Annotated in this window: 58 protein-coding genes and 1 pseudogene (1 of these 59 running past the window's edge); 30 read left to right on the top strand and 29 right to left on the bottom strand. The window is 62.8% G+C overall.

Annotated features, from left to right (window positions below; genetic code table 11):
- Positions 1-292 precede the first annotated feature (292 nt).
- Positions 293-523, top strand: coding sequence for a hypothetical protein (locus NKG95_RS28415; protein WP_353043128.1), 231 nt, complete (start codon positions 293-295; stop codon positions 521-523).
- 77 nt (positions 524-600) lie between these two features.
- On the opposite strand, the gene NKG95_RS28420 is transcribed toward NKG95_RS28415, so the two are convergent.
- Complete coding sequence (locus tag NKG95_RS28420; protein ID WP_023720549.1) at positions 601-912, bottom strand: hypothetical protein; 312 nt, start codon at positions 910-912, stop codon at positions 601-603.
- A 275-nt stretch (positions 913-1,187) separates the two neighbouring features.
- On the opposite strand from NKG95_RS28420, the gene NKG95_RS28425 reads away from it, so the two are divergent.
- Positions 1,188-1,352 (top strand): DUF3309 family protein, encoded by a 165-nt coding sequence (locus NKG95_RS28425; protein ID WP_023720548.1) that lies wholly within the window; start codon positions 1,188-1,190, stop codon positions 1,350-1,352.
- Between the two features lie 147 nt (positions 1,353-1,499).
- On the opposite strand, the gene NKG95_RS28430 is transcribed toward NKG95_RS28425, so the two are convergent.
- Positions 1,500-1,697, bottom strand: coding sequence for a hypothetical protein (locus tag NKG95_RS28430; RefSeq protein WP_352859021.1), 198 nt, complete (start codon positions 1,695-1,697; stop codon positions 1,500-1,502).
- A gap of 557 nt (positions 1,698-2,254) precedes the next feature.
- Between NKG95_RS28430 and NKG95_RS28435 the strand changes: the two genes are divergently transcribed.
- Together NKG95_RS28435 and NKG95_RS28440 are read left to right on the top strand one after the other, a co-directional pair.
- Positions 2,255-2,929 (top strand): Crp/Fnr family transcriptional regulator, encoded by a 675-nt coding sequence (locus tag NKG95_RS28435; RefSeq protein ID WP_502913992.1) that lies wholly within the window; start codon positions 2,255-2,257, stop codon positions 2,927-2,929.
- A gap of 171 nt (positions 2,930-3,100) precedes the next feature.
- A complete protein-coding gene (locus NKG95_RS28440; protein WP_023677104.1) occupies positions 3,101-3,628 on the top strand; it encodes a YciE/YciF ferroxidase family protein in 528 nt (175 codons plus the stop codon).
- 137 nt (positions 3,629-3,765) lie between these two features.
- On the opposite strand, the gene NKG95_RS28445 is transcribed toward NKG95_RS28440, so the two are convergent.
- The gene (locus tag NKG95_RS28445) at positions 3,766-4,764 is read right to left on the bottom strand and encodes an ATP-dependent DNA ligase (RefSeq protein ID WP_353043130.1); all 999 of its coding nucleotides are present in this window, start codon (positions 4,762-4,764) and stop codon (positions 3,766-3,768) included.
- Positions 4,765-4,794: 30 nt separating this feature from the next.
- Positions 4,795-4,962 (bottom strand): hypothetical protein, encoded by a 168-nt coding sequence (locus NKG95_RS28450; RefSeq protein WP_352791470.1) that lies wholly within the window; start codon positions 4,960-4,962, stop codon positions 4,795-4,797.
- A 225-nt stretch (positions 4,963-5,187) separates the two neighbouring features.
- On the opposite strand from NKG95_RS28450, the gene NKG95_RS28455 reads away from it, so the two are divergent.
- Together NKG95_RS28455 and NKG95_RS28460 are read left to right on the top strand one after the other, a co-directional pair.
- Positions 5,188-5,892 (top strand): MgtC/SapB family protein, encoded by a 705-nt coding sequence (locus NKG95_RS28455; RefSeq protein WP_031194456.1) that lies wholly within the window; start codon positions 5,188-5,190, stop codon positions 5,890-5,892.
- Between the two features lie 201 nt (positions 5,893-6,093).
- The gene (locus NKG95_RS28460) at positions 6,094-7,356 is read left to right on the top strand and encodes a DUF763 domain-containing protein (RefSeq protein WP_353043131.1); all 1,263 of its coding nucleotides are present in this window, start codon (positions 6,094-6,096) and stop codon (positions 7,354-7,356) included.
- Between the two features lie 10 nt (positions 7,357-7,366).
- On the opposite strand, the gene NKG95_RS28465 is transcribed toward NKG95_RS28460, so the two are convergent.
- Positions 7,367-7,810, bottom strand: coding sequence for a PPC domain-containing DNA-binding protein (locus tag NKG95_RS28465; RefSeq protein ID WP_352481423.1), 444 nt, complete (start codon positions 7,808-7,810; stop codon positions 7,367-7,369).
- 176 nt (positions 7,811-7,986) lie between these two features.
- Between NKG95_RS28465 and NKG95_RS28470 the strand changes: the two genes are divergently transcribed.
- The 3 genes from NKG95_RS28470 to NKG95_RS28480 are packed head-to-tail and all read left to right on the top strand — an operon-like array spanning position 7,987 to position 11,908.
- Positions 7,987-8,601 (top strand): (2Fe-2S)-binding protein, encoded by a 615-nt coding sequence (locus NKG95_RS28470; RefSeq protein ID WP_353043132.1) that lies wholly within the window; start codon positions 7,987-7,989, stop codon positions 8,599-8,601.
- Between the two features lies 1 nt (position 8,602).
- Positions 8,603-9,625: an FAD binding domain-containing protein gene (locus NKG95_RS28475; RefSeq protein WP_353043133.1), complete on the top strand. Its 1,023-nt coding sequence runs from the start codon at positions 8,603-8,605 to the stop codon at positions 9,623-9,625.
- A gap of 3 nt (positions 9,626-9,628) precedes the next feature.
- The gene (locus NKG95_RS28480; protein WP_353043134.1) at positions 9,629-11,908 is read left to right on the top strand and encodes a xanthine dehydrogenase family protein molybdopterin-binding subunit; all 2,280 of its coding nucleotides are present in this window, start codon (positions 9,629-9,631) and stop codon (positions 11,906-11,908) included.
- Between the two features lie 46 nt (positions 11,909-11,954).
- On the opposite strand, the gene NKG95_RS28485 is transcribed toward NKG95_RS28480, so the two are convergent.
- The 3 genes from NKG95_RS28485 to NKG95_RS28495 form a co-directional block, all read right to left on the bottom strand.
- A complete protein-coding gene (locus NKG95_RS28485) occupies positions 11,955-13,670 on the bottom strand; it encodes an HAD family hydrolase (RefSeq protein ID WP_353043135.1) in 1,716 nt (571 codons plus the stop codon).
- A gap of 4 nt (positions 13,671-13,674) precedes the next feature.
- Entirely contained in the window at positions 13,675-14,646 is a 972-nt protein-coding gene (locus tag NKG95_RS28490; protein ID WP_352481428.1) for an SDR family oxidoreductase, read from the bottom strand.
- Positions 14,647-14,708: 62 nt separating this feature from the next.
- The gene (locus NKG95_RS28495; protein WP_352548013.1) at positions 14,709-14,945 is read right to left on the bottom strand and encodes an FAD-dependent monooxygenase family protein; all 237 of its coding nucleotides are present in this window, start codon (positions 14,943-14,945) and stop codon (positions 14,709-14,711) included.
- A 248-nt stretch (positions 14,946-15,193) separates the two neighbouring features.
- Here NKG95_RS28495 and NKG95_RS28500 point away from each other — a divergent pair, with 248 nt between their 5' ends.
- The 12 genes from NKG95_RS28500 to NKG95_RS28555 are packed head-to-tail and all read left to right on the top strand — an operon-like array spanning position 15,194 to position 27,050.
- Positions 15,194-15,850 carry a cytochrome c3 family protein gene (locus NKG95_RS28500; RefSeq protein WP_023720534.1) on the top strand — a complete coding sequence of 219 codons (657 nt, stop codon included), beginning with the start codon at positions 15,194-15,196 and terminating at the stop codon, positions 15,848-15,850.
- Complete coding sequence (locus NKG95_RS28505) at positions 15,834-18,815, top strand: TAT-variant-translocated molybdopterin oxidoreductase (RefSeq protein ID WP_353043136.1); 2,982 nt, start codon at positions 15,834-15,836, stop codon at positions 18,813-18,815. The genes NKG95_RS28500 and NKG95_RS28505 overlap by 17 nt, the downstream gene beginning before the upstream one ends.
- On the top strand, positions 18,808-20,175 hold the full coding sequence (nrfD, locus tag NKG95_RS28510) for an NrfD/PsrC family molybdoenzyme membrane anchor subunit (RefSeq protein WP_353043137.1): 1,368 nt from the start codon (positions 18,808-18,810) through the stop codon (positions 20,173-20,175). The genes NKG95_RS28505 and nrfD overlap by 8 nt, the downstream gene beginning before the upstream one ends.
- Complete coding sequence (locus NKG95_RS28515) at positions 20,172-20,699, top strand: DUF3341 domain-containing protein (protein ID WP_352495091.1); 528 nt, start codon at positions 20,172-20,174, stop codon at positions 20,697-20,699. Before nrfD ends, NKG95_RS28515 begins: the two co-directional genes overlap by 4 nt.
- 2 nt (positions 20,700-20,701) lie before the next feature.
- Positions 20,702-21,235, top strand: a complete 534-nt coding sequence (locus NKG95_RS28520) for a c-type cytochrome (RefSeq protein WP_352481518.1) — start codon at positions 20,702-20,704, stop codon at positions 21,233-21,235.
- Positions 21,232-22,368 carry a hypothetical protein gene (locus NKG95_RS28525; protein ID WP_353043138.1) on the top strand — a complete coding sequence of 379 codons (1,137 nt, stop codon included), beginning with the start codon at positions 21,232-21,234 and terminating at the stop codon, positions 22,366-22,368. Before NKG95_RS28520 ends, NKG95_RS28525 begins: the two co-directional genes overlap by 4 nt.
- Positions 22,361-22,813: a hypothetical protein gene (locus NKG95_RS28530; RefSeq protein ID WP_023720528.1), complete on the top strand. Its 453-nt coding sequence runs from the start codon at positions 22,361-22,363 to the stop codon at positions 22,811-22,813. Before NKG95_RS28525 ends, NKG95_RS28530 begins: the two co-directional genes overlap by 8 nt.
- Positions 22,810-23,562 (top strand): SCO family protein, encoded by a 753-nt coding sequence (locus NKG95_RS28535; protein WP_353043139.1) that lies wholly within the window; start codon positions 22,810-22,812, stop codon positions 23,560-23,562. The genes NKG95_RS28530 and NKG95_RS28535 overlap by 4 nt, the downstream gene beginning before the upstream one ends.
- Entirely contained in the window at positions 23,559-24,530 is a 972-nt protein-coding gene (gene coxB / locus NKG95_RS28540; protein ID WP_023720526.1) for a cytochrome c oxidase subunit II, read from the top strand. The genes NKG95_RS28535 and coxB overlap by 4 nt, the downstream gene beginning before the upstream one ends.
- Complete coding sequence (ctaD, locus tag NKG95_RS28545; RefSeq protein WP_352481434.1) at positions 24,527-26,164, top strand: cytochrome c oxidase subunit I; 1,638 nt, start codon at positions 24,527-24,529, stop codon at positions 26,162-26,164. Before coxB ends, ctaD begins: the two co-directional genes overlap by 4 nt.
- A gap of 8 nt (positions 26,165-26,172) precedes the next feature.
- Complete coding sequence (locus tag NKG95_RS28550; RefSeq protein ID WP_353043140.1) at positions 26,173-26,799, top strand: cytochrome c oxidase subunit 3; 627 nt, start codon at positions 26,173-26,175, stop codon at positions 26,797-26,799.
- Complete coding sequence (locus NKG95_RS28555) at positions 26,796-27,050, top strand: cytochrome C oxidase subunit IV family protein (RefSeq protein WP_352481436.1); 255 nt, start codon at positions 26,796-26,798, stop codon at positions 27,048-27,050. The genes NKG95_RS28550 and NKG95_RS28555 overlap by 4 nt, the downstream gene beginning before the upstream one ends.
- Before the next feature lie 20 nt (positions 27,051-27,070).
- On the opposite strand, the gene NKG95_RS28560 is transcribed toward NKG95_RS28555, so the two are convergent.
- The 3 genes from NKG95_RS28560 to NKG95_RS28570 all read right to left on the bottom strand — a co-directional run bounded on the left by NKG95_RS28560 (position 27,071) and on the right by NKG95_RS28570 (position 30,141).
- A complete protein-coding gene (locus NKG95_RS28560; RefSeq protein WP_023720522.1) occupies positions 27,071-27,388 on the bottom strand; it encodes a DUF768 domain-containing protein in 318 nt (105 codons plus the stop codon).
- A gap of 472 nt (positions 27,389-27,860) precedes the next feature.
- Positions 27,861-29,261 carry a phospholipase D family protein gene (locus tag NKG95_RS28565; RefSeq protein ID WP_352495087.1) on the bottom strand — a complete coding sequence of 467 codons (1,401 nt, stop codon included), beginning with the start codon at positions 29,259-29,261 and terminating at the stop codon, positions 27,861-27,863.
- A gap of 64 nt (positions 29,262-29,325) precedes the next feature.
- Entirely contained in the window at positions 29,326-30,141 is an 816-nt protein-coding gene (locus tag NKG95_RS28570; protein WP_502913993.1) for an endonuclease/exonuclease/phosphatase family protein, read from the bottom strand.
- A 181-nt stretch (positions 30,142-30,322) separates the two neighbouring features.
- Between NKG95_RS28570 and NKG95_RS28575 the strand changes: the two genes are divergently transcribed.
- Complete coding sequence (locus tag NKG95_RS28575) at positions 30,323-30,733, top strand: DUF427 domain-containing protein (protein ID WP_023720519.1); 411 nt, start codon at positions 30,323-30,325, stop codon at positions 30,731-30,733.
- A gap of 31 nt (positions 30,734-30,764) precedes the next feature.
- On the opposite strand, the gene NKG95_RS28580 is transcribed toward NKG95_RS28575, so the two are convergent.
- From NKG95_RS28580 to ku, 4 genes are all read right to left on the bottom strand, one after another.
- Positions 30,765-31,181: an HD domain-containing protein gene (locus NKG95_RS28580; protein WP_023720518.1), complete on the bottom strand. Its 417-nt coding sequence runs from the start codon at positions 31,179-31,181 to the stop codon at positions 30,765-30,767.
- A gap of 132 nt (positions 31,182-31,313) precedes the next feature.
- Entirely contained in the window at positions 31,314-31,685 is a 372-nt protein-coding gene (locus NKG95_RS28585; RefSeq protein WP_023720517.1) for an avidin/streptavidin family protein, read from the bottom strand.
- 75 nt (positions 31,686-31,760) lie between these two features.
- Entirely contained in the window at positions 31,761-33,161 is a 1,401-nt protein-coding gene (locus NKG95_RS28590; RefSeq protein WP_348633240.1) for a PAS domain-containing HWE histidine kinase family protein, read from the bottom strand.
- Between the two features lie 93 nt (positions 33,162-33,254).
- Positions 33,255-34,088, bottom strand: a complete 834-nt coding sequence (ku, locus tag NKG95_RS28595; RefSeq protein WP_353043142.1) for a non-homologous end joining protein Ku — start codon at positions 34,086-34,088, stop codon at positions 33,255-33,257.
- A 125-nt stretch (positions 34,089-34,213) separates the two neighbouring features.
- Between ku and NKG95_RS28600 the strand changes: the two genes are divergently transcribed.
- Positions 34,214-34,678 (top strand): NUDIX hydrolase, encoded by a 465-nt coding sequence (locus NKG95_RS28600; RefSeq protein WP_353043143.1) that lies wholly within the window; start codon positions 34,214-34,216, stop codon positions 34,676-34,678.
- Positions 34,679-34,733: 55 nt separating this feature from the next.
- Here NKG95_RS28600 and NKG95_RS28605 read toward each other — a convergent pair whose 3' ends face one another.
- Positions 34,734-35,336: an alpha-ketoglutarate-dependent dioxygenase AlkB gene (locus tag NKG95_RS28605; RefSeq protein ID WP_353043144.1), complete on the bottom strand. Its 603-nt coding sequence runs from the start codon at positions 35,334-35,336 to the stop codon at positions 34,734-34,736.
- A gap of 130 nt (positions 35,337-35,466) precedes the next feature.
- Here NKG95_RS28605 and NKG95_RS28610 point away from each other — a divergent pair, with 130 nt between their 5' ends.
- Together NKG95_RS28610 and NKG95_RS28615 are read left to right on the top strand one after the other, a co-directional pair.
- Positions 35,467-35,682 (top strand): KTSC domain-containing protein, encoded by a 216-nt coding sequence (locus NKG95_RS28610; RefSeq protein WP_353043145.1) that lies wholly within the window; start codon positions 35,467-35,469, stop codon positions 35,680-35,682.
- A gap of 79 nt (positions 35,683-35,761) precedes the next feature.
- Positions 35,762-36,049, top strand: a pseudogene (locus NKG95_RS28615) (ATP-binding protein); the annotation flags it as partial.
- Positions 36,050-36,097: 48 nt separating this feature from the next.
- Here the strand turns inward: NKG95_RS28615 and NKG95_RS28620 are convergent.
- Positions 36,098-37,279 (bottom strand): acetate/propionate family kinase, encoded by a 1,182-nt coding sequence (locus NKG95_RS28620; RefSeq protein ID WP_023720510.1) that lies wholly within the window; start codon positions 37,277-37,279, stop codon positions 36,098-36,100.
- Positions 37,279-39,690, bottom strand: coding sequence for a phosphoketolase family protein (locus NKG95_RS28625; RefSeq protein ID WP_353043146.1), 2,412 nt, complete (start codon positions 39,688-39,690; stop codon positions 37,279-37,281). The genes NKG95_RS28620 and NKG95_RS28625 overlap by 1 nt, the downstream gene beginning before the upstream one ends.
- Before the next feature lie 299 nt (positions 39,691-39,989).
- Here NKG95_RS28625 and NKG95_RS28630 point away from each other — a divergent pair, with 299 nt between their 5' ends.
- Positions 39,990-41,990 (top strand): protein-L-isoaspartate(D-aspartate) O-methyltransferase, encoded by a 2,001-nt coding sequence (locus NKG95_RS28630; RefSeq protein ID WP_352481446.1) that lies wholly within the window; start codon positions 39,990-39,992, stop codon positions 41,988-41,990.
- Positions 41,991-42,039: 49 nt separating this feature from the next.
- The gene (locus NKG95_RS28635) at positions 42,040-42,285 is read left to right on the top strand and encodes a hypothetical protein (RefSeq protein ID WP_023720508.1); all 246 of its coding nucleotides are present in this window, start codon (positions 42,040-42,042) and stop codon (positions 42,283-42,285) included.
- A gap of 120 nt (positions 42,286-42,405) precedes the next feature.
- Here the strand turns inward: NKG95_RS28635 and NKG95_RS28640 are convergent, their stop codons facing one another.
- The 4 genes from NKG95_RS28640 to NKG95_RS28655 form a co-directional block, all read right to left on the bottom strand.
- The gene (locus NKG95_RS28640; protein WP_352481447.1) at positions 42,406-42,897 is read right to left on the bottom strand and encodes a DUF1772 domain-containing protein; all 492 of its coding nucleotides are present in this window, start codon (positions 42,895-42,897) and stop codon (positions 42,406-42,408) included.
- A 78-nt stretch (positions 42,898-42,975) separates the two neighbouring features.
- Positions 42,976-44,514: a SpoVR family protein gene (locus tag NKG95_RS28645; RefSeq protein ID WP_353043147.1), complete on the bottom strand. Its 1,539-nt coding sequence runs from the start codon at positions 44,512-44,514 to the stop codon at positions 42,976-42,978.
- On the bottom strand, positions 44,514-45,836 hold the full coding sequence (locus NKG95_RS28650) for a YeaH/YhbH family protein (RefSeq protein ID WP_023720505.1): 1,323 nt from the start codon (positions 45,834-45,836) through the stop codon (positions 44,514-44,516). The genes NKG95_RS28645 and NKG95_RS28650 overlap by 1 nt, the downstream gene beginning before the upstream one ends.
- Positions 45,837-45,855: 19 nt before the next feature.
- Positions 45,856-47,805: a PrkA family serine protein kinase gene (locus NKG95_RS28655; RefSeq protein WP_023720504.1), complete on the bottom strand. Its 1,950-nt coding sequence runs from the start codon at positions 47,803-47,805 to the stop codon at positions 45,856-45,858.
- Positions 47,806-48,076: 271 nt separating this feature from the next.
- Here NKG95_RS28655 and NKG95_RS28660 point away from each other — a divergent pair, with 271 nt between their 5' ends.
- Entirely contained in the window at positions 48,077-48,238 is a 162-nt protein-coding gene (locus NKG95_RS28660) for a hypothetical protein (protein ID WP_353043148.1), read from the top strand.
- Positions 48,239-48,254: 16 nt separating this feature from the next.
- Here NKG95_RS28660 and ocd read toward each other — a convergent pair whose 3' ends face one another.
- Positions 48,255-49,322 carry an ornithine cyclodeaminase gene (gene ocd / locus NKG95_RS28665; protein WP_023720502.1) on the bottom strand — a complete coding sequence of 356 codons (1,068 nt, stop codon included), beginning with the start codon at positions 49,320-49,322 and terminating at the stop codon, positions 48,255-48,257.
- Between the two features lie 3 nt (positions 49,323-49,325).
- The gene (gene rocF / locus NKG95_RS28670) at positions 49,326-50,246 is read right to left on the bottom strand and encodes an arginase (RefSeq protein WP_352859068.1); all 921 of its coding nucleotides are present in this window, start codon (positions 50,244-50,246) and stop codon (positions 49,326-49,328) included.
- 128 nt (positions 50,247-50,374) lie between these two features.
- On the opposite strand from rocF, the gene NKG95_RS28675 reads away from it, so the two are divergent.
- Positions 50,375-50,812, top strand: coding sequence for an Lrp/AsnC family transcriptional regulator (locus NKG95_RS28675; protein ID WP_352449541.1), 438 nt, complete (start codon positions 50,375-50,377; stop codon positions 50,810-50,812).
- A gap of 190 nt (positions 50,813-51,002) precedes the next feature.
- Positions 51,003-51,326 carry a hypothetical protein gene (locus NKG95_RS28680; protein ID WP_353043149.1) on the top strand — a complete coding sequence of 108 codons (324 nt, stop codon included), beginning with the start codon at positions 51,003-51,005 and terminating at the stop codon, positions 51,324-51,326.
- Positions 51,327-51,368: 42 nt separating this feature from the next.
- On the opposite strand, the gene NKG95_RS28685 is transcribed toward NKG95_RS28680, so the two are convergent.
- The 5 genes from NKG95_RS28685 to cyoC form a co-directional block, all read right to left on the bottom strand.
- Positions 51,369-51,584, bottom strand: a complete 216-nt coding sequence (locus NKG95_RS28685; protein WP_352481451.1) for a hypothetical protein — start codon at positions 51,582-51,584, stop codon at positions 51,369-51,371.
- A 23-nt stretch (positions 51,585-51,607) separates the two neighbouring features.
- The gene (locus NKG95_RS28690) at positions 51,608-51,979 is read right to left on the bottom strand and encodes a SpoIIAA family protein (protein ID WP_352859073.1); all 372 of its coding nucleotides are present in this window, start codon (positions 51,977-51,979) and stop codon (positions 51,608-51,610) included.
- 79 nt (positions 51,980-52,058) lie between these two features.
- Entirely contained in the window at positions 52,059-53,264 is a 1,206-nt protein-coding gene (locus NKG95_RS28695) for a DUF3182 family protein (RefSeq protein WP_353043150.1), read from the bottom strand.
- A gap of 273 nt (positions 53,265-53,537) precedes the next feature.
- Positions 53,538-53,966: a cytochrome o ubiquinol oxidase subunit IV gene (cyoD, locus tag NKG95_RS28700; protein ID WP_023720496.1), complete on the bottom strand. Its 429-nt coding sequence runs from the start codon at positions 53,964-53,966 to the stop codon at positions 53,538-53,540.
- Positions 53,963-54,260: the 3' end of a cytochrome o ubiquinol oxidase subunit III gene (gene cyoC, locus NKG95_RS28705; protein WP_023720495.1), read on the bottom strand. Its footprint extends 356 nt past the window's final position; the window shows 298 of its 654 coding nt (coding positions 357-654); its start codon lies off the right edge, out of view — the gene reads right to left on this strand; the stop codon is at positions 53,963-53,965. Before cyoC ends, cyoD begins: the two co-directional genes overlap by 4 nt.

Raw genomic sequence — 54,260 nt, forward strand, 5'->3', positions numbered from 1 at the left:
ATCCAGGACGTGAGCCTCTGGCTGGCCGACAAAGGCCACTAGCTCCACGCGCGTAGCGCCTCCGGCAGCGGCAGGGGCCGGCGCGGGGGGGGGGGGGGGGCCGCGGGGGGGGGGCGGGCCGCCCCCCCCCCCCCCCCACGCGAAACAATGGTTTGGAAACGCAAAACAAAAAGACGCCGGCTGCGTCCTGCAAAGTGCAACGTAAGCCACGAGATCGTACGGAATCGTACAAGCTCTTTCGCTTTGCCGCAGTCTTGCTATCGTTGGCTGGGAGAGATGGGTGGAGGCTTCCGTGGGGCAGATCAAGTCGCCGCTGGGAATCGGTATTGACACCGACGCTGCCGTTCATACCATCATGGGCGGCTACCATTCCGGCGACATTCTCTCGACCACCGTCGTCATAGCCGATTTGCGCAGACGCTTTCCCTGGTGCCGGCAAACCGACGAGGAGCTGGTTGGCTTCATCGTTCGGGCGCTGGACGGTCGGGAGATCGCCGTCAGCTTCGACCACCGCGGCCGTTAGGCGGCTGATTTATGGCAAACTGACGAGGCTGCGGAGCGCACGCTCCGCAGCCTCGTCAGGCTATGATCACAGGGCGCTTACTTGCCGCAGTGGTTGTCGTTCACCGTCGGCGCCATCGTGCCCGGAGCCTTGCCGGTCGCATCGGGCAGAGCCCCCTGCGGGCCCGGCGGGCAATTCCGGTCGGCATTCGAATTCGTCGTTGAGAAATCGCGAATGCTGTTGGTGATGGTCGAATCCGTGCCGGTGTCAGGGCCGCCATTATCCGGGACTACGACCGTCCGCCCGCTACCGTCGGCAGCGGCTCCGGAGGGGTCGCCGACGTTCTGGGCCATCGCTGACGTGGCCAGACCGATCGTAAGCGCCGAAGCTGCGAGAATTTTCGTGAGCATGATGCTTCTCCTTTTTACGAGGGTCGTCGCGTTGCGACTACGAAAACAACCGTTCGGGTGGGCGAAGGTTCCGACAAATTTCCTATGAATTCAGCATGTTCTCAGGTGTTCAAAGTGGCCGGCGCGCCATTGCACAGCCCGGCGTTTTCCTCGCTGCATGAGCGTGCGCCTTGCTGTCCCGCCGGAACAGGAATGCTCCTTGCGAGTTCATACCTTTGTACAATGCGAACGCGCTGATGCGAATGGCGGCAGCGCAAACAAGGAGAGCAGACATCATGGGCCTTGGAACCATTCTCATCATCATCTTGGTCCTTGCCTTGCTTGGCGGCTTCAGCGGCTTGGGCGGCGGACCGTTCTACGGCACCGGCTATTACGGTGGCGGTGGCCTCGGCCTGGTGCTGCTCATCGTCATCATCTTGGTCGTGCTTGGGCGCATTTAGCGTCACGCTCACGACAAAACGCCTGCCGCCGGGTAACAAGCGGCGGGCGCTTTGTCGTGAACAGACGAAAAGTCTTTGGGACCCTGGCTAAAAAGGCCGACCCGCGCCGGACCCTTCTACACCGAGGACCCCGCCATAGCAGCAGCTTTAGTGTTGGCGATCGGCGGCCAGTGCTTCTTTTAGATCGGCGCTTAGCGCGCCCTCGTTGAACAGCGACATGATACGGGCGGCCAACCGCTCGCGGACCGGACTGTCGTCCGCAACACCCAACTCGCGGCAGCAGTCGTCGAGCGCTTTTCTCAGCACGCTCAGTTCGGCTGGAGTTGCTGCACCATGCATCGACATGCCATCCTCCCTGAAAAGGGCGAAAGCGCGAAGCGTCTTTCAAGCATCCACTCGCCATGCCTGTGTGGACGACTCAAATTCAATTAGCGCCGCTCGCCTCCAAACTCAATGTACGGAAATTACCGAGCGGACAGATCGGGAACGACTACCTTTCACCTGCATTATTGTAGTGATCCAAGCCACCCTCATTTGGATCACTGGGCGTAGCCCACGACGCCCGAATGGAGCCCGTTGCATCCCTCGCGACGGGCTCTTTCGCGCCCGACATTTTTGATTTTGTCGATTTCGTACCAAAGCACCTTTGGTACGTTTTCAACTCTAACTTTCAGTGGGATGTTTTCGTAGGCAAGCGGCAGGAGAAACTGCCGTGCATCGATTGATTTATTTATTTAGTAGGCTCCATACCTTTCAGCGCTTATATAGACCGTATCGTCCGCAGGTTATACCGGGCGCGGACGGCTGGGAGATCAAAAAGCTCTTGCCCTGTTTTGGGCCCGGCTATGTCTGATCCAGCAATTTCCAATCAAAATCTATTCAAAAACAAGCTTTTGCGCCGGATGAGCGCCGGCGATTTTGCATTCCTCGAGCCGCATATCGAGCGCTGTTCGCTGGAGTTGCGGCAATCGCTCGAAGTATCCGGATCACCGATCGAGGCCATCTATTTCGTCGAGGACGGCATTGGTTCAGTGGTTGCGAAAATGCCGAATGGCAGCGACGCGGAAGTTGGCCTCATTGGCTTGGAAGGTATGACCGGCTCGGCCCTGGTGATGGGCGACGATCGCATGGTCCATGATTGCTACGTGCAACTGGCGGGAGAAGCCGCCAGGATAGATGCCGAGCCATTCAAGGCAGCGCTGACGCAAAGCCCGACACTGCGGCTGTTTTTGTTGCGCTACGTGCAGTGTCTGCATGTCCAGACCGGCTACACCGCGCTGGTCAACGCGCGATCGAAGCTTGAAGACCGGCTGGCGCGCTGGCTGCTCATGTGTGACGATCGGGTGGCCGGCGACCGGCTGACGATCACTCACGAATTCCTGTCGATCATGCTCGGCGTAAGGCGTCCGGGCGTCACGGTCGCGCTTCAGCTGCTTGAGGGGCGAGGGCTCATCCGGTCCCGCCGCGGCGAAATCATCATCCGCGACCGCGATGGTCTCGTCGCACTTGCGGATGGCGGATATGGCTTGGCCGAAGCCGAATATACCCGCTTGGTCGAGCATATCGGCGAGCGCTGACGGCGCTTTCCTCGCTTGTTGCTGCCGCGGGTCGAGACCCCTTGCGATACCACACAAGCGTTGTCGGAAAAATTTTCAAAGCTGCCGAACCGTGAGGGAACTTGTTTCCCATCGGAGGGTTATCGGACGCCTCTATTTTGAGAGGCGGCCACCAACCTTCGGGAGAGGATCATGGCGACTACGAAAAAGGCCGCGAAGGCGGCAAGCAAGGGCCTTGAGGATCTGTTCCTCGACGGGCTCAAAGACCTCTACTACGCTGAGAAGAAGATACTGAAAGCACTGCCCAAAATGGCCAAGGGCGCGGAGTCGGAAGAAGTGACCGCCGCCTTCGAGAAGCACCGCATGGAAACCGAAGGACATGTCGACCGCCTGGAGGAGGTGTTCGAGAAATTCGGCAAGCCGGCCCGTGGCAAGACCTGTCCGGCGATTGACGGCATCATCGAAGAGGGCTCGGAAGTGCTCGAGGAGTATAACGGTGCTCCCGCACTCGACGCCGGGCTTGTCGGCGCGGCGCAGGCCGTCGAGCATTACGAGATCGCTCGTTACGGCACTTTGATCGCGTGGGCCGAAGAACTCGGCAAGAGCGACGTTGTCGAACTGCTCAGGGCAACTCTCAAGGAAGAGGTCGCGACCGACGAAGCGCTTTCCAAGCTCGGCGAAAGCGGTGTCAACGAACGCGCAATGCAAGAAGCCGCTTGATCTTCAGACCGCTTCCGAGTCTCGGCAATGGATTGCCGAGGCTCGGCCAGTGCGGCGAACCGGCGAATTCTGCTTTGGTTCCGTCGGCGGCGGCAGAACGGACACCAAGAACTTTGAAGCGGTGCCTCGGGACGGACTTACTCGATCTGCTCGAACGTACATTGCCGGGGCTCCTTGTCCGGCCGCCAGCGCAACAGCTTGGTTCCGTGCCGGAACCGGTCGCCTGTCACATGGTCGAAACGAACCTCGACCACCAGTTCAGGCTTTATCGGTTCCCATTGTCCGCTGCGCTCCGTGCTCCAGCGGCTTGGTCCGCCCGGCGCCTTGCCGGTGAAACCCGGTTTGGCCCGCAGTTTTTCCAGCCGTCTGGTCAGCGCCGCCCTGTCGTCCTTGCCGATGGTCGAGGTGAATCCGACATGGTCCAACCTGCCTTCGTTATTGTAGAGGCCAAGCAGCAGGGATCCGACTTCGTTGCTGCCGGCGAGATAGCGAAAGCCGCCGACCACGCAATCCGCAGTGCGCAGCCGCTTGACCTTGACCATGGCGCGCTCGCCGGGCTGGTATGGCTCGGCGATCAGTTTTGCAACAACACCGTCGGTCGAGCCATGGCCGGCGCCTTGCAGCCAGCGCTCGGCGGCAGCGGCATCGTGCGTGCATTTGGACAGGCACAGTTCGGGCCGTCCCGCCGACGCGACAAAGGCCTCGATCGCCCGTCTCCTGTTGGTGAGGGGTTGTTCGATGATGACCTTGCCGCCGGGTTCGGCCAGCATATCAAACAGGACCAGCATGGCAGGCGTCTCCAGGCTCAACTTGCGGATCCTGCTTTCGGCTGGATGAAGGCGCATTTGCAGGGCCTCGAACGAGGACGATCCGTCGACCTCGATGACGATCTCGCCGTCGGCAACAAACCGTCGCGACCTCACATCGCGCAGCACCGCGACCAGTTCGGGAAAATAGCGGCCAAGCGGCTTGCCCGATTTTGCACGCAGATCGACGGCATCGTCGCCCTTGAACACGAGGCAGCGAAACCCGTCCCATTTCGGTTCGTACTGCCAAAGCCCGTCACCGCCAGGAATTGCGTCGGCGGCTTTGGCTTCCATCGGACGAAGGTCGAGCGGCAACGGAAATGCGGTCATGGCTGGTCCGCGCCGCCGCCGAGGCATTCGCTACCGCCGTCGGCCATTCCCCTGGGCCCTGCTTTGCCGCCTCGCCACTTTGCGGCCGGTCTGGTCGGGCGAAGGCGCCAGCGGATCGACTTCGTCGGACCCGCCGATCTCCTTGGTAATGCGATAGGCCAGATAAGCGACGGCTCCTGCAACCAGCAAGCGGACCATGATTGAAAATCCTTCGTTGGCGTGAACCCACCAACCCCGAGCCGAAGGTTTTGTTCCGCCGCTGCCCATAGCCGAGGTGAATCGTCGGCTGCGCAACCAAAACCTAAGCGCATCGTTTGTTGCTTATCGACGAAAAGAGTCTGCGATGAAGACGCTGTTACCCTTGTTCGCTTTGACCCTGGCGCCAATCCAGGCCAGCAGCGCTTGGCCTGACGGGTGACCGCGATGCTCCTCGTTGTTCCGGTTTGGCAAGACATCGCGGCACGGTTGCTTCTGACCGCGCTCGCCGGCCTGTTGATAGGCCTCAACCGGGAGGCGCGCGGGCACGCGGCGGGGCTACGCACCACCGTGCTGGTGGGATTGGCCGCCGCCATCACAATGATCCAGGCCAGTATTCTGCTGGAGACCGTTGGCAAGCACCCGGATTCGTTTGCATCGATGGACGTCCTGCGCTTTCCGCTGGGCGTGTTGACCGGCGTCGGCTTTATCGGCGGTGGCGCCATTCTTCGCCGCGGCAATCTTGTCAGCGGGGTCACCACAGCGGCCACGTTGTGGGTGATGACGGCGATCGGATTGGCTTTCGGTGGTGGCCAATACGGCTTGGGCGCGGCCGGCACGGCGCTGACGCTGGCCACTTTGCTGGTCCTGAAATGGGTGGACCTTCGAATGTCGCGCGAACACCATGCCCAGTTGGCACTGACGTGGAAGGCCGCGGCTCGACAGGAGCTCGATGCGCTCATCGGGCCGCTTGGCTACCAGGCACGCCTCGTCGCAATAGAGAGGCGCCCAGATCTCAAGGACCCTGTATTCTCGTTCGAGATCAGTTGGAGGCGGCCCGACACTGGCGCACCGCCAATGGATCTGCTGGCATCGGTGGGCGAGCATTGCGAGATCCAGAAGTTTGATCTCCTCAGCGAGCCTGCCCGGTAGAGCGGTTCATCGTTTCACGGAAACGCCGAACCGCTCTATCGCTTTGTTTCTGCGCAATTCCGGACGGAAAACCGTTTCACACTTTTCCTGGAAGTGCTCTAGCGGCTCGCAACGATCGCGGCCTGAATCAGGCCATCGCTTCTTCGCGGCACTTTCGATACCTATCTGTCGAGGCAGGACTCAAGGAGCAAGCAAAAGAGCGTGGCACAGCGATCGGGAAGTGCTGACCTTCCACTTCACGGCGGGCGCGTGCCGAAATGGCTCGGCGACCGCATGACGCGGCTTGGCGCGGTCATGTGCGAGGCGATCATCCACCATTACGGCCGCGATGAATTGCTGCGCCGGCTGGCGCATCCGTTCTGGTTCCAGTCTTTTGGCGCCGTGATGGGGATGGACTGGCACTCCTCCGGCATCACCACCAGCGTCGTCGGTGCCTTGAAGCGCGGCCTGTCGCCGCTTTCCAGCGAGCTCGGCATTCACGTTTGCGGCGGCCGCGGCGCGCATTCGCGCAAGACCCCGCACGAGCTTGCCCTGATCGGCGAGCGTGTCGGCCTCGACGGGCAGGGCCTGGCGACTGCCAGCCGGCTTGTCGCCAAGGTGGACAGCGCCGCGGTCCAGGACGGTTTCGATCTCTATCTGCACGGCTTCATCGTCACCGATGACGGCAAGTGGGTGGTGGTGCAGCAAGGCATGAACGGCGACAGCAAGGTGGCGCGCCGCTATCACTGGCTGTCGGAGGGCCTGAAGAGCTTTGTCGACCAGCCGCATGCCGCCATCGAAGGCGCCAACCAGGGCGAGATCGTCAACCTGACCGACCGCCGCGCCGAAGCGTCGCGCCAGGGACAACTGGACCTTCTGCACGATCTTGGACCGGATCGCATCGTGAGGGAGCTTGCCGCTTTGGAGCGGGGTTCGGCGCCAGTGCCGGAGCCGGCACAGAAGCTGCTGCCGCATCTGGTGATGCCGGCGCACCACGATGTACGCGAAAGCGATGTCGTCATGCGCCGCCTGCACGGCAACATCGCGGCGGCGGCCGAGCGCGGCCCGACGGATTTCGCCGGCCTTCTCCTGGTGCCCAACGTCGGCGCGCGCACGGTGCGGGCGCTGGCGCTGGTCGCCGAAGTCGTGCATGGCGCGCCATGCCGTTTTTCCGATCCAGGACGTTTCTCGCTGGCGCATGGCGGCAAGGACAGGCATCCGTTCCCTGTGCCGCTGAAGGTCTATGACGAGACGATCGGCGTGCTGAAGTCGGCTGTCCAGAAGGCCAGGCTCGGCCGTGAGGAAGAGATCGGCGCCTTGCGGCGGCTGGACGACCAGTCGCGGCAAGTCGAGCGCTATGCCACCGGGCCGAGCCTGAAGGAAATCGTCGCCGGGGAGTTCGAGCAATCGCATCTGCTCGGCGGCCGCAGCGTCTTCGGTTGGGAAGTCGCCCCCGAAACGACCGCAGTTAAATCAACGAAGTGATCGGCTCGGATCAAGCCTCCAGGTCGATCAACGCGACACCGAGCTCGGGACGGTGCCTGCGGCGCAGATGTCCAGGCGTTTCCACCAGCGTGACCTCGAGCGTCGGGCGAACGATGGCGTCCAGCAGATGGCCGCCCCTTGTGCTGCCGTCGCTCAATCCGAGCACGGCATGGACGTGCAGGCTGGGCTTGCCGTCGTCGCCGATGGCAACATCGCCAATCGCGCTCAGCACCTCGCACTGTTCCCGGATGGGAATTTTCCGGTAGGTCCTTTCCCTAGGGTCGAACCAGCCGACAGTTGCCCTTTCGAAAGCGCCGAGCGCGCTCAGCGACGCGCTGCCAACGCCGTGGTCGGCCGCAAACGAGGTCAGCTGCGCAAACGCCTCTTCGCCGGGATCAAGCACAACGACGAACGTTCTTTGGCCGGCGCTTTCGGCAACAATCTGTGACTTCATGATCTCGCTCCAGACGCCATTTCGGTTCTGTCCGATCGGGGTTGAACGGCAAGCCGGCTCGAGAGTTCCCCGGCACGGTTCGGATGAACATAGGATCACAGCCACGTGAGGCGGAGGAACCTTGCCTTGCGTGACTGGTTCGGCCGGCTTGAGACCCAGCCAGCCGGGAGCCAGCCATGTCCGAAACCCCTCTTGCCAGCCTGAGCCGACGCAGTTTCATGACCGGATCCGTTTCGGCGGCTGCGGCAGGGCCGCTCATGGCCACGTCGGCAAAAGCCGCCGCCCCGCAACCTGCCGCTTCGGCCGAGCCGCGCGATCTGTCGGCGATTTCACTGCGCATCAACAAGCAGCCCTACAATCTCGCCCTCGACAATCGCACCAGCCTGCTCGACGCGCTGCGCGACCATGTCGGCCTGACGGGTACCAAGAAAGGCTGCGACCATGGCCAGTGCGGAGCCTGCACCGTTCTTGTCGACGGCAAGCGGGTACTGTCGTGCCTGAGCTTTGCCGTGATGAACAAGGGCCATGAGATCACCACGGTGGACGGGCTCGCTTCCGCCGACGGCAATTTGCATCCGATGCAGCAGGCCTTCATCGACAATGACGCCTTCCAATGCGGGTACTGCACGCCCGGCCAGATCATGTCCGCCATTGGCTGCATCAACGAAGGCCATGCCGGCTCCGAGGGCGATATCCGCGAGTATATGAGCGGTAATCTCTGCCGCTGTGCTGCCTACCCCAACATAGTCGCGGCCATCATGCAGGCCCAGGACGAAACAAGGAAAGCCTGAGATGCGTCCCTTCGTTTACGAGAGACCGGCCAGCGTGTCCGCGGCGGCCGCCATTGCTTCCCGTTTTGCCGCAGAGGGTGTTCCGCCTACCGAGGCCGCCGCGCAATTCATCGCCGGCGGCACCAATCTGGCCGACTACATGAAGCTTGGCGTGGCCCAGCCGGCACGGCTGGTCGATCTCAATGGTCTCGGTGACAGGGCCCTGCGACAGATCGAGGTCGGCGACGACAGCATCCGCTTCGGCGCGCTGGTCCGCATGGGCGAGGCGGCTGACACAGGCGAGATCAAGCGCCGTTGCCCGATGCTTGCCGAAAGCCTGAAGTTCGCCGCCAGCGGCCAGCTCCGCAACATGGCGAGCCTGGCCGGCAATGTGCTGCAGCGGACGCGGTGCGAGTATTTTCGCGAGACCTCCTGGCCATGCAACAAGCGCGAGCCGGGCTCCGGCTGCGCGGCCATGGAAGGGTTCAACCGGCAACATGCGGTCCTTGGCACCAGCAACGCCTGCATCGCCACCTATCACGGCGATTTCGCCCAGGCGCTGATCGCGCTCGGCGCGACGGTCGAGGTCGAGGCAAGGCGCGGTATGCGCAAGATAGCGTTTTCGAGGCTACATCGCCTGCCGGGAGATACGCCCAACGTTGAAACCGAACTGGCCCCTGACGAGGTGATCACGGCCATCGAGGTGCCGCTTGGCGCCTGGAGCCGCCGCTCACGCTACGTGAAGATCCGCGACCGCGAGTCCTATGCGTTCGCGCTGGCCTCGGCGGCCGTGGCTCTGGACATGGACGGCGACACCGTCAGCCAGGCGCGCATCGCGCTTGGCGGCGTGGCAACCGTGCCATGGCGGGCCAGGGCGGCCGAGGAAGCACTCAGCGGCAAGGCACTCGACGATGAGGCGGCCGAAGCTGCCGCCGAAGCCGCGTTCGCCGAGGCGAAACCGCGCGAACACAATGCGTTCAAGATACCGCTCGGCAAGCGCACGCTTGTGCGGGCCCTGCTCGAAACGCGCGACATGAAGGTCTGACCCATGAACCAAGCTGCTCCCGCGCCGAAAGAGAATATGGGAAATCCCGTTCCGCGCATCGATGCCCGCCTGAAGGTCACCGGACAGGCCGGCTATTCGGCCGATCTTCCAACCGCCAATATGGCCTATGGCGCACTTGCTACCAGCAGCATCGCCAAGGGCAGCATCACCGCCGTCCGGCTCGAAAAGGCGCGTAAGGTGCCCGGCGTTCTCGATATCGTCAGCGTCGGCGACATGGACGGCATCGACAAGCCGAAATTCGGCAACACCGGTGCAAGTTCGATCGCGCCGCTCCATGACAAGGCCATTTTCCACGACGGCCAGATCATCGCGCTGGTGGTGGCCGAAACATTCGAGGCGGCCGAGGAAGCCGCCGCCCTGATCCGCGCCGACTACGCCGAAGAGACGCCCAGCGCCGGCTTCGATTCCAGGGGAATGGAGATGGAGCCGGCCGCCGGCAAGAGTCCGTTGTTCAAGGAGGACGTCAAAGCCGGCGACTTCGATGCTGCCTATGCCGCAGCCGCAGTGAAGATCGACGAGAAATATTCGACGCCGACCCAGCACCACAACCCGATCGAGCTGTTCTCGACGACGGCGGTCTGGCAGGGCGATCAGCTCACGGTCTATGAACCGAGCCAGAACGTCACCGGCTGGAAGGCCGAGCTCGCCCGGCAGTTGAAGATCGATCCGGCCAATGTGCGGATCGTCAGTCCCTATGTCGGCGGCGCCTTCGGCTCCAAGGGGCCGATGACGGCCCGCACGGCGATCGTTGCCGTTGCGGCCCGCCGCGTCGGCCGGCCGGTGCGCTGCGTCGTCAGCCGCATTCAGGCGTACGGCACGCAGACCTACAGGGCGGAGACCCGGCACCGCATCCGCATCGGCGCAAACCAGGACGGCCGCATCACCGCCTTTGCACACGAAGGCTGGGAAGTCACGTCGCGGCCCGATCCCTATGTCGTCGGTGGCACTTCGGCCACCGGACGCATGTACGATTACGGCTCCGTGCTGACGCAAGTCTCGCTGGTGCATGCCGACCGCAATACGCCTGGCTATATGCGTTCGCCGCCCGAGACGCCCTATGTCTATGCGCTGGAAAATGCCATGGACGAGATGGCGGTAGCGCTCGGCATGGACCCGGTCGAGTTCCGCCGCGTCAACGAGCCGCAGAAGGAGCCGATCGGCGGCAAGCCCTTCTCCAGCCGCTCGCTCGTGAAATGCTACGACCAGGCCGCCGAGGCCTTCGGCTGGTCCAAGCGCGAGGCCGCGGTTGGCTCGATGCGTGACGGCGACTGGCTGGTCGGCATGGGCTGCGCCACCGCAATCTATCCGACGGCGGCTGCGCCATGCGCCGCCCGCGTCCGCCTGACCACTGACGGCGAGGTTCGCGTCCAATGCGGCTCGCATGAGATCGGCACCGGCGTGCGCACGGTGGCAGCGCAGATGGCAGCCGAACGGCTCGGGATAGAAATGGACAAGGTCAGCGTCGAAATGGGCGACAGCGCCTTGCCGCCGGCACCGGTGTCCGGCGGGTCGATTTCGACGGCAAGCGTGTGCTCGGCGGTGCTGAAGGCCTGCGATGCCGTCCGCGCAAAGCTCTTCGCCGCGGCCGTCGCCGAAGCCGGGCCGCTGGCCGGGTCCGGCAACGCCAAGCTTGAAATGAGCCAAGAGAAAATCGTCGCGGACAACGGCAAATCGGCCAAGCTGTCGGATGTTTTCAAGACGATGCAGATCGGTGCGATCGAGGAATATGCCGAATTCGCGCCAAAGGGATCGTCACCGGAGGCGCTGAAGAAGCTCTATGCCGGGCAATCGGAGTTCCACGGCGGCGACCAGGACAAGGATTCGGTGAAATACGCCTTTGGCGCGGAATTCGTCGAGGTGCGCATCAACAGCCATACGCGCGAGATCCGCGTCCCGCGCATCGTCGGCGCCTTTGCCGCCGGGCGCATCATGAACACCCGCACCGCTCGCAGCCAGCTGATGGGCGGCATGATCTGGGGCATCGGCCAAGCCTTGCACGAGGCGACGGAAATCGACAAGCGTCATGCGCGCTACGTCAATCGCGACCTGCAGGACTATCTCGTGCCGGTCAACGCCGACGTGAAGCAGCTGGAAGTGATACTGGTTCCGGAGATCGACCACGAGGTGAACCCGGCCGGCGTCAAGGGTTTGGGCGAACTCGGCAATGTCGGGACCGCCGCGGCGGTCGCGAGCGCGGTCTACCACGCCACCGGCAAGCGCATTCGCGACCTGCCGATCAGGATCGATCACCTGATCGTCTGACCTCTCCAACTCAGCCGGCTTCGGACCGGCTAGGCGCAGTTTGCATCTATTCCTTCGGCGCGGTGGCGGGCGCGGTATAGCGGCGGCGCACTGCGTCCAGGACGTGGTTGCGGCTCTCCTGCGCCGAAAGTGTGTCGTCTTTCTCCGCTTCGGCGGTTTCGCGCGCCAGCTCCTTATCCCTGATCTGGTGGCGAAACCATTTGGAATAGTCGCCGGCGCGCAAATGATGTTCCCAGGTCTTATCGTCAATGCCCTCGGCGATCTGGGCGAAAATCATCAGATTATGGGCGCGCAGGTTCATCGCATGGTCGGGGCCGCGGAAATAGAAGCTGCCCTTCTCGTCGAGCTGGCCCTCGGCATATTTGCGGCTATGGCGCTTGAGCGACTGCCGCGGCTCGATCGGCTCGACCGTGCAAGGTTTCTTGTGCGCCTGCGGCCGCCAGAACAACACGTGCTCGTCTTTTGGAGAGCTCAGATCCTTGTCCTTTGGCGGTTCGGTGCCGGTCTCGCGACAGAACGTCTTGACGACCTTTTTCGCCTTGGGGCCGAGTGCGATGACGGCGGTGACCAGCCGCAATGCTTCGGTTGAGATCGCATCCGGATGAACGGTGATCAGGATCGTGCCCGGCAATTCCATCGCCAGAACCATTGGCGTGTCGTCGCGCCGCTTCGGCAAGAGGTGATGCGCTTCGTCGATGATCAGCCAGTGTGGTCGCGCGGTGCGGAAGCGAACACCGCCAAGGCCCGGCAGCAGGTCGGCAAAGAAGTCCGGCCGCTCGTTGACGCGCAGCGCCAGGCCGTTGACGACCAGATTGTTGTCCGGCTTCTCCAGGAGATCGAGCAACTGCGTCTTCGTCGGCGCGTTCGAGCCGTCGCCCAGCCGGACGGCGCCATCGAGGCCATCGTAGTCGCCTTCCGGATCGAAGATGCAGAACTGGAACTTTCTCTCGACAAAACGCTCCGTCAATGCGGTCGCCAAGGTCGATTTGCCGATGCCCGAGCTGCCGGCGATCAGCACCGTATCGGTTGGCGACAGATACACCTCCTTGCCATCGTCCGAGCCAAGCAGAATGCCATCGCGGCTTGGCACAAGCTCGCGATCGCGCTCGACCACCTTGGCGATCAGTTCCTCGACGCCTTTTCCGCGCGCGCCTCGTGTCACGAGATCCGCCGTATCCTTGACTGCCGGCAGTGCGTTGTCGACGGCGACGCTGAAGCCGCAGGCGCGCAGGAAGGCGTGGTCGTTTTCGGCGTCGCCGACACCGACGACGTTGTGCGGCGACAATCTGAGGTCCTGAAGCGCGGCTGTCAGCCCGGTCGCCTTGTTGATGCCGCTGGGCAGGATCATCACCGCGCCTTTGTTGAAGATGATTTCCAGCTCCAGCCCCAATTTCTTGATGACCTCGAGCGCGACAGCCTGATGCGGTTCCCAGGTGGCGACGATGGAGCGTCCGACCGAAAGCGGTTTGACACCGCGTTTCCTGAGTTTGGCGATGAACTCGGGGGCGGGCGGCGGAGATATCGCCCGCTCTTCCTCGCTGGCCGGCGTGTAGATCAGCGCCCCGTTTTCCGCGACCACCTTGTCGAAGATCGCGACTTCGGGAAAGACGCGTTTCAGGTCGGGCAGCTCGCGCCCGGTGACGAGAATGAGCTTGCGGCCGCTCTTCTTGAAGCGTTGAAGCGCCGCAAGTGTCTTTTCGGCGACAATCCCTTCATGCGCCAGCGTGCCGTCGTAGTCGGTGGCCAAGGCTATGAAATACATGTCGTCAGTAGCCGCCGACGATTGGCAATATCTCGCCGGTGATGTAGCTCGAGCAGTGCGGCGAGGCGAGGAACACATACGCTGGCGCGATCTCTTCCGGTTGTGCCGGTCGTTTCATCGGTGTGTCGGCGCCAAATTTCGAAACATCGCCGGCTTCCTTGTCCGAGGGGTTGAGCGGCGTCCAAACCGGGCCTGGTGCCACGGCGTTGACCCTTATGCCCTTGTCGACAAGGTTGCCCGAGAGCGCGCGGGTGAAGGCATGAATGCCGCCCTTGGTCATGGAGTAATCGACCAGTTGCTTCGATCCCTCGATGCCGGTCACTGAACCGGTGTTGATGATCGCCGAACCGGGTTTCATGTGCGGAACGGCCTCCTGCGCCATGTGGAAATAGCCGTAGAGGTTGGTCTTCAGCGTGGTGTCGAAATGCTCCTCGGTCAGCTCGCTGAAATCGCTGGAATGGACCTGGAAAGCGGCGTTGTTGACCAGCACGTCGATCCGCCCAAACTGCTGCACGATCTCAGCCACCGCGTTGTGGCAGTGGCCGCGTTCGCTGACATCGGCCTTGATCAGGATGCATCGCCGGCCTTCGGTTTCGACGGCCCTTTTGGTCTCTTCGGCGTCCTTGTCCTCCGACAGATAGACGATCGCCACATCGGCGCCTTCACGTGCATAGAGCACGGCCACCGCGCGGCCGATGCCTGAATCGCCGCCGGTAATGACGGCCACTTTGCCGTCGAGCTTTTTCGATCCGATATAAAATGGCGCATCGTAAAGCGGCGCCGGCTCGATCGCCCATTCATGCCCCGGCTTCGGCTGGTGCTGCTCGGGGAAGGGCGGCTCGGGATATTTGCGGGCACCGGCCTGCATGGCGCCTTTTGGCTTGCCCTTGGACTTGGACTTGTCCTTCTCGTCGATACGGCGCTGGATGTGCCGTTGCTTGGCGGCCTCGCCGGCGATTTCCGATTTCATCTGCATGGTCATCTCCCTGGCTTGAAACCCAACAACGCACGTCCGGCGAAAAGGTTTATGCGACCACTTCATTCCTTCAGCCCGGCGACCCGCTCCAGCAGCGGCCGTTGCAGCCGCGGTAGATGGCCGACGACGCTGAAGGCCGCGTTCCTGAAGCTTTGCATGATGCCATTGTCCGACCGGGCCATTGACAGGATGCGCTCGCTGAGGGTGATCCACCGTCGCCCTATCGGGTGGCGTTCGCTTGTGTAGCCGGCCAGCGTGCCTTCGACGAAACGCCTGGCGAATGATGCGGCGAGATTCATGCCGCGCGCGCCCAGCGGCGAATGGGATGGAGGTCGGGGATGGTCATGATGGTTGTCCGGGTGAAACGAAACGTGACCTCATCCGAACGCATGGAGTGTTCGATGGTTTCCGGTCAGCCCGACCCGATGGGCCAGGGCGGGGTAACCATTCTGTGATCTCCGCTGCCCCGGCCGGAACTTACCCACGCAGCCGCAGTTAGGGGCTTTGGGGGGTGGATACGGTTGCTGGATGTGAAATCGGCGAGGGGATGCCGCAGGTCTTTTCAAGGAGCGCCAACGGCATTTCACGCTTCGCTCTGTGGGGCGCGTGTTTCATGGCCATCTTTGCGGCTCTCGGCGGTACCGCCATCCTGCGTTCGGACTTCGTCACCGGCGTTGGCCGGCCGTTGGCGCAACCAGTGCCGTTCAGCCACAGGCACCATGTCGGCGAGCTCGGCCTCGATTGCCGTTATTGCCATAGCGGCGTCGAGACTTCGTCATCGGCTGGTCTGCCGGCGACGGAGGTGTGCATGACCTGCCATTCGCAGCTCTTCACCAACGCGGACATGCTGGCGCCGGTACGGGCGAGCCTTGCCTCCGGGCAGCCATTGCAGTGGCAGCGGGTGAACAGTGTGCCCGACTTCGTCTATTTCAATCATTCGATCCATATCGCCAAAGGCGTCGCCTGCGAGACGTGCCATGGCGAGGTCGACGACATGCCGCTGATACGGCGGGCGCACGCGCTGTCGATGGAATGGTGCCTGGGATGCCATCGCGATCCCGAGCCCAATTTGCGTCCGCCGCAGGACGTGTTCCTGATGCACTGGAAGCCGCCGGCCGGCATCGCCGAAATCCGCCGGTCGCTCATCAGCCTTCTCGATATCCACCCCGAGACCATGACCGACTGTTATGTCTGCCACCGCTGACAAGCCGATTGCGGCTCCAGACATGGCCGGCCTGCGCGAACGGCTTTCGCCTGGTCCGGAGCTGTGGCGGAGCCTCGACGAACTCGCCGATACACCGGAATTCCGCCGCTTCGTCGATGCCGAATTTCCTTCGATCGCCGAACGCATCCCGGCGCGGCTCGACCGGCGCACGCTGCTGAAGCTGATGGGTGCATCGCTGTCGCTGTCAGGGCTTGCCGCCTGCAGCCGGGCCGAGGACATCCTGCCTTATATCCGCCAGCCGGAAAACATCGTTCCCGGCCGGCCGCTTTATTACGCGACCACGCTTTCGAGCGACGGCTACGGCATCGGTGCGGTGGTCGAAAGCCATGAGGGCCGGCCGACCAAGGTGGAAGGCAATCCCGACCATCCGGCCTCGCGCGGCGCGACGGACGCTGTCATGCAGGCGGCGGTGCTGTCGCTGTTCGACCCCGATCGCTCGCGCATGCCGCTGAAGCATGGCGAACCCGCAGCCTATGACGACTTCCTTGCCGACATGGTCGAGCTCATCTCGCGGCTCGCTGGAGCTGGCACGGCGCTGCTGATCGAAGCAACGACCTCGCCTACCATGAAGGCGCAGCTCGAGGCGCTGCGCGCGCGCTATCCCAGGCTGAGGCTGTTCCGGCACGATCCCCTGGCGACGCCGTCCGGCACCGAAGCCACACAGACCCTGTTCGGCAGGGCGCTTGCACCGGTCTGCCGGTTTGATCGCGCCGAGGTGATTTTCAGTCTCGACGCGGATTTCCTGGGCGAGGGCCCCGGTCGTCTCGCCTACGCCCGTGATTTCGCTGCAAGACGCCGCGTGCGCCGGGCGGACGATACGATGAGCCGGCTCTATGCGGTGGAGTCGACGCCGACGATCACCGGCGCTGCCGCCGATCATCGCCGGCCGGTGCGGCCGAGCGAGGTCGAAACCGTCGCAGCGGCGCTGAGCGCCGTGCTTGGCGGCGAAGCGGCGCCAAGCGCCTTGGCATTGGACCCGACCTGGCTGGCTGCCGCCGCGAACGACCTGAAGGCGGCCGGCCGCTCGGCGCTGATCGTGCCGGGCGCCCATCAAACGCCGTTCGTCCATGCCGCCGCTCTTGACATGAATGCGCGGCTTGGTGCGCTTGGCAACACCGTGGAACTGATCGAGCCGCCCGACGCGATGCCCATCGAGGGCGACCTCGCGCGTCTTTGCCAGGCGATCGCCGCGCGGGACATCGACACCGTTGTCATACTTGGCGCCAATCCTCTCCACACTGCGCCTGCGGGACTTGATGTCCACGACGTGTTTTCGCAGCTGAAGCTTCTTGTCCACTGGGGTCTCTACCGCGACGAAACCGCCTTCGTCGCACACTGGCATATCCCTGCTGCGCATGATCTCGAGAGCTGGAGTGACCTGCGCGCCCATGACGGAACCGCGTCCATCGTGCAGCCGCTGATCAGGCCGCTTTACCAGGGGCGGACGGTGCATGAACTCCTGGCCGTGCTTGGCGGTGAATTAGCTGTTTCTGCGCTGCCGCTCGTCCGCAGGACATGGGCACAAACGACTTGGGCGCAAGCACTGGACAATGCCGCGTGGCGAGAGGCGCTTCGCGACGGCTTTGTATCCGGCAGTGCCAGCACTCCAGTCTATGTTGCGATGCCTGCGGATTTGCGCGGCCTGAAGCCGCGCATCGAAGCGGCAAAAGGCGTCGAAATCCGTTTCGTTGCCGATCCCTGGCTGCGCGATGGACGCAATGCCAATTCGGCCTGGCTGCAGGAGCTGCCGCGGCCGCTGAGCAAGGTCGTCTGGGGCAATGCAGCGCTGATGTCGCCGGCGACAGCCGGGCGGCTTCAGGTGGAAAACGGCCGGGTCGTCAATATCGCCTCGAACGGCATGGACATCGATGCGCCGGTCTGGATCATGCCTGGCCATCCCGACGACACCGTGACGCTTGCTCTGGGTTTCGGCCGGAAGCTCGGTTCGGTGGCAGCACTCGCTGACGGCCACGACGCGTACAGGCTGCGAAGCCCTGAGGCTCCCTGGATCGTCTATGGCGCCATGATCACGCCGCGCGACAGCAGCGCACGGGTCATCACCACACAACACCACCAGGCGATGGAGGGCAGGGCGATCGTTCGCCATGCCTCGCTCGATGCCTTTCGCAAAAATCCGTACTTCGTGCGCGACGGCGTGCCGCCGACGCCAAGCGAGTCGCTCTATCCTGACTGGCAATACAGCCAGGAAGCCTGGGCCATGTCGATCGATCAGTCGGCATGCATCGGCTGCATGGCCTGTGTTTCTGCCTGCCAGGCGGAAAACAACATCGCCACCGTCGGGCCGGACGAGTCGGCACTCGGCCATGAGATGCATTGGCTGCGGATCGACCGCTACTATTCCGGCCCGCCCGACGATCCCGAGGTCTTTTTCCAGCCGGTGCCTTGCATGCATTGCGAGAAGGCGCCGTGCGAGGTCGTCTGTCCGGTCAACGCCACCACCCACACCCATGACGGGCTCAACGCGCAGGTCTATAACCGTTGCATCGGCACGCGCTACTGCTCGCAGAACTGCCCCTACAAGGTGCGGCGCTTCAACTTCCTGGACTTCCAGGAATTCGACAAGGATGCGGCGGGACCTGAACAGACCGTGCACAATCCAGACGTCAGCGTCCGTTCGCGCGGCGTGATGGAGAAATGCACCTACTGCGTCCAGCGCATTTCCGAAAAGCGCATCAAGGCTCAGATCGAAAACCGCGCCATAGCCGACGGCGAGGTGGTGACCGCCTGCCAGCAGGCCTGCCCGACGCAGGCGATCGTCTTCGGCGATCTCAACAGCAAGGGCGCCAGGGTGGCGCAGGAAAAAGCGGCACCGCATCACTACGCCTTGCTCGAGGAGCTGAATACGCGACCGCGCACCACCTATCTCGGCAAGATCAAAAATGTCAATGGCCGTCTCTCGTCAGGCGGGAAAGCCGATGGCTGAGGCTTTTGCTGCAAAACCGGGCGCATTGCCCGTTCTGCGTGGCAGGCACGACCTTCCGGAGATCAGCGGCCGTATCAGTGCGATCGTCCTCGACGGCAGGCTGCCGCGCTATTTCTGGGCAGCTTTTTTTTCCTGCTTCGTCTTCGTCCTCATCTTCCTCTATTCGATCACCTATCTGATCTCGGTCGGCGTTGGCGCCTACGGCATCAACGTCCCCGTCGTCTGGGGCACGATGATCGGCAATTTCGTCTGGTGGATCGGCATCGGCCATGCCGGCACGCTGATCTCGGCCGTGCTCCTGCTTCTGCGCCAGCCATGGCGCGCCTCGATCAATCGCTTTGCCGAGGCGATGACGCTGTTTGCCGTTGCAATGGCCGGGCTTTTCCCGATCCTGCATCTCGGCCGCCCGTGGTTCTTCTACTGGTTGCTGCCGCTGCCCAACACCCATATGCACTGGCCGCAATGGCGCAGCCCGCTGGTCTGGGATTTCGCGGCGATCGCCACTTATGCCAGCGTTTCGCTGATGTTCTGGTATATGGGCCTGCTGCCCGATCTCGCCGTCCTGCGCGACCGAGCGAAATCGCGCCCGGCGCAGCTGTTCTACGGCATACTGGCAATCGGCTGGCGCGGTTCGGCCTTTCATTGGGCGCGCTATCAGACGGTCTATTTCCTGATGGCGGCACTGGCCACGCCGCTGGTCGTCTCGGTGCATTCGATCGTCTCGCTCGACTTCACCTTCGCCATCACGCCGGGCTTCCACTCGACGATCTTTCCGCCCTATTTCGTTGCCGGAGCGCTGCTGTCCGGCTTCGCCATGGTGCTCACCATCGCCATCCCGCTGCGCTGGGCGTTTTCGGTCCAGGATCTGATCACGCTGCGGCACATGGACAATGCCGCCAAGCTGATGATCGCCGCCGGCATGATCGTCATCTATGGCTACGCGTCCGAGGCCTTCTTCGCCTGGTATTCGGGCGAGATCTACGAGCGCACGATGATGTGGCAGCGCGCCTTCGGACCTTATGCGCCGCTGTTCTGGGCCATGCTCGCCTGCAACGGCGCAGTTTTGCAATTGCTCTGGTTCCGACGGGTGCGCCTCAACATGCCGGGGCTGTTCGCCATTGCACTCATCATCAACGTCGGCATGTGGATCGAGCGCTATGTCATCGTCGTCACCGGGCCAAGCCGCGATTACCTGCCGTCGTCCTGGGGCGAGCAGTCATTGAGGTGGCTCGACTTCGGCATCCTGTTCGGCTCGATCGGCACCTTCTTAGCACTGGTCTTCCTGTTCATCCGCATCCTCCCGGCCATCACCATCTTCGAGGTCGAGGAGCTGGCCGAGGAAAGGGGCAGCGCAGGATGAGACTTTACGGCGTCATCGCGGCTTTCGCCGATCCCGAAGCGCTGACCGAGGCGGTCCGCACCATGCGGGCGCGTGGCTACCGGCGCATGGACGCGTTCTCGCCATTCCATGTGCGTGGGTTGGCCGAGATGCTCGGCATGCGCAAGACGCGCTTGCCGTGGGCCATCCTTGGCGGCGCCGTCGCTGGCGCGGTGTTTGTCTACGGGCTGATCCTCTATTCGGTCGAGATCGACTATCCGCTCAATGTCGGCGGCCGGCCGCTGCATTCCTGGCCGGCCTTTCTCGTCATTGCCTTCGAGGCGGCGATACTTGGCGCCGCGCTGGCCGCATTCTTCGGCGGGCTGGCCGCCAATCGCCTGCCCGAATATTACCACCCGGTCTTCAATGCCACGAGCTTCACCTACGCGCGCGGCGGCAAGTTCTACCTGCTCGTCGAAGCCGCCGATCCGAAGTTCCGCAAGGGCGTGACCAAGGGCCAGCTGACCCGGCTTGGCGCCGAAACCGTGGAGGAGGTGGAGGCGTGAACATGCGCACGAGTCTGCTGGCGGCAGCCTTGCTGCTCGCCGGCTGCCGGCAGGACATGGAGGACCAGCCGCGCTACGATCCGCTCGAAAAGAGCAACCAGTTCGCCAACGGCATGTCGGCGCGGGCGCCGGCCGAGGACACGGTCGCACGCGATGCCGATCTTTCGCCGGTGCCGGACACGTTTCCCTATCCGGTCACCATGACGCTGCTGCGGCGAGGCCGGCAGCGCTTCGACATCTTCTGTTCGCCTTGCCACGGCCGCACCGGCGACGGCCACGGCATGGTCGTCGAGCGTGGCTTTCCAGCGCCGCCCACCTATCATCAGGACGCGCTGCGCAAGGCGAGTGACAGGCATTTCTATGAGGTCATCAGCTACGGCTATGGCGCCATGTTTTCCTACGCGGCGCGCGTCCCGCCTGCCGACCGCTGGGCGATCGTCGCCTATATCCGCGCCCTGCAATATTCGCGCGAGGCGCCAATTGCCGAACTGCCGGAAAGCCTCCGCGCCGAGCTCAATGCGGAGCCAGATCGATGATGCGGCTTGCCACCGAACGTTTGATTTTGCCGGCGCTTGCCGTGGCCGCCGCCGGACTTGTGCTTTGCGCCGCGGGATTGGCCTTCGACCTCAGAGCCATGTTGGCCGGCTGGCTGCCTGCGGCGCTGTTCCTGCTCGGCCTGCCGCTCGGTGCGCTGACCATCCTGATGGTGCATGGGCTGACCGGTGGCCGCTGGGGCGAGGCAATCCGCCAGCCGCTACGCGGCTTGGTCACGACGCTGCCGCTGGCGCTGCTTCTGCTGCTGCCGGTTCTGCCCAGGCTCGACCTGGTCTTTCCCTGGGCGAGTGCCGACGCGGCTGCATTGCCCGAGACGGTGCGCCTGAAATTCTCTTATCTGAACGTTTCGTTCTTTTTGTTGCGCTTTGCCGCCTGCGCTGCGATCTGGCTGGTGCTGGCGTGGCGCGTGCTCGACTGGACAACGACCGATAGCGGCCGCGGCAGCGCCGGCCGCGGCAAGGCCTATGCCGCTGGATTGATTGCGCATGGGCTGACGGTGACGATCTTTGCCATCGACTGGATGCTCTCGCTCGAGCCGGAGTTCTCCTCGACGATCTATGCGCTGCTGGAAGCATCCGCCGAAGTCGTCGGCGCTTACGCTCTGGCAATGACGGTGCTGTGTGCGAACCGCTCGATCGAGGTCATGCCGGGCGGCGAGGAGGATGTCGCGCTGAGCGAGGATTTGGCCAACATGCTGTTCGGCTTCGTGCTGCTATGGGCCTACCTGTCGTTCATGCAATGGCTGGTGACCTGGGGCGGCGACCTGCCGAACGAGATCCGCTGGTACCTCATTCGCAGCAGCAATGGCTGGCAATATCTGCTCTGGCTGCTGATTGCGCTGCAATTCGCGATCCCCTTTGCCGGGTTGCTCAGCCGGGATCTAAAGCGCAGCCATGCCGGCCTTCTGTCGATCTGCGGCATCGTGCTGGCCGGCCATTATGTCGATGTCCTGTGGCGGATCAGACCGCCGCTTGCCGGTGGCGGTGTGACAGCGTTCTGGTGCGACCTTGCCGCGCTGGCAGGAGCCGGCGGCCTCTGGCTTGCGCTGCTGCTTTTCGTGCTTGGCCGGCCGGACGGTATCGGCTTCTGGCGCCGGGGGCCGGCGCATGGCTAGGGCGGCCCGCCATCCCGAAACGCGCGATATCTGGCCGGGCGCGCTGCTTGCCTTCGCGGCCGGCTTGCTGCTGTTCCTGGCGGCATCAGCCATCGTCCTCGGGCTCGTCTTCGACACCAGACCGTTGTGGCCGCTGCCGGGGCCATCGTCGGCCGGCAACCGAGCCAGTCCCGCCTTGCAGCGCTTTCCGGAAGACGACCTAGCCGCCTTCCGCAAGGCGGAGGAGCAGGCACTGAACAAAGTCGGCTGGGTCGACCGCACCGCCGGCATTGCCCGCATTCCGATCGAGGACGCCATGTGGGCGATCGTCAGCCACGGTTTGCCGAACTGGGGGCAGCCGCCGGCGGCCGCCGGCGCCGACTGCGGATTGGTCGAGGCCGAGATACCACGCGCGCCACAGGCCGCTCGCTGCCGGACCGCGCCAGGCCAGGGAGGCAGGCCGTGAAGGCTTGGCTAACCGCTTTTTCCCTCCTCGTGGCGCTGCCCGCCACGGCCGTCGCACGCCCGGCCTTCGATCCCGAGATCGGCGCACAGCTCAGCCTCGACCGGGTGTTTCGTGATGCATCCGGCGTGCAGCGCACGATCGGCCAAACGCTTGCGGGCCGGCCGGCGCTGCTGATTTTCGGCTATGACAAATGTCCGAACCTTTGTGGTGTGACCCAACAGGCGGTCGCTTCGGATTTGAAAAAGACGTCGCTCGATCCCGAAACCTATCGCGCTTTGTTCGTCTCGATCGATGCCGCCGACACGGCCGGTGATGCGAGCGATGCGCAAACCACCGTCGCCGCTGTGGCCGACGCGAGGAACCTGTCGGCATGGCGGTTCCTGACCAGTGCCGACGGCGCCGGTGCCGCCCTTGCGGCGGAGGCTGGCATCAGCTTCGACACACGCGCCAGGATCGACCAGTTCGCCCATCCGATCGCCGTCATCGCGCTGACGCCGAAAGGCCGGATAGCGCAGGTGCTGCCGGCGCTGAGCTTCACGCCGCGCGATCTTAAGCTTGCCCTTGTCGAGGCATCTTCCGGCAAGCTCGGCTCGATCGCCGATCATGCCTTCCTGCTCTGCGCCGGCTTCGATACCTCTAAGGGGCAATATGCGCCGGCGATTTGGGCTGCCTTGAAGCTCGCCAGCATCGTGATGGTGGTGGGGTTGGCGACGGCCATACTGCAGCTGGCGCGCAGGAGGCGGGCGTGAGCTTCGGTATCCGGTTTTTCCCGCCGGAAGCCTCGTCGATCGCAAGCAGCATCGATGCGTTGTTCTATACATTGCTGGCCTTCGCGGCCGCGCTCGGCCTGTTCCTGACCGTTCTCGTGGTCGGCTACGCCGTCAAATATCGCGTCGGCTCCGCCGCCGACCGTACCGGGGCGCGTGCCCGCAGCCTGCCGCTGGAGATGACATGGAGCATTGCCAGCCTGGTGATGGCCTTCATCTTCTTCGGCTGGGGCGCAGTCCTGTTTGTGCGGCGCGACCATCCGCCGCCGGACGCTATCGAGATCGCCGGCCTCGGCAAGCAATGGATGTGGGAGTTCCGCCATTCCGGCGGCCAGCGTGAGATCAACGAGCTGCACGTGCCGGTCGGCAAGGCGGTGGTGGTGTCGCTGGCATCGCAGGACGTCATCCACTCCTTCTATGTGCCGGCCTTTCGGGTGAAGCAGGATGCGGTGCCGGGACGCACCACCAACGTCTGGTTCATTGCCACCGAACCGGGCCGCTACCATCTGTTCTGCGCCGAATATTGCGGCACCCAGCATTCCGAAATGGGCGGCTGGGTAACGGTGCTGGCTCCGGAGCAATATGCGTCGTGGCTGGGCAGCCAAGATGAAGGCGAAAGCCTCGCCGCGAGCGGCGGGAAACTGTTCCGCGCGCTCGGCTGCTCCGGCTGTCATGGCAATTCCAGTAAGGTGCGGGCGCCCGGCCTCGATGGGATTTTCGGCCGGCCGGTGGCGCTGGCGAACCGGCAGACGGTCATCGCCGACGAACGCTATCTGCGCGATTCGATCCTTGTCCCGAACAAGGAAATCGCCGCCGGCTACCAGCCGGTGATGCCGAGCTTCGACGGTCTGGTCGATGAAGCCGAGTTGCAGATGCTGATGGCCTATCTCAAGTCGCTTTCGTTCCAATTTCCCTCGTTCCCGGCGGCAAACAGCGAGGCGCCGCAATGAATCGCGATTTGGCGCCGGCAAACTATCTCAGTGAGGGTGCCTGGCCGCGCGCCTGGCTGCTGACAACCGACCACAAACGGGTAGCGTGGCTCTATCTCGTCTCGCTGACGGCCTTCTTCTTCCTCGGCGGTGCGTTTGCCGTGCTGATGCGCATCGAGCTTGCGACGCCGGCCGGCGACCTGGTCTCCGACGATGTCTACAACCGGCTGTTTTCGCTGCACGGCATCATCATGGTATGGTTCTTTCTGGTGCCGTCGATCCCGGCGACGCTCGGCAATTTCCTGTTGCCGCTGATGATCGGCGCGCGCGATCTTGCCTTTCCCCGGCTCAACCTGGCCAGCTGGTATGTCTTCATGTTCGGCAGCCTGTTCGCGCTCGCCTCGGTGCTTTTGGGCGGCGTCGACACCGGCTGGACCTTCTACACGCCGCTGTCGACGCTCTATGCCAACGGCTTTGTCTCGACCGCGGCATTTGGCGTTTTCATCGTCGGCTTTTCGACAATCATGACCGGCATCAATTTCATCGTTACCGTCCACACCTTGCGGGCGCCCGGCCTCACCTGGTTCCGGCTGCCGATCTTCGTCTGGACGCTGTACGCCACCAGCCTGGTGATGGTGCTGGCAACGCCGGTGCTCGCAGCATCGCTGATCCTCATCGTGCTGGAGCGCGTCTTCGGCATCGGCATCTTCAATCCCGACCTCGGCGGCGATCCGCTGTTGTTCCAGCATCTGTTCTGGTTCTACTCGCACCCCGCCGTCTACATCATGATCCTGCCGGGCATGGGGGTGGTCTCGGAAGTGCTGCCGTGCTTCAGCCGCCGGCCGCTGTTCGGCTACAAGGCCGTCGCCCTGGCTTCAATGGCGATCGCCGTCTTCGGCTTTCTCGTCTGGGGCCACCACATGTTCGTCAGCGGGCAGTCGGCCTATGCCGGCGTGGTGTTTTCGTTCCTGTCCTTCTGCGTCGCGATCCCATCGGCGATAAAGGTGTTCAACTGGAGCCTGACGCTGCGCAAGGGCGAAATCAGCTTCGAGACGCCGATGCTTTATGCCCTGTTCTTCCTGGCGCTATTCACTTTTGGCGGGCTGGCCGGCCTTTTCCTTGCCGCCCTCGCCGTCGACGTCCACGTTCACGACACCTATTTCGTCGTCGCCCATTTCCACTACATCATGGTCGGCGGCATGGTGACCGCCTACATGGCCGGGCTGCATTTCTGGTGGCCGAAGCTCACCGGCCGCATGTATTCGGAGATTTGGGGCCGTATAGCCGCGGCTGTGACCTTCATCGGCTTCAACCTGACCTTTTTTCCGCAATATGTGCTCGGCTTTTTGGGCATGCCGCGGCGCTACCATACCTATCCGCCGGAATTCGCTTTCTGGCACATCCTGTCGTCGGCAGGCGCCGTGGTGCTGGCGATCGGCTATCTGATGCCGCTCCTCTATTTGGCGTGGTCGCTGTTTCGAGGCGCGCGGGCGCCGGATAATCCATGGCGAGCCACCGGGCTCGAATGGCAAACAAGCTCGCCGCCTCCGGCGCATAATTTCGATCGCATGCCGACCGTCACCAGGCCAGCCTACGATTATCCGATGAAAGGCCTGACCGAGAAACGGTCGGACCCGGTGGAGGATCTGGTTTGAAGTCACCGATGACAAGCATCGCCTTCGACCGGCCGGCTCGCGAAACGGCAGCCGCCAGCTTTGCCATGTGGGTGTTCATCGGCTCCGAGGCGATGCTGTTCGGCGCCATCCTGCTCGTCTTCATGTTTGCCCGGTTGAGTTATGGCGACGCCTTCGCCGGCGCGGCGAAGCATCTGTCGCTGCCACTGGGCACGGCCAATACCGTCGTCCTGATCACCAGCAGTTTCGCCATGGCGCTCGCCCATATGTACACGGCCGCGCGGCGATGGCGCGCCGCCGGCCGGGCATTGGCTGCGACGGCGCTGCTCGGCGTCGTCTTCCTGGCGATCAAGGCGACGGAGTACGCCAGGGAATTCGGCGAAGGGCTGGCGCCGGTGCTCGGCGCGCCTTTCATCTATAAGGGCCCGGATCCTGTCCATGCCGAATTCTTCTTCGGCCTCTATTTCGCGATGACCTCACTGCATGCCTTGCATCTGATTTGCGGCGTAATCGTCATCGGCGGCATCCTCGCTCTGTGGCCGCGCACGATCGAGGCCGGCCGGTTCCGCCGCGTGCAGGCAATCGGCCTCTATTGGCATTTCGTCGATATCGTCTGGGTCTTCCTGTTCCCCGTCCTCTATCTGATCAACAGATGAGCGAGTTCCGCAAACTCACGCTTGCCTATGTCGGGCTTCTGGCCTTGCTGGCCCTGACTGTCGGCTCGTCCTTCCTGGCGCTTGGCGCCTTCAATTCGGCACTCAACCTGACGATCGCCGCGGCCAAGGCTGCCGTCATCGCCATCCTGTTCATGCATCTGGCCAGCGCCGGCGTCCTGCCGCGTCTTGCGGTCGCTGCTGCCGGGCTTTGGCTGATGATCCTGTTCGGGCTGACGCTGATCGGACAATAGGCCGAAGCGGCGCACCTCGTTCATACCCTTACAGCGGCTCCGGAACGGCTTTGCACGGACGGCTTTTGCTCGGCCGCCGGCATGGAAGCCCTTTGGCCATCGCCATTCAGATGCCGGGCCTCGTCCTCGGCTGCGTCTTCAAGCTTGGCGACGAGCAGATCCTTGAGGTCGCCAACCTCTTCCTCGATGTCTTCGATGGGTACGCCGGCGTCGGCCGCCTCTTCCTCGCATTCCCTGGCGAGGATTTCCGCCTCTCTTTCAAGCCTGATCGGAGGCGGCGGCACATGAACGTTTTCGTGAATCCAGTCCTGCAAGAATTCTATCGCACTATCACTCATGGGGCTCACCTGTAGCGGCAAACTGTAGTGCCATTAACGTACGTGCTGCAAAATGGATGCTTGGCAACGCCGGATTTCGAATAGCGATACTTGACAATAGCGTGATCGCCAAGGAGCTAGAGCTTTGCAGCCAGGGAAATCATTTGGCGTCGCAGAAATGCGGCTAACCAGACAGTTGGAGGGGGATGTAATTTGAAGGCATCCCGCCCTAAGACGCGTTGCGCCGTCGCGCCGGTGTTGCGCGATTCGGGTCGCCGGACGGCCGAACATCGTCATCTGCGGCAGATCGTGTCGGCCGCTCAGCGACACGGTCGGCGCGCATCTTGCGTTTATGCGCCATCCAGAATGGCAAGAGCTCGGCAAGAAAACTGTATATCGTGGTCTTCATCGGCATGCTCCGGACAACGGTTACAACTCGTCATCCCGGAGTTCCGTTCCAGCAAAGAGTTGCGTTCCGGCAAATCCGTCGCCTCTACAATTGCGATTCGATAGGCAGGCATCCAACCAGCGCTGCAACGATGCGCCGATAGAGACTGGCCTCGGGTTCATGCGAGTATTGCCGCATCTCGCCATCCGCCATGCCGAGCCACCGCAAGGCGCCTTTGTCCAAGACCAGCTGGTAGCTCGTCTGCGCCGACTTTTCGCGCTCGAACCGCCGGCGCAACTCCATCACCAGATTGGTATCATGGAAAAGCACGCCCATTTCCGCATTCAACGACACCGAACGCGGATCGAAATTGAAGGAACCGACAAACCCCAACGTGTCGTCGACCGTGAAGGCCTTGGTGTGGAGGCTGGCTCCCTTTGAGCCGAAAACGGAGATGTTGGCCTGGCGGTCGAATGGCTGCAATTCGAAAAGCTGGATACCCTTTTTAAGCAGCTTGCGGCGGTATTTGGCATAGGCGCCGTGCACGGCGGCGACGTCCGTCGCGGCGAGCGAGTTGGTCAGGATTGCAACCTCGGCGCCACGGTCCACCAGCTTCGACAGGATGGCCAACCCGGTGCGGCTGGGGATGAAATAGGGCGAGACAATTTCGAGGCGCTGCCTGGTCGCCGCGATAGCGGGAAGCAGCTCCTTTGTCAGCCAGTTCCTGCGCCTCTTGCCGCGCACCTTTTCCGGCGGATCGGAAATGACGCGAACGCCTTTCGTCCAGCAGACGTCGCTGTGCGCTACAATGAACTCCGTGATCGTGCGCCAGGCACGCAGGCTGTTCAAAAGCTGGCCGTCCGCGGTCGCATCGAGATTGTCGAGGAAATCGGCGCGCGAGCCCGCCGTAGCCGGATTGAGCAGTTGGATCGGCTTTGCCGCCTCGCAATTCCAGAACGCCTCGAAGATCTGCATCGTCTGCCCTACGGCAGGACCGAGAAGCAACAGGTCGAGATCACGAAAATTCGTCTCCGCAGCGTCGAAATAGGCATCGCCGATGTTTCTTCCTCCGACGATGGCCAGGCTCTCGTCGGCGATCCAGGCCTTGTTGTGCATGCGGCGGGTCATCGCAAACAGCCGGGCGACCATCTCCAGCGAGCGAAAGATGCTGCCGTTCCTCATGCCGCTGGGGTTGAATAGCCTCAGCTCGATGTTCTTGTAGCTGTTGAGCGCCAGGTAAGCGGCGTCGCTGTTGCGCGGATTGATATCGTCCAGCAGCAGGCGGACGCGGACACCGCGCTCCGCCGCCTTGACGACCTCCTGCATAAGCAGCCGGCCGCTATGGTCGTCGTGCCAGAGATAGTACATCAGGTCGAGGCTGCTGGTAGCACTGCGCGCGGCAAGGATTCGCGCGGCAAACGCGTCATAATTGTCGGCGATCAGCAGCAGTCCGCTATTACCGGCCGCGATCTTGTCCTGGGCAAACCGCGAAATGGCTGTATCCATGAAATGCACCGGCGAACGTCAGCGAAGCAAACGATCTGAAAATCTGACTAACAACCCTTCAGGTTCATTCTGGTTGCAGTCGCGGCTGCCTTATCGCGTCCAGGTTCAGGCGGGCCTTGATGGGCAGATGGTCGGAGGCGCGCTGCGCCAGCGGCGTCGTGTGCACCTCGATGCTGGAAATGAGGTGCGGCGGCCTGGCCAGGATGCGGTCGAGCGCAAACAGCGGAAAGCGCGACGGAAAGCTCGGCAGAACCGCATCGATCGGACCGAAATGCGGCAGCAGGGCCAGCAGCGAAGACCTGTTGCGGACGCGCCACTCGTTGAGATCGCCGAGCAAGATTGTCGGCCGCAGAACCGGGTGCGTGGCTTCGACAAGCGCGTTGGCTTGCTGCGAGCGCGAGCGCCGCAGCAAGCCGAAATGCGCGGCTATGATCCTGAGCGAGACGCCCTTCAGCTCCAGGTCCGCGATAACCGCGCCGCGCGGCTCGAGGCCGGGCAGCCGGATCTGGTTCACGCTTTCGACCACGCCGCGTCGCGCCAGGATCAGATTTCCATGCCAGCCATGGCTGCGGCGGTTTTCCGGGACATGTGTGGGGACGAGATCGCTGTCGCGCTCGAGTGCTGCGAGATCCAGCAATCCCTGCCTGCTTCCGGTCCTTTCGTCGGCCTCCTGCAAAGCAATGATATCGGCATCGAGCTCCTTGACCACGGCCGCGACCCGCTCCGGATCGAACCTGCCGTCGGTGCCGACGCATTTATGCACATTGTAGGATGCGACCGTGGTGCATGAAATTTCACTGCCGGGTGCCGTAAACCGCGGCACTTCCCTTCGCAGCGCAGCGCCAAGTGACCTTGGGAGGGTAGGCGATCGATCCAGCATGTGGTCCATTTGCGGTTGAGTCGGCGAGTGGCGGCCATTGCGATTATGGCGCGTGCGGAGGTCTGAAACAACGACGACCTTGCAAAACCGTTCCACCACCGGCCTCGGCGCGCCCGCGGTCTGGAACTCAGACGGGCAACAACACGTTTCGGGAAGGCAGCGCAGTCAACGGAGAAGTCGAATGCAGTCCTTAGCCGCAGATTCCGCCCCCCGCCCAGGCCCGCTCAGGATTGTCCCGTTCGATGGAACTGTGACCGTTCGGTTCTCCGATGCCATTATTGCGTCGAGCGAGCGGGCAAAGCTGCTCTATGAAGACGGCCATGATCCGGTTTTCTACATCCCCTTCGAGGACATCTATTTCGACCTGTTGGAGAAGACGAACACAACGAGCCACGGCGCGCTGAAGGGCACGGCAAGCTATTGGCGTGTTCATGCGGTCGGTTCGTCGGCAGAAGACTTCATGTGGGCCTACGAGACGCCCGACACCCCGGCATTGGCGATCGCCCGCCATGGTGCGTTCGATCCCGACCGGGCGCGGATCGAGGCCGATCCCGCGGAAGACAAGCGGCACACGCCGCACGTCACCGAGTAGACCCACATCGGCGATAGCCGCCAGCTTTCCGTCAGCTCGGGAACTCTTCCTTGAGGATGCGCAGGCCGTCTTCGTATTTCGCCGTCGAGGCACCGATCTGCCGTGCCTGCCATAGATTGTCGGCGAGATCGGCGCGCTTGACCGGCAATGCCAGCGGGTTAGCCGCGGCCCTGCGAACGAAGGCGGCATCGTCTTCGTTCGGCCGCCGCGTCATGGCATCGACGGCAGATACGATGGACGGTCCAAACCCGGCCGCCTCAAGCCGGTCGCGGTTCCAGCCGTCGCCTTTTTCGATGACGTCGTGAAGATAGGCGATGGCTTTCTGGTCGAGCGTTTCGACGGCATCGACGACCCGGCGGCAATGTTCGATATAAGGCCTTCCAGTCTTGTCCGCCTGTGCGGCATGGGCCTGTTCGGCGATTTTTGCCGCGCGATACAGCACGCTCATCGGATCGACCCCGTAACGAACAGCGCATTCCTGGCGCACCAACGCGCCATAGTCAGCGCGAGTTCCGATGCACAACGGGACGCCCTGCTCCCTCACTTGCGTGCTGAATGCCGCCGCAGCAGGCGCGACACGTCAGGAGACGCGTTCAAAACTGTCGAGGCTGGTTCCAAAGGCGCGCCAGGCGGGGAGTTTCCTGGCTCGGGCCGGCGCCCCTTCCTTTTCCGCCGACAAAGCGGCATCGGCAACAGTGTGCCACAGCATCTCCAGCTTCCCGTTCCTGAGGATGCCGGTATAGCTCACCGCTGCGGCTCCGACCCGCCCTTCGGCCGCGCAGGTGAATCCGATGACGTCTCCATGGCAGGCACCGAACAGCGGCACCGTCATGCCGAAGAAGGCGCTGTCCTCCAGCGCCGTCCTGAAGGTTCCGCTGATCCGTCCGCCTTCTTCGCCGGTTATTTCGACCACCGACCCGTACTGGTTCCGCCAGGTGCCCAGCCAACTCATCGTTGCTCCTCCTGATTGCCTCCACAGGGATTGCGTTGCCACACGGCCGCCAAGCCGCGGCCGGTGTAGCGGCCTTCAATCAGCCGCGATGCCAGTCATCGACATCTGCACGAAGTGCAGCGGCGCCTCCAGCGTCCAGGTGATGCCGCTCCTGTCGAATTCCAGGCGTCCGGTGCCGCTGAGCGCCTGCGGCGTGACGCGTTTGAGCACAACCGTTCCGAAACCGCGTCGCGTGTTTTCATCCACCAATGGCCCGTCCAGTTCCCGCCAGACAAGGCGGAAGCCGTCGCTGCCATCGGCGGCTGGCATCACGGTCCATTCGACCTCGACCCGTCCGTCATGGCGCGACAGCGCTCCGTGCTTTACCGAATTGGTGGCCAGCTCGTGAAAGGCAATGCCGAGATATTGTACGGCGTTCGGCTGCAGCATGATCATCGGCCCGCTCATCGACAGACGGGCCTGTGTCGCGAAGGCCTTGGTCTGGGCATGGATCAATTCGCCGATAGTCGCGCCGCGCCATTCGGCATCGACCAGCAGATCGTGCGATTCCGAAAGCGCCATGATGCGTTCCCGGACCTGTGAAAGGAAAGCCTCTGGCGTCCCCGCCAGCTTGCTGGTCTCGCGGATCATCGAGACGATCACCGAGTACTGGTTTTTGACGCGGTGGTTGACTTCGCGCATGAGTGTGCGGATGCGCCGTTCGCTCTCCTTATGCGGGCTGATGTCGCGCGCGATCTTGGAGGCGCCGATGATACGCCCGATGCCGTCGCGTATCGGCGAGATGGTGAGCGAAACCGGTACCAGGGTGCCGTCCTTGCGCTGCCGGATGGTCTCGTATGAGGGAATCCGTTCGCCGGCGCGAATGCGGCTGATAATCATGGCTTCCTCATCCAGGTGGTCGGGCGGGATGAGGATCGTCACCGGGCGGCCGATCGCCTCGGCGGGCGTGTAGCCGAACAGGCGTTGTGCGGCGTCGTTCCAGCTGGTGATAATGCCGTTCAGGTCTTTCGACACGATCGCGTCCATCGAGGATTCGACGATGGCAGCGAGCCTTATGCCGACGTCGTCAGCCAGCGCCTGGGTGCGGAGGTCGAGCAAGGTGTTGATGGCGCCGACGACCTCGCCGGTCGCATCGCGAAGCAGGGCCGGGTGCGCGCTGAACGGGATGAACTGGCCGTCCGGCCGCTCGACGATCGCCCGGCCCCCACGAACGTCCCGCTCTTCCAGCAAGGCAACGGCCATCGGACATTCGTCGTGCGCCATCGGTCGCCCGTCGAGGTGGCGAAGCTTCCATGAACCGCACCAGCGGTCCTGGCCGATAACCGGACGATATCCCCAAAGATCGGCAGCGGCTTCGTTGAAGAAGGTGATGTAGCCTTGTCTGTCGGTGGTGTAGACGGCCACAGGCAACGCCTGCATCAGATCGGCGGAGGAAACTTGCGGGATTCCGCCAGTCTTTAGTTCAACGACGTCCACCAGTCCCCCGCTCCGCTTGGCTTGCCGACGGATTGCTTCGTCATCTAAATGCGCGCGAGCGTTTTCGGTTCCGTTCGGTCTGCTTTCGGACATTCAGGCTGATTTGCGTTTCGCGGCCGTTCCCGGACCTTTGCTCGGAGCCTTGCCGCCTTCTTGCGCCAGGCTCTTGCGCAGAACATCGGCGAGATTGACGACGTTCGTCCTCGGCTCGGGTGCCGGCTTGGGCGGTTTCTTGCCCTTGCGCTTGGCTTCGATCATCGCAACCAGCGCCTGTTCATAAGTATCTTCGAACTTCGACGGGTCGAATTTGGCCGGCTTCTTGTCGATCAGCAATTGCGCGATTTCCTGCATCTCCGGATCGACCTTGCGATCCTTCAGCCCTTCGAACACCGCGTCCGCTGCGACCACTTCATTGTGGTTGCGTAATTCAGTCATCACCATGCCCTTGCCCAGCGGCTGGATCAGCACCTCTCGGCCACGCTGGTACAGTACGACGCAGGAGCGGGCTGCTACCTTTTTCCTGGCCATGGCGTCCCGGATCACCGCGAAAGCCTCCGTGGAGGGCGCGTCGGCCGGAACGAGATAGTAGGGTTTTTCGAGGTAGCGTGCGTCGATTTCGGCGGCGGGCACGAACTCGCCGATCTCGAGCGTATGCTGCGATACCATCTTCAGTTTCTTGATTTCGTCCGGCTCAATGCGGATGAACTCGCCCTTTTCGACCTCGTAGCCCTTTACCTGCTCGGCCACCTCGACCGTGTCGCCGGTCTCCTCGTCTATATAGGCGCTCTTGACCGGAAGACCGTCCTTGCGGTTCAGGATCCTGAAATGCACTTTCTCGGCCTCGCTGACGGCGCCGATGATCTTGACGCCACAGGAAACAGATCCGACTTTCATAAAGCCCTTCCAGGCAGCTCGTGGCGTCGCCATGTCGATCACTCATTTGCCGAACGGACGGAACGGCTGCGAGCGGAAATCGTTCCGCCGTGGCAGGCTATTCCATAGGCCCGCCCGGACGAGAACGTTCGTTTCATTTTCGTCAGGGGAATAGCGCAATGGCCAAACGCAGCGCAGGGTTGCTGATCTTTCGCCGAAGCGAAGGACATTTCCAGGTCTTGCTGGTGCATCCGGGCGGCCCATTCTGGGCGAAGAAGGACGACGGCGCATGGTCGATCCCGAAGGGCTTGATCGACGAGAACGAGGACGAGCTAGCGGCGGCAAAACGCGAGGCCGAAGAGGAACTCGGCGTCGCCATCGATGGAGGTTTCGAACACCTTGGCAGCTACCGGCAGCCGGGCGGCAAGCTCGTCATCGCATGGTGCGTCGAGGCGGATTTCGACAGCGACGCCATCAGCAGCAACACCTTCGTCACGGAATGGCCGCCAAGGTCCGGCTCGATGAAGGAATTCGCCGAAGTCGACAGAGCGGGCTGGTTCTCCCTGCCTGAAGCCAACCATAAGATCCTGAAAGGCCAGCGCGCCATGTTGGCGGACTTTGCCAGTCGGCATGGCGACGGATGAATTTGTTTCAGCCCAGTTCTTAAGGGCAGTGCTTGGGCTTCCTCACCGCTCTGCTTTAAGCGCGTTGCGGCCGCAGCGTGCGCAACGTGATCGAATAGCGGTGCTCGGCAACCGGCGGGATGCTGTGCTCCCATTCACTGCGCGCGGCGCCCGTCATCAGATAGGCCGATCTTGGCTCGACGGTGACCGTCTTGCGGTCCCATCGCGGGCCGTTTTTCCTGCGCAGGCGAAAGCTGCAGGCGGCCAGCAGGGAAACGCCGGCGACCGCCTCGAAGTGAGGCTTGTCGCGGTGCCACCCGATACCGGCGCCCGGCCGGTACTCGTTGACCAGCACCTGCACGAAGGTCTCGGCGGGCCGGTGGGCAAAGGCTGCAACCTTTTCCCTCAACGGCAGCAGAAAGCCGGGTATCGGCGGTGCCTCGACGACTTCGCGCCGGTCGTAGTCGTAACGCAGCCCGAAGCCGACCACCCGACGGTTTGCCAGATGGCCGTGAAAATCGAAAGCCTGAAAAGGCAGGCTTGCGAGCTGGCTCGTCAACTCTGCTTCTTCGTCCGGCGTGATCAGTTCGGGCCGGTAGCGGAATCCTTCCGGCAGGTCGTCGGTGGCGGCAAAGAGATCGGCCTGGCGGGCTGCAGCCGATGTCTTGGGCGATGGCATCAACCATATTTGGTGAAGCCGGCCCGTAGCGGCAAGGCTGGTTTAGGCAGGAAGGAACCTCGCTCTCCGTGTAGGGTTATTCACACGACGGCATGGAATGGAGCACTGCCGAGCATTGGACCTGTCGAGGATGCCTTCAACTGCGATCAGGAACATCGATTACCAGCCGGCGACGAGGGTACTTTCCGTATGGTTCGTCCCGAGCGGAAACCGCTATGACTACGAGGACGTGCCGCCGCAGGTCCACGAGGCATTCCGCAAAGCCTCGTCAAAGGGCCGGTTCTTCAACGAGCATATTCGTGACCGGTACAGATACCATCTGGTCGAGCAGAGCCATTCGAACTGAGCCTTCAGGCGCTTCCCAACCATCATCTCGGCTCTCCGCGATGCGTGGCCGCGCCGGGACTTCGCAGTTGGCGAGTGACCTCAACGAGCTTTTGACGAACGCGCTGAAACACGCCTTTCTGGGTCGCGAAGGCGGGACAATCACGCTGCGCAGTGTTGTCGACGGCGACGGCTTTCGCATCGTTGTCGCCGATGACGGCATCGGCCTGCCCGAAGGCGAGACCTGGCCGAAACCCGGCAAGCTCGGAGCGTTGATCGCGCAATCGCTGACCGAGAACGCCAAAGCCCGGTTCGAGGTGGACTCGACCCCCGGCAAAGGAACGCGAGTGACCATCGTCTTCAACAGATCGGCCGCGCTCGCTTCGTAGCCGCACGAGCAGGGCTGCCGCAAGCGGGGTCATTCGAGGCCATCCGCATCAGCCGGGCCCCTCCATTACCTTGCGCGTGTGGCGGGCGATGACACCTTCTTCGTCGGTCGCCACGACGCGGACTTCGACCTTGCTCTCCGCCTGGCTCATCAGCGCGGCATGGGAGCTGTTGGCCGCCTCGTCGATCGCCACGCCGAGCCAGCCAAGCCTGTCGCAAATCGCTTTGCGGGCCGGAGCCGAGTGCTCGCCGATGCCGCCGGTGAACACCAGGCATTCGAACCCGCCCAGCGTGTTGGCGAGGGCGGCAATCTCCCTGGCGGCGCGGAAGGCGAAAAGCTCCACCGCTTCGCGCGCCCGGCGGTCGTCGCTGGCTTCCAGCGTGCGCATGTCGCCGGAAATGCCGGACACGCCGAGCAGGCCGGATTCCTCGTAGAGCATGTCTTGCAGCGCCTCTCCCGAAATCCCTCTTTCCAATAGCAGGTACAAAAGCACGCCCGGATCGATGGCGCCGCAGCGTGTGCCCATGACCAGGCCGTCAAGCGCCGAAAAGCCCATCGTCGTATCGACGCTTCGCCCGTCGCGCATGGCGCACAGGCTCGCCCCGTTGCCGAGATGGGCGACGATGGTTCTTTTCGCCGCCAGATCGGGCGATATCTGCTTGAGCCGGCCGGCGACATATTCGTAGGAAAGCCCGTGAAAGCCGTAGCGGTGGATGCCGTCTGCCTCATAGTGGCGCGGCAGCGCGAAACGGCTGACCAGAGGCTCGATGGTCCGATGGAAGGCCGTGTCGAAGCATCCGACCTGCGGCAGGTCGGGCCGCAACGCGGCAAGCGCCCGGATCGGCGCGAGGCTGCGCGGCTGGTGCAGTGGCGCAAGCGGCGTCAGCCTGTCGAGAGCCTCGATAATTGTCGGCATCAGGCGGACAGGTTCGACGAACTCGCGTCCGCCATGGACGATGCGATGTCCGGCGGCGATCAGTTTCCTTCCGCCAAGTTCGTTCTCGATCCATTGCAGCATCTGGCCGATGCCCATGTCGCGTGATGCGTCTGCGGCAAGTGGCCGATCGCACTGCAGCTCCCCATCGGCGGCTTTCGCGGTCAGCCTTGGCGCATCGCCCAGATCCAGTGAACCGCGCGAGGCAAGATCCAGCTCGGCGGACGCTGCAAGATCGTAAAGTCGGAACTTGATGCTCGACGAGCCGGCATTCAACGCAAGGATCGATCGTCGCATCAATCGCCGGCCCTCGTCGCGCTGTCCTGTGGCCAGGACCATTTCTGGATCTCGGGCATGTCCTCGCCATGTTCGCGGACATAGGCCGTGTGCTCAGCCAATTTCCCATGCAGCGCCGCGGCAAGATCCTTCGCCCGCTCGGCCAGCCCCGGCACGCGCGCGATCGCGGCGAGCGCCAGATGATAGCGGTCGAGCTGGTTGAGCACCACCATATCGAACGGCGTCGTCGTCGTGCCTTCCTCGCGAAAGCCATGCACATGCATGTTGTCGTGGTTGGCGCGCCGGTAGGTCAGGCGGTGAATGAGATAGGGGTAGCCGTGATAGGCGAAGATGACCGGCTTGGCCTTGGTGAACAGCGCGTCGAATCTGTCGTCGGCAAAGCCATGCGGATGCTCGGAATTCGACTGCAAAATCATCAGGTCGACGACATTGACGACGCGGATCTGCAGGTCCGGAATGCCTGAGCGCAGGATGTCGGCTGCGGCAAGCGTCTCCAGCGTCGGCACGTCGCCGGCGCAAGCGAGAACCACATCCGGATCTTCGCCCTTGGCAACCGTCCCGGCCCATTCCCAGATGCCGGCACCGGCCTTGCAGTGCGCTTCCGCGTCTTCGGCGGACAGCCATTGCGGCGCCGGCTGCTTGCCGGCGACGATGACGTTGATGCGGTTGTAGGTTTTCAGGCAATGGTCGGTGATCCACAGCAGCGTGTTGGCGTCGGGCGGGAAATAGAGCCTGACCGTGTCGGCCTTCTTGTTGGCGACGAAATCGGCAAAGCCCGGGTCCTGATGGCTGAAACCATTGTGATCCTGCCGCCAGACATGCGAGGTCAGCAGGTAGTTGAGCGAGGCGACCGGCTTGCGCCAGGCAAGTTCGCCGGAGGTCTTCAGCCATTTGGCGTGCTGGTTGACCATGGAATCGACAATGTGGACGAACGCCTCGTAGCACGAGAACAGGCCATGGCGGCCGGTCAGCAGATAGCCCTCCAGCCAGCCTTGGCAAAGATGTTCACTGAGCACTTCCATGACGCGGCCGTCACGGGAAAGATGGACGTCGTAGGGCTCGATCCGCTCCATCCAGACGCGGTCCGTAACCTCGAACACGTCGTCGAGGCGGTTGGAGGATGTCTCGTCCGGTCCCATCAGCCGGAAATTCCTGGCCTCGGCGTTCAAGCGGACCACGTCGCGAAGATAGCTTCCGACCGTGCGCGTCGCCTCTCCCACAGTGCCGCCCGGACGCGGTACGTCGAGCGCCAGGCCTTTCCAGTCGGGAAGCACGAGGTCCTGTTTCAGCAGGCCGCCATTGGCGTAGGGGATTGCGCCCATGCGTCGTGACCCCGTAGGTGCCAGCGCCGCGAGCTCCGCCAGGAGATGGCCGCCTTTATCGAACAGTTTTTCCGGCTCGTAACTGCGCATCCAGTCTTCGAGGATCTGGCGGTGCGCCGCATCGCCGCGTGCGTTCGATACCGGTACCTGGTGCGAACGCCAGAAATCCTCGACCTTCTTACCGTCGACCTCTTTCGGCCCAGTCCAGCCCTTTGGGCTGCGCAGCACGATCATCGGCCACAGCGGCCGCTCTCCCTTCCAGCCCGCGGCTCGTGCAGGCTCCTGGATGGAGTGGATCCGGTCGAGCACGGTATCGAGCGTGCGGGCCATCTCCCGATGCATCGCAGCAGGTTCATGACCTTCGACGAAGAAGGTTTCGTAGCCATAGCCGAGGAACAGGCTGCGCAACGCCTCGTCTTCCACGCGGCCGAGGATCGTCGGGCTGGCGATCTTGTAGCCATTGAGATGCAGGATCGGCAGGACGGCGCCGTCGGATGCCGGGTTCAGGAACTTGTTGGAATGCCAGGCCGCGGCGAGCGGGCCGGTCTCGGCTTCGCCGTCGCCGACGACGCAGGCGACCACAAGGTTCGGATTGTCGAAGGCGGCGCCGAAGGCATGGACCAGTGCATAACCGAGCTCTCCGCCTTCGTGGATCGAGCCGGGCGTCTCCGGAGCCGCGTGGCTCGGCACTCCGCCGGGAAACGAGAACTGCCGGAACAGCTTTCGCAAGCCGTCTTCGTCCTTGCCGACCTCGGGATAGATCTCGCTGTAGGTCCCCTCGAGCCAGGTGTTCGCGACCATTGCCGGGCCGCCGTGACCCGGACCGCAGATGAACAGAACATCGAGACCACGTTCACGGATGATCCGGTTCAGATGCACATAGATGAAATTGAGGCCGGGTGTCGTGCCCCAGTGGCCGAGCAGCCGCGGCTTGATGTGCTCGGGCAGCAAAGGCTCGCGCAAGAGCGGATTGTCGAGCAGATAGATCTGGCCAACCGAAATGTAGTTCGCGGCGCGCCAGTAGCGGTCCATCACATCGATCTGGTCAAGGCCGGTTGTTTGCGCAGTGGTGCGGGCCTCGTCGTTCATGGAAATGCCTCCGGAATACCCTCGTCCGTCGTTATCTGGGGTGGCGTCGCGCCGGAGAAAGGATTTGCCTCGAAATAAGTTTGGGCGGCCGCCAGCGCCGCTTGCCGATCCTGCAACCTGCCGAGCCCGACAAAAGCGGGTCGGTGTTTGGGGAACCTCGGGGCTTGCCAACGGTTAGGAAGGTGCACCGCATTGTATGAATCCAGGCGGACTGCCGAGGCCCCGGGACATGGACCGGCCAAAGTGCCGTTTGAGCAGCTTGGGCGATTGTGGCGGAGGCCCGTAGGAGGAGCAGAAAAATGCTCGATCTCTCCCATGCCCGCAACCAAATGGTCGACATTCACTTAAGCCGCCGTGGCATTCGCGACCGCAATGTCCTTCAGGCGATGCGCGAGGTCCCGCGCGAGGCTTTCGTCGAGCCTGGTTTTGAAGAATTTGCCTATGAGGACGGGCCGCTGCCGATCGCCGAAGGTCAGACGATATCGCAGCCCTACATCGTTGCGTTGATGATCGAAATGGCGGAGATCGGAGCCGGTGACCACGTCCTCGAGGTTGGCACCGGCTCGGGCTATGCGGCTGCCGTAATGAGCCGGATCGTCGAACGCGTCTACACGATCGAGCGCCACGCCGCGTTGGCTGAAACGGCAAGGCAGCGGTTTAAAAAGCTTGGCTACGACAATATCGAAGTCCGCACCGGCGACGGCACCAAGGGCTGGCCCGAGGCGGCACCCTTCGATGCGATCCTGGTTGCGGCCGCCGGGCCCGGCGCACCGCTCGCCCTGCAAGAACAGCTCGACGTCGCCGGCCGGCTTATCATCCCGGTCGGCGACGAATTCGACTCGCAGCGCCTGCTCAAAGTCACCCGGACTGGCGCAGCAACTTACACCGAGGAGGATTTCGGCGGCGTGCGGTTTGTTCCACTGATCGGCGAGCAAGGCTGGGGCGAGCCAGGCAGCGACAGCCAAATAGCGGCCGATCTTCCGCACCGGCATCAGCGCAGAAGCAGCCTGCCGCAGATGATAGCGACCGCCGCCGAACCGCTTCCGGATTTCGACGACCCCGCCTTCGGTGCGCTGTTCGACCGGTTTGCCGACCGCCGCGTCGTCTTGCTCGGCGAAGCCAGCCACGGCACGTCGGAGTTCTACCGCGCGCGCGCCGCGATCACTCGCAGGCTGATCGAGAAGCATGGCTTCACCATCGTCGCGGTCGAGGCCGACTGGCCCGATGCCGCGGCGATCGACCGCTACGTCCGTCACCGGCCACCGCGGCCGGGCGCCGATCCGCCGTTCCAGCGCTTTCCCACCTGGATGTGGCGCAACACCGACGTCGCGGCGTTCGTCGACTGGATGCGAGAGCATAATGAGCGGATCAGGATATCCTCCCGGCGGGCCGGGTTCTATGGCCTCGACATCTACAATATGGGCGGGTCGATCGCGGCGGTCTTGCAATATCTCGACCGGATCGATCCGCAGGCGGCAAGGATCGCACGCGAGCGCTATGGCTGCCTGACGCCGTGGCAGAACGACCCGGCCACCTATGGCCGTGTCGCACTCACCTCCGGCTACCAGAAATGCGAGAAGGCCGTGCTCGAGCAATGCCGGGAACTGCTTTCCAGAGAGCTCGACTATGCGCAGCAGGACGGCATCGATTTCCTCGACGCCACCCAAAACGCCCGCCTGGTCGCCTCCGCCGAACGCTATTACCGCACCATGTATTACGGCGGCGCGCAGTCCTGGAACCTGCGCGACACCCACATGTTCGAAACACTGGAGCACCTGCTGCAGGCCCGCGGCCCGGCCGCCAAGGCGGTGGTGTGGGCACATAATTCCCATATCGGCGATGCCCGCTATACCGAGATGGGGATCGTCAGGGACGAAGTGAACATCGGCCAGCTCTGCCGCCAGCGTTTTGGCGACGAGGTTGCCTTGATTGGGCTCAGCACGCATTCCGGGACGGTGGCCGCCGCCACCGACTGGGACGGCGACATGGAAGTGAAACCGGTTCGTCCTTCCCACAACGACAGCTATGAGCGGCTTTGCCATGACAGCGGCGTCTCGCCTTTCCTGCTCGATTTCGAGCGCGACGACACGCTGCGCCAACGGCTTCTGGAGCGCCGGCTGGAACGCTTTATCGGCGTTATCTACCGGCCGGAGACCGAGTTGCACAGCCACTATGCGGATGCCTCGCTCGCCCGCCAGTTCGATGCTTTCGTCTGGTTCGATGAAACCAGTGCCGTGACGCCGCTTGGGCCGGAACATGCGGGGACAGGCCTTCCCGAGACCTATCCTTTCGGGCTGTAGCGAATTTGGACCCTGGGGGAAGCGGAAAATCGAAAGAAGGACGTCACCAATGGCCGGAAAGAAGACTCATGAGCAGCAATTGCGCATCATCGAAGAGCGCGAGAACACGAAAAACGCTGGCAAGGATTTCGACGCGGAAGCGGATTTGAAAAAGACCAGGCAAGAGCGCGAGGCGTTCCGGCGCGGTGCCGAGCTCAGATCGGACCCCAAGGACATTGCCGATCCCGACGACCGCAACATCATCCGCGGCGAGCACCAGGAAAGCGCCCACAACAAGCATCGCGCCGACCGCTGAAACGGCGGGATCGCTTAACGTTAAGACAGTATGGCGCCGGTTCCCGTTCCCCGATCTGACGGATGCAGCGTTCGTGGCCGCAAATTGGCGGACGAGGGCGCCGTCTTGATCCCCTCGGCGCTATTCAGCAAAAAATGTCGCGGCGACAGCAATTGAGACGAGGCTCAGCATCGCCAGGCCTGCCCTGGCGACATGCGAGGTCTCCCAGACGTTGCGCAAATCTCTCCAGTCGCCGGTCTGCTTTCGAGAAAACATTGAAAAAAACGTCGCGGCTGATTGCGGCATGGCAACGTCTTGCACCCAGAAATTATTGACGGGATGCGTGACCAACCAATAGGTCGCATGTTCCGCCAGCAGGAAGACAAGCGCCGCCAAGGTCCACCAGAATCGAGCGCTTGGATAAGGCGTCAGGTAGAGCAGGATGGCGAGTGCAATGATGCCGCCGATCTCGGCAAACCCGCCGATCGTGAAGCCGGGATAGTAGATCGCCTGCACTGATTTGTAGGTAGCCTCCTTGAGGCGCAACTTGCCCGGCAACTCCAAAGCGTGCGCAAGCGACAGCGCCATCGTGACAGCGACCAGAAGAAGGGCGGCGATCATCAATACGCGCATGTTCCTGCTCCCTGACCACAGCGTGGTTGGTGATCCGGTAAAGGCGACGCCACCCGACTTCCCTGCAGGCCGGTTCGGTCATTCCCCGATCTGGCTGGTCGACCGTTCGTGGAGTGTGGCGCCGGTCTGCGCGTCGACCGCGACCATGCTGACCTCGTAGCCCCAGAGCTTGCGGATATGGCGCAGCGTGGCGTCACGGCTGCCGCCTTCCAGCACGATGCCGTCCTTGACCTTGTGCTGCAGGCGCAGATGCCGGTCGCCGAGCAGGTCCACGTCCACCACCTGGATGTCCGGCCGGCTGGCGCCGATGTCGTACCTGTGGGCGAGTGCGGCGCGGACGCTCTCGTAGCCGCGCTCATTGTGTATCGAGGCGACTTCGTAATGCGGGTCGTTGGCGGCATCGGCAAGGACAAAGAACCGCCATTTCCGTATCAGGGTAGGGCTCAGATACTGGCGGATGAAGGACTCGTCGCGATGGTTGGCCCAGGCGTCCAGCAAGGTCTGGCGCCAGTCGCCATTGCCGGCGATATCGGGAAACCAGTCGCGGTCCTCAGCCGTCGGCGCGGTCGAGATGCGCTGGATGTCCTGCATCATGTCGAGACCCAGCGCGTAAGGATTGATACCGGAAAAGCGCGGATCGTCGAACCCTGGCTGGAAGATCACGTTCGAATGGTTGCGCAGGATTTCCAGCATGGCACCTTCGCCGATCAGGCCGCGGTCGAACAAAAGGTTCATCAGCGTGTAATGCACGAAGGTGGCGCAGCCCTCGTTCATCACCTGCGTTTGCCGCTGGGGATAGAAATACTGCGCGATCACGCGGACGATCCGGATGACCTCACGCTGCCACGGTTCCAGGATCAGGCTGTTCTTCTCCAGGAAATAAAGCAGGTTCTCCTCGGGCAGCTTGAGCGATTTCTTGCGCTCCGTCATGGTATCCGTTTCGCGGACCTTGGTGCCGTCCTTGGAAGGCGGCAGCGTGCGCCACAGATCGTTGTAGGAACGTTCCTCGTATTCCAGGCGCTCGCGAATCCCCTCGCGCTGCTTTTCCGACGACAGCTTCGGCGGCCGGTGATATCTGAACACGCCCTGTTCCATCAGCGCATGTGCGGCATCGAGGATCTCTTCCACCGCATCGACGCCGTGCCGCTCTTCGCAGCGGGCAATATAGCCCTTGGCAAAGTCGAGATAGCTGAGGATGGCGCCGGCGTCCGTCCACTGCCGGAAAAGATAATTGTTCTTGAAGAAATGGTTATGGCCGAGCGCCGCGTGCGCCGTCACCAGCGCCTGCAGGGCCATGGTGTTTTCCTCCATCAGATAGACGATGCAGGGATTGGAATTGATGACGAGTTCGTAGGCCAGCCCTCGCCCACCTTTGCGGTAGAGCAATTCCTGGTAGAGGTAGTGCTTGCCGAACGACCAATGCCGGTACATCAGCGGCATGCCGACAGAGGAATAGGCGTCGAGCATCTGTTCGGACGAGATGATCTCCATCTGCACCGGATAGACGTCGAGGTGGAGCTCTTCGGTGGCGACCGCCTCGATGGTCTCGTAGGCGCGCGACAGCGTCCTGAAATCCCAGTCGGAACCGGAAAACAGCAACCCGGATTTGCTCGCCATCAGCCCCCTCTTTCACCGCTCTTTTGATAACCCGGCTGTCTGGCGAAGAGTTGGCGGAAAACCGGGTAGATGTCGGCCGCCGTGGCGATGCGGCTCATCTGGAAGTTCGACCATCTCAGCTTGACCGCACTGTAGGCACGCCACAGCGACGTGCCGTTGTCGGTGGCGCCGAAGATGTGGCTCTCACGCTCGTCGAGGATCTCGACATAGGCAAAATACTGGCAAAGCCGCATGATCTGTTCGTCGAGAAGGGCGATGCAGCGCTCGGAATCGGTGACGAAATTGTCGCCGTCCGAGGCCTGGGCGACATAGATGTTCCATTCGCGGCTGGGATAGCGTTGCTCGACGATGCGGTGCATCTCCTCGAGCGCCGTGGAAACCACCGTGCCGCCGCTCTGGGTGTTGTAGAAGAAGGTTTCCTCGTCCACCTCCTGCGCCTCGTGCGTGTGGCGGATGAAGACGACCTCGGTCCGGTCATAGCGCCGCTTCAGGAACAGGTGCAGCAGCACGAAGAAGCGCTTGGCCAGATCCTTCTCGCGCTCGCCCATCGAACCGGACACGTCCATCAGGCAGAACATCACCGCATTGGCGTTCGGCACCGGCTGGGCGTCGAAGCGGTTGAAGCGGATATCGACCGGATCGACAAAGGCGATCCGCTTGCGGCGGCGCTCCAGCCGCTCAAGCTCTTCCTGCAGCGCCACGATGCGCTGCCGCATCTCGGCGTTTTGCGGCTTGGCCTCCAGCGTCGCGATCTCCTGCGCGACAGCGTCGACCGCCTCCTGCTTGGGACGCCTGAGCGCTATGCGGCGGCCATGGCTGTTGCGCATCGTGCGTCCGACATTGATGTTGGTCGGCGAGCCGGTCGCGGCGAAGCCGGCCCGGCGCGGCTTGAAGGCGAGGATCTCCTTGAGGTTGAGCTTGACCATATCAGGCAGTTCGAGGTCTTCGAAGAAGAGGTCGAGCACCTCTTCGCGCGACAGCACGAAACGGAAATCGTCCTCCGATTCGGTTCTCCCCGGGGCGGATCCCATGCCGCCGCCCTGGCCCGGCTTGGGCAGCCGGTCGCCTGGGGCAAAATGCTTGTTGCCGGGCAGGACGTGCTGGCGGCTGCCGCTGTTCCGGGCATCGTTGAAGCTCGGCTCGCCGGTGCCTCGCGCCGGCATCGAAACGGCATGCTCGGCGTCCACGTCGGCGATCTTGCCGGTGCGGATCTGATCGCGGATGGTGCGCTTCAACTCTTCGCGCGCCCGCCGCAGGAAACGCTGCCGGTTGCCGAGGCTTTTGTCCTTCGGGTTCAGTCGGCGATCGATGAAGATCGGCATATGTTACCCCGGGCTGGCTTCAACCCGCCTTGTTCACCCGCATGTACCAGTCCACCAGCCGGCGGACCTGGCGCTCGGTGTAACCGCGCTGGATCATCCGCTGCACGAATTCGGTATGCCGCTTCTCCGTCACGCTGTCCTGCTTGGAGCCGAAGCTGATCACCGGCAGCAGATCTTCGACCTGCCCGAACATCCGCTTCTCGATGACTTCGCGCAGCTTTTCATAGCTTGTCCATGACGGGTTACGGCCGTGGTTTCTGGCCCGCGCGCGCAGCGTGAACTTCACCACTTCGTTGCGGAAGTCCTTGGGATTGGCGATGCCGGCCGGCTTTTCGACCTGCGACAGTTCGTTGTCCAAAACCTCGCGATTGAGGATCTGGCCGGTATCGGTATCCTTGAAGTCCTGATCCTCGATCCAGGCATCGGCATAGGCGATGTAGCGGTCGAACAGGTTCTGGCCGTATTCGCTGTAGGATTCCAGATAGGCCTTCTGGATCTCGTGGCCGATGAACTCGGCATAACGGGTGGCGAGCTCCGACTTTATGAAATCGAGATAGTCCGCCTCGGTTTCCTTCGGGAACTGCTCGCGCTTGATCGCCTCTTCCAGGATGTACATCAGATGCACCGGATCGGCGGCGACCTCTTCGGTGTCGTAGTTGAAGGTCTGCGACAGGATTTTGAAGGCGAAGCGGGTGCTGACGCCGGTCATGCCTTCATCGACACCGGCCGCGTTTCGGTACTCCTGGACCGACTTCGCCTTGGGATCGGTTTCCTTGAGGTTCTCGCCGTCATAGACGCGCATCTTGGTGTAGAGCGGCGAATTGTCGTGTTCGGCCAGGCGGGTCGAAACGGTGAACCGGCTGAGGATATCGAGCACTTCCGGAGCGCAGGGGCTGGAGGCCAATTCGCTTTCGCGCAACAGCTTCTCGTAGATCTGCCGCTCTTCCGTGACCCGCAGGCAATACGGCACCTTGACCACCAGGATGCGGTCGAGGAACGCCTCGTTGTTCTTGTTGTTCTTGAACTGCAGCCATTCCGATTCGTTGGAATGGGCAACGATGATGCCCTGATAGGGGAAAGCGCCGAAATTCTCGGTGCCGTTGTAGCTGCCTTCCTGGGTCGCGGTCAGCAGCGGATGCAGCACCTTGATCGGCGCCTTGAACATCTCGACGAATTCGAGCAGTCCCTGCGTGGTCCGGTTCAGGCCGCCGCTATAGGAATAGGCATCCGGATCGGACTGGCTGAAGTTTTCCAGCTGCCTGATGTCGACCTTGCCGACCAGGGCCGAAACGTCCTGGTTGTTCTCGTCGCCCGGCTCGGTCTTGGCGATGCCGATCTGGCGAAGCCTGGACGGCATCAGCTTGACGACGCTGAATTTGGAGATGTCGCCGGACAATTCGTCGAGGCGCTTGGCCGCCCAGGGCGAGATCAGGCCGTTCAGCCGCCGCCGGGCGATGCCGTATTTGTCCTCCAAAAGGTCGCCCATGCGGTCGGGGTCGAACAGCCCGAGCGGCGATTCGAAGACCGGACTGACCTGGCCGCCGACCTTCAGCGTATAGATCGGACGCTGCTCCATCAGCCTTTTCAACTGCTCCGCAAGCGAGGACTTGCCGCCGCCGACCGGGCCGAGGAGATACAGGATCTGCTTGCGTTCCTCGAGCCCTTGCGAGGCATAGCGGAAATAACCGGCGATACGCTCGATCGTATCCTCCATGCCGTAAAAGTCGGCGAAGGTCGGATAGATCTTGATCGTCCGGTTCGAAAAAATACGGCCGAGCCGCTCGTCCTTGCTGGTATCGACAAAGGTCGGCTCGCCGATCGCCTCGACCATCCGCTCGGGCGCCGAGGCGTACATCGACTTGTCCTCGCGGCAGGCAAGCAGATATTGCTGGAGGCTTATCTCCTCCTGCGCCGCATTCTTGTAAACCTCGGAAAACAGATCGAAGACGTCGGATTGATTCTCACGCATGGTATTCCTAGCCCCGGAGCCGGTGTGGCTGCACGTTTGTCTCTTGAACAACCAAATGTCGGAAAGCCCTTGTGGTTCCCTTCACTTTGCAGAGAGTGCCTGTGACCGAATGATAAGACTCTAGATAAGAGCATCCTGCATGCCGACAAGGCGTGGAACGTCCTGCTCGAGGCACAAAATCCTGAATCACGCTACGCGGTGCGGGCGACCTCCGACAAGACGGAGGAACGGTTCTGGTCCTTCCCGGTTGTGAGGGAAAGGAGACGGTTCGATGTTTGAGACTAGTTTGTGGTTGCTCGTTGTTGCAGGCGGTCCACTGCTGCTGGCAATCCTGATCGCCTACGCCCTGCTCACCCAGCGCCGTCGCGGCCCGGCGGAGCGCAGCGAAAGCGAGCGCGCGACCGAGCGCCTGTACCAGGAAAAGAAGGACTGACCGACGGGATCGCAGCTCAGCTGCGGGCAACCGCCAGCCCGGCCACTTTTTCGGCGCGCAGCAGCATGCCGAACAGGTCACGCGGCTCATCGGGATCGGCCAGAAGGTCTAGTTCCTCGTAAAGGCCGGTCCGCTGAAGCTGATCGCGGACGTAGCGTAGCGCGGAAAAATCCTCGATCGCAAAGCCGACGGAATCAAACAGCGTGATCTGTCCGGCGTCCGTCCGGCCTGCTGCCTTTCCTGTCATCACCTGCCACAATTCGGTGATCGGATGGTCCGCATCGAGCTGCTGGCTCTCGCCTTCGATGCGCGTCTGCGGCGGATATTCGACGAAAATATCCGAGCGCAGCAGAATGTCGCGATGCAGCTCGGTCTTGCCCGGGCAGTCGCCGCCGACCGCGTTGATGTGCACGCCGGACCCGACCATGTTGTCGGTCAGGATTGTTGCCGATCGCTTGTCGGCGGTTACCGTGGTGATGATCTGTGCACCTTCAACGGCCTCCTGCGCCGACGCGCAGAGCTTGATGTCGAAACCCATGCCGGCAAGGTTCTTCATGCATTTGGTCGAGGCCGCCGGGTCGATATCGTAGAGGCGCAGCCTGTCGACGCCAAGCAGCGCCTTGAACGCAATAGCCTGAAATTCCGATTGCGCGCCGTTGCCGATGATCGCCATGCATCTGGCGGCCCCGGGAGCGAGGTATTTCGCCGCGACCGCCGAGCTGGCCGCCGTTCGCAGGGCAGTCAGGATGGTCATTTCCGAAAGCAGCATCGGATAGCCGTTGCCGACATCGGCAAGCACGCCGAAAGCGGTCACGGTCTGGCGGCCGTCACGCGTGTTCTTCGGATGCCCGTTGACGTATTTGAAGCCGTAAAGCTGCCCGTCGCTGGTCGGCATCAGCTCGATGACGCCGTCAATGCTGTGCGAGGCGACGCGCGGCGTCTTGTCGAACAGCTCCCAACGCCTGAAATCCTCTTCGATATAGGCGGCAAGCTCGACCAGGAAGCGCTCGATGCCGATGGCAAGCACCAGCTTCATCATGCGGTCGACGCTGACGAACGGAACGATGTTCAAATTGACGGTCATGGCTCAGAACCCCCTCGTCGGGCGATCCATGATCCGCCGGCCCATCAGGCTTGCGGTCAGGTCGACCAAAAGCGTGGCGGTGCGGCCGCGCTCGTCGAGAAAAGGGTTGAGTTCGACCAGGTCGAGACTGGTGACGAGCCCGCTGTCATGCAGCATTTCCATCGCCAGATGCGCCTCGCGGAAGGTGGCGCCGCCGGGAACGGTGGTGCCCACCGCCGGCGCGATCGACGGGTCGAGAAAATCGACATCGAGGCTGACATGGAGCATGCCGTTGGCGGCGCTCACCCGTTCGAGAAAGGCGCGAAGCAGTTGCGCGATGCCGTGCTCGTCGATCGAACGCATGTCGTGGACCGTCACGCCGGCTCTGCGCAACGCATCCCGTTCCGCCAGGTCCACGCTGCGGATTCCCAGCGCGCATATGCGAGCCGGGTCCACCTGCGCCGCGAGGCGGGGGAAATAGCCCTCGAAGCCGGGCTGCCCGCTGGCATAGGCCAGCGGCACGCCATGCAGATTGCCGCTGGTCGTCGTGTCGAGCGTATGAAAATCGGGGTGGGCGTCGAGCCACAGCACGAAGAGCGGCCGGCCGGCATTCGCTGCCCGGCGGGCAATGCCGGCGAGCGTGCCGGCCGAAATGCTGTGGTCGCCGCCGAGAAAGATCGGCATTGCGTCGGCGCTCGCAGCATAGGCGGTTTCGCTGATCGCTGCCGTCCAGGCGGCGATTTCCGGCAGCGCCTTCACCACCGCGTTGCCGTGTACGACAGGGCGCATGTCGGCAGGGACAATCGTTCCGAGGTCGGTCAGCGTATGGCCAAGCTCGGTCAGCGCGCCGGCCAGACCGGCCGTGCGCAGCGCGCTCGGCCCCATCTCGCAGCCCATCCTGCCTGAGCCGGCCTGGATCGGAGCCCCAACGATCGTGCAATGCATTCTCATACCCCACCAAATTGCGATGCTTTAGTGAAGCCCGCATCGCTGGCAGAATGAACATGTCAAATTGGCAAATTTGTTGAAGTGCCTTATCATAGTGGCAGCATCTACTTCCGTTGTGAGCAATCATGGACCGGCTCGACGAGCAGATCATCACCTCTTTGCGGCATGACGCCCGGCGCAGCATTTCCGACCTTGCCGTTAGCCTGGGTGTCTCCCGGGCAACGGTAAGGTCCCGGATCGAGCGACTTGAAAGAGACGGCGTCATCGTCGGCTACACCGTCATTCTACGCGCCGACGCAGTCGATCAGCGGGTGCGTGGCATCATGATGATCGAAATCGAAGGCCATGCCGCAGATCGCGTCATCCGGGCGCTGGGCGGCTTCTCCGAGGTCTCGACGATCCACACCACCAATGGCCGTTGGGATCTGGTGATAGAACTCGGAACCCAGACGCTGAGCGAGTTCGATGCGGTGCTGAGACGTATCCGCCTGATCCCCGGAATTACCGGCAGCGAAACAAGCCTGCTCCTGGCAACGCCGCGCACCACCAAAGCGCGGCTGTGACCTTCGCCCGTGACCTGTAGCGGTAACGAAGCTACGGAACCTTCAATTGCCGCCGCGGTTAGAGCAATTCCAGGAAAAGCGTGGAACGATTTTCCGTTCGGAATTGCGTCAAAACAAAAAGATTGAGCGGTTCGGCGTTTCCGCGAAACCGTTCCAAGCCCACACAGGCCTTCTTCGAGGGAGAACAAGCATGGCTCACGCCCAGCAAGAACTCGTCGAATTCGTTATCAGGAAAGCCTTCAATCCGGTCATGCGGGCCAAACCCGACGGAAAATCCGATGCCGAGCGCAAGATGCTCGAACATGTTCAGCAGGCCACGAAGACCGAGATCGAGCGCTATCGCCGTTACGGCTCGGCTGAGGAGGTCGCGACCAATTTCAAGCGCGACCTGAATTCCGACGCTGCCAAAAAGTTGCACGCCCAGCTGCGACGCCTGCATCTGCCGACGATCGAGGACATTCGCGACGACTTCGAGGACAAGGCCCGCGCGCTAGGCGTCAAGGCCTCGCCGTAGATCCGCGACCGGTCGTCCTCGGTGACGTCCGTCCGGTTGTCATCACAATCCGTCCTTGGTCGGAGGCCACCCTGACCGAACCGTCTCGGGGATGTTGTCCGACGTCAGCTCGCCCCGATTGAGCTTTTCAATCGCTTCACCGGCTTCGCTCTCGTCGAGACCGGAAAGCGGCAACCCGCCGACCACGACGGCTTCGTCGCTCTCGCTGTCATAGACCTCCCAGAGGCCTTCCGGATCCTGTCGTTTGTCGTAGGGCATGGCCACTCCTCCAGGCAACGCCGCTATTGTACGGCCGCTACCCATTTCAGGGCCTGAGCCTTTTCGTCTTCCGGGAACACCCGCGCCTCGATTTGCGGAAACAGCGCGTCCGTCATTTCCGTGGCTGCCTTGATCCACTGCTTGTCGGAAATCACGGCGGCACGTTTGAAGCGGTGGAGCTCGCGGAGTTTGCTCAGCCCATACTGCAGGTCGCGCCGTAAGGCGCCAGCCGTCATGTCTTCGAAATCGGTAAGGTCAGTCAGGACGCCGATGTCCTTGTGGTCGCTCAGTTTCGCTTCGATGGCCGGGATGATTTTTTCGTAGTCCTCCGCCGTCACAGTGCCGGCGACACGAAAGGCAGCGACGTTTTGGGGAGCGGAAATCATCTCGATCATTTTTCCCTCCGGTTTCTGAATGGCTGGCTGCCTGAAACAAACTCGGGCCATTCGCGGATGTTCCCTGCCAAAAGCGTGTTCACTTCGACCTAAAATGACGATCGGCTGGCTTCCTGACGGGTCCTCGGATCGCCTGCGTGACGACGGTATAACGCGTGATTTGGCCCTCCACGGGGTCCTCTCCGTGGAAGTGGATTTCTGCATCCAGCGGCATCTGCGCGGTGTTGCCGAATTGCTTGACCGCGCACGCATGCACGAGCTGTACGTCGGGGTCACGCGTCATGGCCTCCATTGCCGCAAGCTCTGCCGTGCTGCTGCCGCCGATCCGCCAGCTGGCTTCCAGCACACCCGATCGCCAGATGCCCGAGGAATCGACACCTTGGCCGATGTCGTAGTTGCGCCTCGAGGCGAAGAATCCGGGATGGCCAAGCATCGCCGCGTCGTAGGTCCTCGCCTGCGCCACAGCCAAAGTCAGCGCCGGAGACAGCTGCAGCCTGTCGAGCGCTTCCCATCCGCCGCGCACGACGACCAGATCGGATCCGCCGTAAACGGGCTGTCCGGCATTGTCGGCGGTCATCCGCTGCACGCCGTAATAGCTGACCGATGTTCCGTCGATCGCGGTTCTGCCAATGCTCAGCGTGACAATGTCGCGAAGCTCCGTTTCGAGAACAAGCCCGTATTCGCTTAGGTCGGAGGATGGATATCGTTCCAGCAGCCTTTCGATATCGGCGACCGTCGCGGCGGTGTGCTGGTCGCGGCCCCGCGAAGCGCGCGGTGGCTTGAACCGGACCAGCCCGAGCTGCAGCAGACGTTCCGCTGCGCGCAGCGCGTCATCGCGTGAAAATGCGGTGTAGCCGGGCAGTACGGCCGCGCCGACGGCGCTGCCGAAGCCGGCTGGCCAATCTTTTGGCCGTGCCGCCGACCCGTCCACCAGCTCGTGGGTTATGGCCTTGGTGGTTGCGAGGCGCCAGGGCACCACACCGCCGAAGAGGTCGTCGGGCCCGTTGATGCCCAGTTGGACCGCATCGGCGGCAAGCAGGCTGTCGTCCGGCACGAAATACAGCCCGCCGTTGTCACCGCCCCAGTCACGCAGGCCCTGGCGGAAGGAAAATCCCTTCAACGCCGCAATCGTGCGCGCGACGGCAGCGACGGTCTCCCATTCGTGGGCATAGATGGTCTCGCCGCCCGGCGCGGAGAACGCGACCACAACACCTTTTGCTCCGCCCGATTGTGTGCCGCTTAGCCCGGTCATGTCGCGCCGCCCTTCGTCCATTGCCGAGCCCATTGCCGTTATTCCGCGGCGATGCGTCCGAACCGAAAAACCCGCTTCCTCGGCGAATGTTCCGGGCAACGGCGCGCTATCCGGTTTGACCGAGTTGCGGCGATCGGAACATCGGCGGCTCATGGTTTTTATGCGGGAGCCTCAGACAGGGTAATGGATGTGCTCAAGGAGGCCGCGCCCCGCGCCCTGGGAGCGGCCGAGGTCGTCGACACATTCGAACGGGCTTGAGACCGAGCTGGCTGTCGCATGAACTGCGGCCAACGGCCGGAACTGTCACTAGCGGTTCATGTTCATGATCGCATTCGTCGGCATCAAATTGTGGTCGAGGTTGGCCATGATCCAGATCGAGCCGCCGATCACCAGGACGACGATCAGCACGCCGAAGGCAAGCGCCAGGGCGTTGTTGGTGTTGTCCGGCCCCGTCGTGATATGCAGGAAGAAGACGAGATGCACGCCCATCTGCGCGATCGCCAGCACAATCAGCGCCACCGGGATGCCCGGTGCCCATATAAGGTTGGTTCCGAGCAACCAGAACGAGGCGATGGTCAACAGCGTTGCCAGCCCGAGGCCGATCACATAGCCGCGTAACCCGGATCCGACCTCGGCGTCGCCGAGGTATTCGTCACCCGGCGCCGTATCGATGTCGTAGCGCTCCAGGCCATCGGTGTCGCGCCTTTGCGCATGGCGGTCGTCAGCATTGCTCATCGACTTGCTCCCAGGAGATAGACCACCGTGAACAGGGCGACCCAGATGATGTCGAGGGCGTGCCAGAACAGGCTGAAGCACATGAAACGCCGAAGAATATCGTCGCGGAATCCCTTGGCGAAGATCTGCGCCATCATCGTGAGCAGCCACAGCAGCCCCGCCGTCACGTGCAGGCCATGGCATCCCACCAGCGTGAAGAACGCCGACAGGAAGGCGCTGCGCGTCGGTCCGGCATCGCGGGCAATCATATGCGCGAACTCGCGCAGCTCGAGCAGGATGAAGCTGGCGCCGAGC

Origin of the sequence: Mesorhizobium sp. M1423, assembly GCF_040317575.1 — a bacterium.
Classification (GTDB): Bacteria; Pseudomonadota; Alphaproteobacteria; order Rhizobiales; family Rhizobiaceae; genus Mesorhizobium.

Bases quoted from the DNA above. Each gene is read 5' to 3' on its own strand.
- NKG95_RS28495 (WP_352548013.1), bottom strand. From the start codon at position 14,945: ATGAATCTCGCCGCATCATTCGCCAGGCGTTTCGTCGAAGGCACGCTG.
- NKG95_RS28475 (WP_353043133.1), top strand. From the start codon at position 8,603: ATGCGTCCCTTCGTTTACGAGAGACCGGCCAGCGTGTCCGCGGCGGCC.
- NKG95_RS28425 (WP_023720548.1), top strand. From the start codon at position 1,188: ATGGGCCTTGGAACCATTCTCATCATCATCTTGGTCCTTGCCTTGCTT.
- NKG95_RS28610 (WP_353043145.1), top strand. From the start codon at position 35,467: ATGCCTTCAACTGCGATCAGGAACATCGATTACCAGCCGGCGACGAGG.
- NKG95_RS28685 (WP_352481451.1), bottom strand. From the start codon at position 51,584: ATGCCCTACGACAAACGACAGGATCCGGAAGGCCTCTGGGAGGTCTAT.
- NKG95_RS28435 (WP_502913992.1), top strand. From the start codon at position 2,255: ATGAGCGCCGGCGATTTTGCATTCCTCGAGCCGCATATCGAGCGCTGT.
- NKG95_RS28580 (WP_023720518.1), bottom strand. From the start codon at position 31,181: ATGAGCGTGCTGTATCGCGCGGCAAAAATCGCCGAACAGGCCCATGCC.
- NKG95_RS28560 (WP_023720522.1), bottom strand. From the start codon at position 27,388: ATGAGTGATAGTGCGATAGAATTCTTGCAGGACTGGATTCACGAAAAC.
- NKG95_RS28565 (WP_352495087.1), bottom strand. From the start codon at position 29,261: ATGGATACAGCCATTTCGCGGTTTGCCCAGGACAAGATCGCGGCCGGT.
- NKG95_RS28680 (WP_353043149.1), top strand. From the start codon at position 51,003: ATGGCTCACGCCCAGCAAGAACTCGTCGAATTCGTTATCAGGAAAGCC.
- NKG95_RS28420 (WP_023720549.1), bottom strand. From the start codon at position 912: ATGCTCACGAAAATTCTCGCAGCTTCGGCGCTTACGATCGGTCTGGCC.
- NKG95_RS28650 (WP_023720505.1), bottom strand. From the start codon at position 45,836: ATGCCGATCTTCATCGATCGCCGACTGAACCCGAAGGACAAAAGCCTC.
- NKG95_RS28570 (WP_502913993.1), bottom strand. From the start codon at position 30,141: ATGCTGGATCGATCGCCTACCCTCCCAAGGTCACTTGGCGCTGCGCTG.
- rocF (WP_352859068.1), bottom strand. From the start codon at position 50,246: ATGCATTGCACGATCGTTGGGGCTCCGATCCAGGCCGGCTCAGGCAGG.
- NKG95_RS28645 (WP_353043147.1), bottom strand. From the start codon at position 44,514: ATGGCGAGCAAATCCGGGTTGCTGTTTTCCGGTTCCGACTGGGATTTC.
- NKG95_RS28515 (WP_352495091.1), top strand. From the start codon at position 20,172: ATGAGACTTTACGGCGTCATCGCGGCTTTCGCCGATCCCGAAGCGCTG.
- NKG95_RS28640 (WP_352481447.1), bottom strand. From the start codon at position 42,897: ATGCGCGTATTGATGATCGCCGCCCTTCTTCTGGTCGCTGTCACGATG.
- NKG95_RS28675 (WP_352449541.1), top strand. From the start codon at position 50,375: ATGGACCGGCTCGACGAGCAGATCATCACCTCTTTGCGGCATGACGCC.
- NKG95_RS28430 (WP_352859021.1), bottom strand. From the start codon at position 1,697: ATGTCGATGCATGGTGCAGCAACTCCAGCCGAACTGAGCGTGCTGAGA.
- cyoD (WP_023720496.1), bottom strand. From the start codon at position 53,966: ATGAGCAATGCTGACGACCGCCATGCGCAAAGGCGCGACACCGATGGC.
- NKG95_RS28660 (WP_353043148.1), top strand. From the start codon at position 48,077: ATGTTTGAGACTAGTTTGTGGTTGCTCGTTGTTGCAGGCGGTCCACTG.
- NKG95_RS28575 (WP_023720519.1), top strand. From the start codon at position 30,323: ATGCAGTCCTTAGCCGCAGATTCCGCCCCCCGCCCAGGCCCGCTCAGG.
- NKG95_RS28555 (WP_352481436.1), top strand. From the start codon at position 26,796: ATGAGCGAGTTCCGCAAACTCACGCTTGCCTATGTCGGGCTTCTGGCC.
- NKG95_RS28655 (WP_023720504.1), bottom strand. From the start codon at position 47,805: ATGCGTGAGAATCAATCCGACGTCTTCGATCTGTTTTCCGAGGTTTAC.
- NKG95_RS28605 (WP_353043144.1), bottom strand. From the start codon at position 35,336: ATGCCATCGCCCAAGACATCGGCTGCAGCCCGCCAGGCCGATCTCTTT.
- NKG95_RS28485 (WP_353043135.1), bottom strand. From the start codon at position 13,670: ATGTATTTCATAGCCTTGGCCACCGACTACGACGGCACGCTGGCGCAT.
- NKG95_RS28530 (WP_023720528.1), top strand. From the start codon at position 22,361: ATGGCTAGGGCGGCCCGCCATCCCGAAACGCGCGATATCTGGCCGGGC.
- NKG95_RS28600 (WP_353043143.1), top strand. From the start codon at position 34,214: ATGGCCAAACGCAGCGCAGGGTTGCTGATCTTTCGCCGAAGCGAAGGA.
- NKG95_RS28520 (WP_352481518.1), top strand. From the start codon at position 20,702: ATGCGCACGAGTCTGCTGGCGGCAGCCTTGCTGCTCGCCGGCTGCCGG.
- NKG95_RS28620 (WP_023720510.1), bottom strand. From the start codon at position 37,279: ATGCGACGATCGATCCTTGCGTTGAATGCCGGCTCGTCGAGCATCAAG.
- NKG95_RS28480 (WP_353043134.1), top strand. From the start codon at position 9,629: ATGAACCAAGCTGCTCCCGCGCCGAAAGAGAATATGGGAAATCCCGTT.
- NKG95_RS28470 (WP_353043132.1), top strand. From the start codon at position 7,987: ATGTCCGAAACCCCTCTTGCCAGCCTGAGCCGACGCAGTTTCATGACC.
- NKG95_RS28695 (WP_353043150.1), bottom strand. From the start codon at position 53,264: ATGGGCTCGGCAATGGACGAAGGGCGGCGCGACATGACCGGGCTAAGC.
- NKG95_RS28500 (WP_023720534.1), top strand. From the start codon at position 15,194: ATGCCGCAGGTCTTTTCAAGGAGCGCCAACGGCATTTCACGCTTCGCT.
- NKG95_RS28635 (WP_023720508.1), top strand. From the start codon at position 42,040: ATGGCCGGAAAGAAGACTCATGAGCAGCAATTGCGCATCATCGAAGAG.
- NKG95_RS28490 (WP_352481428.1), bottom strand. From the start codon at position 14,646: ATGCAGATGAAATCGGAAATCGCCGGCGAGGCCGCCAAGCAACGGCAC.
- NKG95_RS28465 (WP_352481423.1), bottom strand. From the start codon at position 7,810: ATGAAGTCACAGATTGTTGCCGAAAGCGCCGGCCAAAGAACGTTCGTC.
- NKG95_RS28450 (WP_352791470.1), bottom strand. From the start codon at position 4,962: ATGGTCCGCTTGCTGGTTGCAGGAGCCGTCGCTTATCTGGCCTATCGC.
- NKG95_RS28550 (WP_353043140.1), top strand. From the start codon at position 26,173: ATGACAAGCATCGCCTTCGACCGGCCGGCTCGCGAAACGGCAGCCGCC.
- NKG95_RS28445 (WP_353043130.1), bottom strand. From the start codon at position 4,764: ATGACCGCATTTCCGTTGCCGCTCGACCTTCGTCCGATGGAAGCCAAA.
- NKG95_RS28690 (WP_352859073.1), bottom strand. From the start codon at position 51,979: ATGATCGAGATGATTTCCGCTCCCCAAAACGTCGCTGCCTTTCGTGTC.
- NKG95_RS28525 (WP_353043138.1), top strand. From the start codon at position 21,232: ATGATGCGGCTTGCCACCGAACGTTTGATTTTGCCGGCGCTTGCCGTG.
- nrfD (WP_353043137.1), top strand. From the start codon at position 18,808: ATGGCTGAGGCTTTTGCTGCAAAACCGGGCGCATTGCCCGTTCTGCGT.
- NKG95_RS28505 (WP_353043136.1), top strand. From the start codon at position 15,834: ATGTCTGCCACCGCTGACAAGCCGATTGCGGCTCCAGACATGGCCGGC.
- NKG95_RS28440 (WP_023677104.1), top strand. From the start codon at position 3,101: ATGGCGACTACGAAAAAGGCCGCGAAGGCGGCAAGCAAGGGCCTTGAG.
- NKG95_RS28625 (WP_353043146.1), bottom strand. From the start codon at position 39,690: ATGAACGACGAGGCCCGCACCACTGCGCAAACAACCGGCCTTGACCAG.
- ocd (WP_023720502.1), bottom strand. From the start codon at position 49,322: ATGACCGTCAATTTGAACATCGTTCCGTTCGTCAGCGTCGACCGCATG.
- NKG95_RS28630 (WP_352481446.1), top strand. From the start codon at position 39,990: ATGCTCGATCTCTCCCATGCCCGCAACCAAATGGTCGACATTCACTTA.
- ku (WP_353043142.1), bottom strand. From the start codon at position 34,088: ATGGCGACGCCACGAGCTGCCTGGAAGGGCTTTATGAAAGTCGGATCT.
- ctaD (WP_352481434.1), top strand. From the start codon at position 24,527: ATGAATCGCGATTTGGCGCCGGCAAACTATCTCAGTGAGGGTGCCTGG.
- NKG95_RS28455 (WP_031194456.1), top strand. From the start codon at position 5,188: ATGCTCCTCGTTGTTCCGGTTTGGCAAGACATCGCGGCACGGTTGCTT.
- NKG95_RS28585 (WP_023720517.1), bottom strand. From the start codon at position 31,685: ATGAGTTGGCTGGGCACCTGGCGGAACCAGTACGGGTCGGTGGTCGAA.